Below are 54188 nucleotides of genomic sequence, written 5' to 3' on the forward strand. Positions count from 1 at the left end.
GCCGCTCGAGCTGGTCGACGTACTCCGAGTGGCCGCCGACGATCGACGCGCCGACCGCCCGTGCGGCGTCGTCGAGGTCGTGGGAGATTTCCTCGAGAGCGCTCTCATCGGCCCCGGTGGGAAGCAAGACGACGGCCGTCAGCCAGCGCGGGTCGGCTCCCGAGACCGCGACATCGTTGGTAGCGACGTAGATGCCGAGGGTGCCCACCTCGGCGGCGGCCAGAGAGATCGGATCGGAGCTGACGACGAGCGTCCCCTCGCCGTCGGGCCAGTCGATCGCGGCGGCGTCCTCGCCGTCCGCGGGGCCCTGTACTATCGTCTCATCCGTCTCGGCCGCCCCCGTCCGCTCGAAGACGTGCGCGAGCAGGTCGTCCGGGCTCACCTTGCCGGGCATACTTCCTACTGGGACAATGTGCCGTTTGTAGCTGTCGGAGAATTTGTTCGCGACGGTTGGGTATACGACTGACTCGCTTACCAGAACACCCCGAAAGCCCCGACACCCCTTTCATTCCCACCCGAACGTGGCTTGGTAGGGGTGCTATCGAATACCGCTCATATCCACGGAGACACTCGAGGCAATCAGGGGCCGCTTCAGGCGTCGGGCGCGACCGCTTCCATCGTCTGCCGAACCTGGTCCTCGCTCGCGCCGCGCGGGAAGCTGACCGCGACGGCGTCGAGGCCGTCGACCGCCTCGTAGGCCTCGAGTTGCTCGCGAGCGGTCTCGGGATCGCCGGCCGCACAGAGGTCGTCGAGGATGTTCTCCTCGACTAGCTCGAGGGCGCGGTCGCGGTCGCCGTCCTGCCAGGCGTCGTAGATGTCGGTGGCCTCGTCGTAGCCCTGTCGCTCGAGGGAGTCGCGGTAGAACGTGCCCATCCCGCCGACGTAGAAGCCGATGTGCTGGCGGGTGAGCGCGCGGGCCTCGTCGGGGTCGTCCAGCGCACAGCAGGTGACGCCGGCGGTGACCTGCACGTCGTCGGGATCGCGGTCGCCGAGTTCAGCACCGCGCTCGATGTCCTCGAGTCGGTCTTTCGTTCCCTCGGGGGTGAGCATGATGCCGTGCCAGCCGTCGGCGAAGCGACCCGCGAGTTCGACCGCCTTGGGCCCCATGCCGGTGACCTCGATCGGCGGCGGCGTCTCCGGCGGGTCACAGCGGAGCCGAAAGCCCGAGAGGTCGAAGTCGTCGCCGTCGTAATCGACGGTCTCCCCCGAGAGCACCTGACGGACGATCTCGACCGTCTCGCGGGTTCGCCTGAGGGGATTCCCGTACTCCACACCGTGCCAGTTCTCGATCACGACGGGGCCGCTCGGACCGAGTCCCAGCCGGAATCGGCCCTCGGAGACCTCCTGTAGCGTCGCCGCCGTCTGGCCCAGCATGGCCGGCGTCCGCGAGTAGGTGTTGAGGATGCTCGAGCCGACGTCGATCGAGTCGGTGCGCTCGGCCATCGCCGTCAGGACGGTGACGCCGTCGCGTCCCCACGTCTCTGGGAGCCAGGCGCAGTCGTACCCGCCGTTCTCGGCGGTCTGTGCGTAGTCGACGATCGAGTCGATCGTCGGCTGTGCGGCTACCGGCAGGTGGACATCTCTGTCTGTCATCATCAATCACAGACGCAACGGTGCCTTTTGGGTGTATGGGAACCGGGGGCCCGAAGACTATCGTTTACAACTCGGGATCGAACGCGGCCTGAACTCGAATGCGGCCTGATACTCGTGTTGCGCGCACGTCGGGCCGATCCGGAGCGACCGTCAAACCACCCCGGAATCGTCCGGTTTCGGAACGTTTGAGAGCCGTTGTCGGAACTAGTGACTGTGACCCGAACGCGACTCTTCGCCTCTCTCTGTGGCCTCGTCTTTTTGCTCAACCTCGCCAGAGTCATCTTCGCACCGCTGCTGGACGTGTTCATCACCGAATTCGCGATCGGCGAGGCGACCGCCGGACTCATCGTGACACTCGCGTGGGTCGGGAGCGCCTCCCTTCGCCTGCCGACCGGGTGGCTCCTCACGAAGGTCCCGAGACACCACATCGTGGTCGGGTCCGGGATGATTCTCGCCGCGTCCTCGGCGATCGCTGCGACCGCGATGACCGTCCCACAGCTCATGGGCGGGGCCTTCCTCATGGGCATCGCCTCCGGGGTCTACTTCGTCTCGGCGAACCCGTTGTTGAGCGAACTTTTCCCGTCGCGCGTCGGCCACGTCATGGGAATCCACGGGGCTGCCAGCCAGCTCGCCGCGGTGATCGCCGCCCCGTTCGTCGCGCTCACGCTCATCGTCGACTGGCGGCTCTCGCTGTGGGCGATCGCCGTCGGCGCAGCAGTAGTGACAGCCGCCACGTGGATCATTGCGAGGAACACCGAGATGCCGAGCGCGGGAGGGGCCGATCGCGACTTCGTCGCCGGTGCGCTCTCGGAGTGGCGGCTCATCGTCACGGCGCTGGCAATCGTCGGCGCGCCCGTCTTCGTCTGGCAGGGCCTGTTCAACTTCTACGAACTGTATATGCAGTCGAAGGGACTCTCCGATCGGATGGCGGGGATGATGCTCACGATCGTCTTCGCTGCCGGCGTTCCCGCGTTCTACTTCGGCGGCGATCTGGCCGACAGGTTCCCGAAGGTTCCCTACTTGCTCGGAATCGTCGGCGCGTTCGCCGCAAGCCTTCTCGTACTGACGGCAGTCGACGGCCTGTTCGCGCTGATCGCGGTCACCGCGGTCGTCGGCTTCGTCATTCACACGCTGTTCCCGGCGACGGACACGTACCTCCTCGATACGTTACCGGATTCGACGCGGGCGAGCGCCTACGCCGTGTTCAGTTCGGTCTGGATGCTAACGCAGGCGCTCGGTTCGTCCGCCGTGGGTCTCTTCCTCGAGCGCGGCTACACCTACGACGCGGTGTTCAGCGGTGCCGCCCTCCTCCTCGGCGGCTCGACCGTCGTCCTCGTCCTCCTCGAGCGACGAGGCAGACTTCCGAGTTGACCCGTCGACTGCTGCGCAGTAGCGAGCGTCGACGAAAGCTGAGATCGGGGTCCGCCGACGGATTCCCGCGATCGCTACCGGTCCAGTAGTTATTCAGACTGTCGATAAATATACGTGCCATGCTATCAAATGACTGTGTGATAGTTTCATCTCCCCTCGAGTGGAAAGAGAGCATGGGTTTCCGGTCGTCATCGGGGCAATCGGCACTGTTTCCGACGGCGAACGCGAAATCCGGAGGAGGGGATAATGGTATCAACCGAAACACAAGCGGAGATAACGGAGTATCTCGGACGGGTTCCGAGCTGGATCGAGGCGCTGCCGGAGCCGGCCGCGGACCACAGCTGGGGAATCATTCGAGATCTCGAGCTCGGAGAGACGAAGCTCGAGCAGCGGGAAAAGGCGCTTGTCGCCCTCGGCGCAGCGGCGGCGATTCAGTGTCCGTACTGCATCCGCTTCCACAGAGCGGAAGCGGAACTCGAGGGGGTGACGGACGCGGAGATGTCCGAAGCAATCGCCGTCACGAGCGGCGTGCGCTACTTCTCGACCGTGCTCCACGGGGCGGAGGTCGATCACGACGAGTTCGCGACCGAGACCGAAGCAATCACCGAGCACGTCGAAGAACAGCGATCCGCGGCACCGAGCGACGATTGAGACGGTCTGGTGTACCGATGTACCGGAGCAACCGCAGGTCGGTTCGCGGTTGCTCCGGAACTGACGTACAACAGTCCGTATGAGACGGACGACTGTCAGTCAGTTCCGGCGTACTCGCACGGCGGGTCGTGGCTGCGCCGAGACACAGTGACAGTAGACCGTCCGAACGGCCGGACACCCGGTCACGATATTTCAGTTACCGAACGACGATTTCGTTCACCGATCGACGATTTCTGTCACCGAGTGGCGGCCGGTGGATGCTCGAGGGCCGGTATGGCCGCGTCGTGAACCGGGTCGCTCGAGCGAACCGGGGAAGTTCAGACCTCGCGGTCTTCGCTGATCTGCGGGACGCCCTGGGCGGTGATCGTCTCGCCGACGATGTACGACGAGGCGGGGCTGGCGAGGAACTGGGTGAGGTCGGCGATCTCCTCCACGGTCCCGATCCGGCGTGCGACCTCCTCGCGGTCGATGTTATCCGCGGAGACGCCCATCTGGCTCTCGACGCCCGGCGTGGCGACGAAGCCCGGCGCGATGCAGTTGACGCGGACGTCGTCGTCGGCCCACTCGTAGGAGAGCGTCGTCGTCAGGTTGATCACGGCGGCCTTGGCCGCGCCGTAGGGGCTCATCAGCGGCGAGCCGCGCTGGCCGGCGACGCTCGCGAGATTGATCACCGAGCCGCCGCCGTCCTTGAGGTACTCCGCGGCGGCGTGCGTGCACTGATAGGTCCCGTTGATGTTGATGTCGACGATCGTCTTCCAGCCGTTCGGCGAAATCTCGTCGAACTGGGCCATGAAGGACGCGCCGGCGTTGTTGACCAGCACGTCCAGCCCGCCGAACTCCTCGACGGTGGCCTCGACGAGCGCATCGACGGCCTCGCGGTCGGTCACGTCGCACTCGACCGGCAACGCCCGGCCGGGACTGTCGCTTTCGTTGATACCCTCGGCAACCGGATCGACGTTCTCCTGCTCGCGTGAGCAGACGACGACGTCGACGCCGTCCGCGGCGAAGCGCTCCGCGATCGACTTCCCGATGCCGCTCGAGGAGCCCGTGATGATGGCAGTCTCGCCGTCGACGCTGAACTGGTCCGTATTCACACGCGGTCACCTGCGACTGCGACTCGAATTTGGTTCGTTACCATTGTTAGATCCACTCGCCCATTCGAAGCAACTGTTAATAAAGATGGGCATGGATACCGTACCGTTAAGTGAGTGGCAAGCACTGACATAGATATTCACGCGACGGCGGCAGGACGGTCGCCGTCACGGACACGACCATGACACCAGACACCCCCGATTATGGACCAGATCGCCAGGCCGAGGTCTATCTGAACGGAATGCTCGAGGACGAACGCCCCGAGTTCCCCGTCTCCTATGAGGACCTCGAGAAACGCGCCCGTGAGGAACTCAGCGAGGAGGCGTTCGCCTACGTCGCTGGCGGCGCGGGCTCGGAGTCGACGGTCGCCGCGAACGACCGCGCCTTCGACGCGTGGCAGATCGTCCCCCGAATCATGCGGGACATCTCCGAGCGCGACCTATCGGTCGACCTCTTCGGCCGCGAGTACCCCGCGCCCGTCATGCTCGCGCCCATCGGCGTCCAGTCGATCCTCCACGAGGAGGCCGAACTGGCCGTCGCCCGCGCGGCCAGCGAGTTCGGAGTGCCGATGGTCTGTAGCTCCGTTTCCTCGTACTCGATGGAGGCAGTCAGCGACGAACTCGGCGAGAGCCCCGGCTGGTTTCAGCTCTACTGGAGTTCTGACCGGGACGTGGCGGCCAGTTTCCTTGAGCGCGCCGAGGCCGCGGGCTACGAGGCCGTCGTCGTCACGCTCGACACACCCAAAATGGGGTGGCGAGAGCGTGATATCGAACTCGGCTACCTGCCCTTCCTCGAGGCACAGGGTCTGAAAAACTACTTCGAGGATCCGGCCTTCCGCGAGCGACTCGAGGTGGATCCGCGGGACGACGAGGAAGCCGCAATCGCGTCCTGGCAGGCCTGCTTCGGCGACGCCTCGCTGACGTGGGACGACCTCGAGTGGCTTCAGGCCCAGACTGATTTGCCGATCGTCGTCAAGGGTGTCCTGCATCCCGACGACGCTCGCGAGGCGGTCGAACGCGGCGTCGACGGGATGGTCGTCTCGAACCACGGCGGCCGGCAGGTCGACGGCGCGATCCCGGCGCTCGAGGCGCTACCGGACGTCGTCGACGCGGTCGCGGACGCGACCGCCGCCGACCGCGACGTTCCCGTCCTCTTCGACAGCGGCATCCGGCGCGGGAGCGACGTGATCCGGGCGATCGCGCTCGGTGCCGACGCGGTCTTGCTGGGTCGACCCTACGCGCTCGGACTCGGAATCGGCGGCGAAGACGGCGTCAGCGCCGTCCTCGAGAACCTGCTCGCCGATCTCGATCTGACGGTCGGGCTCTCGGGGTGTGCGAGCCTCGACGAAATCGACCGGTCGACGATCCGGAGGGCCGAGCGATGAGCGAGGACGCGACGGCGGACGGCGACGCGACTGCACCAGACGGCGAGTGGGAAGCCGTCTTCTGGGACATCGGCGGCGTCATCCTCGCGCTCGATTCCGTCCAGGCCGCCCACGCCGACTTCATCGCGGACGTGCTCGAGCGCTACGAGGTGGACGCGACGGTCGAGGAGGCCATCGACATCTGGCGGTCGACCGTCGGGGACTACTTCCGCGAGCGCGACGGCACCGAGTTCCGGTCCGCTCGCGACGGCTATCATCGCGGCGTGGAGGCCATCGTCGGCGAAGAGATCCCTCGAGCGGACTGGCAGCCCCGATTCGACGAGATCGTCCGCACGTCGATCGAGCCGATTCCGGGAGCCGTCGAGACGATCGAACGCCTCGCCGAGCGAGACCTCCACGTCGGCGTCATCAGCGACGTCGACGACGCGGAGGGTCGAGAAATGCTCGAGCGCTTCGGCGTCCGCGAACGGTTCGATTCGATCACCACCTCCGAAGAAGTGGGGCGCACAAAACCCGATCCGGCCATGTTCGAGACGGCACTCGAGACGGCCGGCGTCGACCCGGAACGATCGCTGATGATCGGCGACCGTTACGATCACGACGTAAAGGGGGCCGCCGACATGGGGATGCACGGCGTCGCGTTCGGGGCCGACGACGGCCCGGCCGTCTCCTACCGGATCGAGACGCCGACGGACGTGCTCGAGATCGTTGATGGAGATGAGTCACGCCCATCGAGAACTCGGGCGCAGTCCGGCGAGGACACGCGAGACGAGTGAACTCGGTCGGTGGCTCGAGCGAGAGCCGGGGATCGATTCCCCGGATCCGAGTCAGTCGCTGGATCCTGAACTCGCAGAGGTATCCGTTTAAGTCCGATCGCGATTTCGAACCGAGCGCGTAAATCCAACGAGACCGTCTCGAGGAGGGCTGAAAATGGATTCCCGCGATTATAGAATTCACGTCTATTTATATAACGTCTGTCGACATCTATAGACGTAGGTGAAGATCACATGTCCACAGAGAAGATGAGTGTCGGTGCGAACGTGTTCGAGAGCGAGATCGGTGGCGTCAGCGTCCGCGCGAAGGCCCACAGCCTGAGCGCGTGGTTCGTGCTCGCGCTGCGGCTCATGATGGGCTATGCGTTCCTGTACTCCGGGGCCACAAAGATCGCGGAGGGCGGCTTTAGCGCCGGTGGCTACCTGACCCACAGCGCCGCCACGAACGGCAACCCACTCGCCGAAGTGTTCGCCTGGATGGGCTCCACGCCGTGGTTCGTCGAATTCGCGAACGTCGCCGTCCCGTGGGGCGAGCTCCTCATCGGCCTCGGCCTGCTCGTCGGTGCGCTCGTCCGCCTCGCGGCGTTCTTCGGCGCGCTCATGATGCTCATGTTCTACTTCGGGAACTGGGACGTGGCTCACGGGTTCATCAACGGTGACTTCGCGTACATGCTCGTGTTCCTCGCCGTCGCCGCCTTCGGTGCCGGCCGGATCCTCGGACTGGACCGGCTCATCGAGGCGTACGAGATCGACGGGCAGCCGCTGCTCGAGAAGTACCCGAAACTCGACTACATCCTCGGGTAAGTCGCGGCCTCTCTCCTGATTGGGGCGGTCGAACGGAGCCGGCGAGGAACCTCGGGCTGATCGCGTTCCCGACGACCGTCCGCGGCGGTTCCGCTCGAGCGGCCGCTTCCCGTCAGATTCCCGGCCACTATCCGCGCCCATTGGTAACTTCCATCGCACAAACATTGTAAAAGATGGATTACGGCGTAACTATTTTCGTTAAGGGGGGACGTATTGGCATACGACAATGCCCACAGCGAATCACGAATCGCCGGATGACATCGTATCGGCCGCCCGCGCCGACAGCACCGCCGAGTCGCACCCATGAGCGAGAACTACTACGAGCGCCTCGTCGACGAGGACGCGCTGGTCGCGTATCTGGGAGAACACCTCGGCGAGGTCGACGACTACGACATTGCCCGCCATCAGGAAGGGCACTCGAACGAGACCCTGTTCGTCACCTGGGGCGACCGCGAGCTCGTTATCCGGCGGCCGCCGCCGGGCGAAACCGCCGATACGGCACACGACGTCCTCCGCGAGTACCGCGTGACGAACGCGGTCGCCGACACCGACGTCCCCGTGCCGACTCCAGTACTCGCCTGCGAAGACCACGACATCATCGGCAGCGACTTCTACGTGATGGAGCAACTCGAGGGGGATGTCCTCCGCGAGGACGAGCCCGAACGGTTCGCCGAGCCGGACCAGCGCGAGCGGATCGGCGAAGAGCTCGTCGACACGCTGGCGAAGATCCACGACCTGGACTACGAGGAGATCGGTCTCGGCGAGTTCGGCCGGCCCGCCGGCTACACCCAGCGACAGGTCGACCGCTGGGGCAAACAGCTCTCGTGGGCGTTCGAAGTCACCGAGGACGAGCGGGAAGTGCCCGACCTCCACGAGGTCGGCGACTGGCTCCGGGACAACGTTCCCGACGAACACCCCCATACCCTCGTCCACGGCGACTACAAGCTCGACAACGTCATGTTCGCCCCCGGAACGCCGCCGGAACTGATCGGCGTCTTCGACTGGGAGATGGCCACGCTCGGCGATCCGCGCGCCGATCTGGGCTGGATGCTTTCCTACTGGCGCGACGCGAAAGACCCCGAGCCGTCGATTCCCGAACTCTCGACCCGCTTCATGGAGCGGGAGGGCTACTCGAGCCGACCCGAACTGGTCGAGCGCTGGGAGGAGCTGACCGGGTACGAGTTCAAACACGAGCGGTTCTACCGGACGCTGGCCGTCTACAAGCTGGCCGGCCTCGGCGAGATGTTCTTCCGGCGCTACCTCGAGGGGAACAGCGACGACCCGATGTATCCGAAGATGGAAGAGCGCGTCCCGGCGCTGGCCGCGCGGGCCAAACGGATCATCGAGGGCGACGAACCGCTGTAGCGGGATCGATCCACGATTTCTCCGTCCGCCAGCGTCTGCCGCTCGAGTGGCGAGCGAAACAACTGATCCGAATTGGGTGGAAGACGTCGATGGACAGCATTCCGCTCTCCCCTGCGGGTCGGCTGTCGGCCCGCTCGCTCACTGCGTGCCCTGTACCGGGCGATAACTATAGTAGCCACTGCAAGTCACTGCGCACCTAATCGAACGACTGCGTTGCGATCAGTGTGTCAATCGTTTCAGTGGCTACTATACAGGTGCGTACGTATCGCGAGTTTCACGTCTGGCTCTGAATTGACGGAACTGGAGTATCAATTACCGCTGGCCGAACTCCGTTCGTCATTGAATGTCCTATCCGTCCCAAATGGGTACTTTTGCAGTTCGGTCTGTTGTGTCGTATTCCCCGTTATTCGGTAGGTGACTGAGTACGTGAACGCCTCCGACTCAGACAGCTGCGAGGAGTCAGCAACCCCGCCCCGACACGCTAACTGAACCTGAAACGCGCCACTATCGTTCGAGATCCCAAGAGGGGTACACGTGGTTATCACGGTTTCATCGCCGTAGAGCCTGTGGTTATGGCTCGCAACGAGGTCGTTATAGAACAGACGCTCTTCGTACGCAGTAGCGTACTCCTCGACAGTCGAAGCATTCAACGGAGTCGGTTTCTCGGGACCAACTGGAACACTCTCGACATCCGAAACACCCCCACCCGGCGTATCAGGCTGAATCTGGAACACGATGAACATCCCCACTCCAACAAGAAGTACGAGGGCAAGAAACCCGAGAGGGATAACCGCCCAGTCTGGATCCATTAACTTAAATTCCACTTCCAACATGATAAATGTTATGTGCCTTACGGATCGGTGTACCGAGTATCATGTCTACAGCCAGTACATGTCGTTCAGTGACCGGCGAGACACACTCACGGACCGAGACCTGAGTCGGTCTCGAAATCGAACTCGTCCCGTCCCGTCGACCGCTGATTGGCCGTCCGTCCGGAATAAACTCGAGTTTTGATTACCGACGTTTACTCCAAACTCGAGTCAGCGTATGCGCGGTACAACGGCAGACAACGGGCTTAACATTGCTAAGTCGGTTCGGTGGTATTAAGGCGATCCCGAGCAATCACACGACCATGTCACTGGACAGCATCGACCGCGTTGCAGTGCTGGGCGCGGGGAACATGGGGCACGGAATCACCGAAGTAACGGCCATGGCCGGCTACGATGTCACGATGCGGGACATCAAAGACGAGTTCGTCGAGGACGGCTACGAGTCGATCAAGTGGAGCGTCGAGAAACTCGAGGAGAAAGAACTCATCGACGAGTCGGCCGACGAGGTCCTCTCGCGGATCGACATCACGACGGATCTCGAGGAGGCCGTCGGCGACGCCGACCTCGTGATCGAGGCCGCACCCGAGGATCTCGACCTGAAACACGACATCTTCACCTCCCTCGAGGAACACACCAGCGAGGACACGCTGCTGGCGACGAACACCTCGAGTCTTCCGATCTCGGACATCGCGGAGGCTGTGGACACGCCCGAGCGCGTGCTCGGACTGCACTTTTTCAACCCGCCGGTCAAGATGGACCTCGTCGAGGTCATCTACGGCGAGGACACCAGCGACGAGGCCGCCAAAGCGGGCCACGAGTGGGTCGAGTCCATCGGCAAGACGCCGATCTACGTCCGCAAGGACGTCCGCGGCTTCGTCGTCAATACCATCGTCGGCCCCTTCGGCGGCGAGCCCGCCTGGATGGTCTCGAACGGCGAGGCCACCATCCGGCAGGCTGACGCCACCATGGTCCACGAACGGGGCTACCCGATGGGGCCGTTCGAACTCGGCGACCTCACCGGCATCGACGTGGGCTACCACGTCCGCAAGGAGGGCGGCAGCCCGATCCCACCGATCACGGAAGAAAAGGTCGAGGCCGACGAACTCGGCCAGAAGACCGGTAAAGGCTTTTACGACTACGAGGACGGCGACGGCGCCGACTACGAACCCGAGGACGCGGGCGGCTTCGACTGGCTCCGCGTCGAGGCCCGCATGATCAACCGCGCGGCGTTCCTCGTCGGCGAGGACGTCGCGACGCCCGAGGAAGTCGACACCGGCGTTCAGCTCGGACTCGGCTTCCCCGAGGGCATCTGCCGACGAGCCGACAAGATCGGCCTCGACGAGGTCCTCGAGAAGCTCGAGACCCTCCACGAGGAGACCGGCTCCGATCGCTTCGAGCCCCATCCCTACCTCGAGCAGCTCGTCGAGGAGGGCAAGACCGGCGAGGACGCCGGTGCCGGCTTTTACGACTACGGCGACGACGAACTCGGTCCCTTCCACGACCTGAACTACGAACTCGAGGACGGCGTTCTCTCCGTCGAACTCGACCGCCCATCGCGGATGAACGCGCTCTCGGAGGACCTGCTCACCGAGATCGACGAGCTGTTCTCCTCGGTCGACACCGACGAGGTCCGGTGTGCGACGATCGAAGGCGCGGGCGACCAGGCGTTCTGTGCCGGCGCGGACGTCTCCGGCTTCAGCGACGCGAACCCGACCGACCTGATGGACGTGACGCCCGCCTTCGAGACGGTCAACGACTTCGAACGCCCCGTCCTCGCGAAGATCGACGGCTTCTGTCTCGGCGGCGGCCTCGAGCTCGCGCTGGCCTGTGACCTGCGCGTCGCGACCGACCGCTCGTCCTTCGGCACGCCGGAGATCAGCCTCGGCCTGATCCCCGGCGGCGGCGGCACGCAGCGACTCACCCGCATCCTCGGCGAGACCCGCGCGAAAGAACTGGTCTTCCGAGGCAACCACATCGACGCCGACCGCGCCGAAGAGTGGGGACTCATCAACCGTTCAGTCGAGCGCGACGAGTTCGACGACACCGTCGAGGAGTTCGTCTCCGACCTCGCCGGCGGTCCGCCGATCGGCCTCAAGATCGCCAAGAAGGTCATGAACGAGGGCGAGGACGCGAGCATGGAAGCCGCACTCGCCATGGAGAGCCAGGGCTTCGGACTCCTGACGAGCACGGAGGACGTACTGGAAGGGACCGCGGCCTTCGCGGAGGATCGCGACCCCGAGTTCGAGGGCAAGTGAGATGACCGGCGGGCCGGACGAGCCATCCGGATGGCCGGAGTGGGCGTCGTTCGTCCAGCGTCACGGCTACCTCTCGTGGCTCGACATCGAGGTCGAACACCTCGCGGACGGACGGGCTGTCCTCGCCATCGAACGAAACGAGGACTTCGAGAACCCCATCGGCGCCGACGGTCACGATCCGGTCCACGGCGGTATCGTCGCGACGTTAGTCGACACTTCGAGCGCGTTCGCGCTCCGCACCACGTTCGAGAACCCGAGCGAGGCCTTTCTGACGACAACCGATCTCAACGTCTCCTATCTTCGGCCGGCGACCGGCGACCTGCGAGCCGAAGCCGAAGTGCTCCGGGCTGGCGGCTCGACCGGCGTTACCGACGTCACAGTCATAGGAGCAGACGGCGAGGCCGCTGTCGGTCGGACAACCTACCGGCTGTTTCGGGACTAGCGGTCCCGTCTCTCATCTAAACGACCCCGAACGGGACGGTCACCGCTCGTTGCGTTCTTTTCGGAGATCCTCGTAGATCCGCGGATCGGTCTGGAACTTGAGGACGTTGTGAACCGCCGAATTGCGGACGTTCGCGATGACGTCGCCGTATTCGGTATAGCACTTGTGGATCCACTGGGAGACCTCCTGTCGGTCGCGGAACATCATCACGGTCTTCCACTGGTACTCCCCGTCCGAGAGGAAGAAAAACAGGGTGTGTTTGTCCGCCTTGATGTACTCCATCGCGTCGCGCCAGCTATCGGCGAAGTTCTCCGGATTGAACTTGAACTCGAACAGCGCGAAGATGTAGTACTCCTCGTTGGGAATGATCGCCTCACGAAAGACCCCCTCGTCGCGCATCCGTCGGATCGACTCGCTGACGGTGACGTGGGAGACGTCGATATCGTACTCCTCCTCGAGCACCTGCGTGAGTTCCCGAGAGGACAACTGTGGATCGTCCGAGAGTTCACAGAGGATCGCGATGTCGCGATCTTTGAAATCCCAGGTTGGTTGGTCACCACTCATACGTGCGTGAGTGTCGTAGCTGACATACTGTTACACTTCCGTTCCCGACAGGAACTCGCGGAGGCGGTCGGCGTAGGCGTCGGATCGGTCCTCAGGCACCCAGTGGTAGGCATCAGACAGCGGTGTGAGTTCCGCGTCCGGGATATCCTCGGCCAATCGTTCGGCGTAGGCGTAGGGCTGCATCACGTCGTCTTCGCCCCACAGCAGTAGCGTCTCCGCGGTGATCGCCTCGTAGTCGATCTCGGTCGTATGGTTGGTGTTCGTCGCGACGGCATCGCGGACCAGCGAGACGTGGCCCTCGTCGGTCAGCCACGGCGCTTTCATCCCGTCGACGAACTCGGGATCGGCCTCGCCGTAGGCACCCTCGACGAACGCCGAATCGAGGCGCCCCTCGAGTTCCTCGCGCTCGAGATTGGCCGTCGACGGAAGGCCCAGATTCGAGACGAACTCGACCGGCCAGGAGTCATAACAGACCGCATTCGAGAGGACGAGTCGCTCAACCACATCGGGATTGTGCGCGGCAAAGCGCAGGGCGACGCCGCCGCCGATGTCGTGGGCAACGAGCGCGATTCGATCGATAGCGAGGTCCGCGAGCAGGGCCTCGAGCATCTCCTCCTGTGCGCGAATCGAGCGGTCGAAGTCGTCGCTCATCACGGAGTTGCCGTAGCCAACCATGTCGAGTGCGATCGTGCGTCGATCCTCGGCGACCGCCGGCACGATATCCCGCCAGAGGAACGACCAGGTCGGAATGCCGTGAACGAAGACGACCGGCGGGCCCTCGTTCTCGTCGGGACCGGTGTCATGGTAGGCCACCTCGAGATCCCGGCCATCGACCGAGACCGTCGTCGTCGACTGCTCGTCGCTCCAGGTCTCGTGATCGACCATCTATCGCACCCCGTTCTGACGGCTGTTCAGTGGACGGCGGATCACGCCGTTGGATTCACGATACCGATCGTCGGCACCTTCGCGTGGAATTGTCTGGCGCATCATCGGTGATACACCACCACTTCAGTTTCCAACACAAAGTCAGTTTGGGCGAGAGCTACCGTTGGTAACGCAGTCTCCGTTACTCTCCCTCCGGACCCGTCGACAGCCCCGCCAGCGACTCCTCGCCGATCTCCTCGAGAACGCGATCGTGAAACGACTGGAGCGCGGCGCTCTCGTCCTCGGCGAGGACCACGTCGCTGGCCGAGAGCGTCGCGAGACCGAACGCCCGTGGCGTCGGCGAATCGAGGAGGTGTCGCGAGACCGCGAGCTCGCCTGCGTCGATCGCATCGACGATGCCCTCGATTTCCGCGACGTTCAGCTTGTCCTCGAGGATCTCGCGGTAGGTCTCCTCGATCACGGCGAAGTTCTCGAGTTCCTCGGCGAACCCCAGCAGCATCTCGCTGGAGACCTGCTGTTCGCTCGCGGACTTCTCGTAGCCCTTGTAGCGCTTGAGGATCATCAGCGACCGAGTCGCGTTGATCCGGAAGTAGCGCTGGAGGAGGTCAGTTCCCGATAGCGACGCCCGGAGATCCGAACGCACGTCGTCGGGCTCGAGGTCGTCGATGACGCCCTCGATGTCGACTTTTCGGTTGAGCGGCATCGAGAGGACGAAGCCGTTGTCCGCGACCGCCACGCGGACGTTGGCCGTCGCCTCCTGCGCACAGCGGTACGCGAGCAGCCGGGAAAACCCGTCGTTGACCTTGCGCCCGTAATTCGAGTGGACGTAGTAGTGGCGTTCGTACTCCTCGCGGTCGCGGACGACCTCGATCGCGAGCCGGTCGGGCGTGCTCACGCTCGCCGTGCCGGCGTACCGACACTGGTACTCGAACAGGCGGGCGACCGCGCGGACGCTGTCGTCGTCCAGCGGGAATTCCCGGAGCCACGCGCGGACCCGCGGGGGACCGCCGTCCTCGTAGTGTGCGAGAAGTTCCCCCTGAAAATCGAGTATCTCACAGCCCAGGTCATAGGAGAGAGGGAGCCGCTCGGAGTACCACGAGGGGACGGTCGGTCGGGCGCTCGTGCGGTCGACGTAGACCTTCGACCCGCGGCGGTAGCTGTACTCGAAATGATCGCCGCCGAGGACGAAGACGTCGCCTTTCTCGAGGGTGTCGAGGTAGGACTCGTCCAGCTGGCCGACCCACTCGTCGCCCGCGCGCGTCTTGACATCGCAGGTAAAGGAGTCCGGAATCGTCCCGATGTTGGTCATGTAGATGACCCGCGCGAGCCGGCCACGCTTGCCGATCAGGCGCTCGCCGACCGGGTACTCCTCGTAGTGGTGTTCGCCGTCGGGCGGGTCGTTCTCGTCGCGCCAGACCTTCGCGTAGACGTTACGATCCTCGAGGCCGGCGTATTCGGCCGTCAGGTATCGCATGAGCGACTCGTACTCGGCTTCGGAGTAGTTGCGGTAGGGGTACGCCCGCCGGAGGATCGCTTTCAGTTCGGACTCAGGTCTGATCTCGGCGATCGCCATCCCGTAGACGTGCTGGGCGGCTACGTCCTGGGCGTTCTCGGGGATCGACACGGAGTCGACGAACCCCTCCGCGGCCGTCTTGAGCATGACCGCACACTCGATGAGTTCGTCCCGGTCGAGGGCAATCACCCGGCCGGTGACGGTCTGGCCGACGCGGTGGCCCGCCCGCCCGACCCGCTGGAGCAAGGCGGCGACGGACTTGGGCGAGCCGACCTGTACAACCAGATCGACGTGGGGCATGTCGATTCCCAGCTCGAGGCTCGTCGAGGAGGTGACCACGTCGAGGTCGCCGTCTTTCAGCCGCCCCTCGATGTCCTGTCGGACCTCCTTCGAGAGGCTCCCGTGGTGACAGCCCGAGTTCTCCTCGTCGTAGGCGTCGAATCGCTCCCGGAGGTTGTGGAGGACGCGTTCCGCGCCCGAGCGCGTGTTGGTGAAGACGAGTGTGTTCGTGTGTCCCTGGACGTGGTCGTGAAGCATCCGGTAGAATCGCTCCTGGACGACCTCGCGGGACGTGTTGATCAGGTCGTCCGTCGGGCACTCGAGTTGGAGATCGAACTCCCGGGCGAAGCGGGCGTCGACGATCTCGTAGTCGCGGGGCTCGCGGGTCACGTCGGTCTCCGTCTCCGTGCGATCCTCCCGCTCGCGTCCGGGGCGTTCACTCTCACTCTCGTTCGAATCGTCGGGGCGGTCACTTCGATCGGGGCCCTCACCGCTCGCGTGGTCCGCGGGCGGTGCGGTCGGGCTGCGAAAATCGCCGTCCGAATCCCGAACGCGTCCCGTCTCGTCCCCACCGGATTCCTCACAGCCGACCAGAAATTCCGCCACGCGATCCAGCGGCTCGATCGTCGCGGAACAACCGATCCTGGTGATGTCGCACGCGGCCATCGCCTCGAGTCGCTCGAGGCTCACCGAGAGGTGCGTCCCTCGCTTGCCCGCCGCCAGCGAGTGTATCTCGTCGACAATGACGTACTCGACGGTGCGGAGTTTCTCGCGGAACTTGGGCGAATTGAGGAGGATCGCGAGCGTCTCGGGAGTCGTGTTGAGGATGTGGGGCGTCTCCGTGAGCATCTTCTGTCGGTCGCTCGAGGAGGTGTCACCGTGGCGAATGGCGTGGCGGATCTCGCCCATCGACTCGTCGCCGTCGCGTTCGGCGACGATTTCCTCGATTCCCTCGAGTGGCACCTCGAGATTGCGGTGAATGTCGTTCGCGAGGGACTTGAGCGGGGAGACGTAGAGACAGTAGACCGAGTTTTCGAGCCCGCTCGCCTTCTCGCGTTTGAACAGTTCGTTGATGATCGCACAGAAACTGGCCTGGGTCTTGCCGCTGCCAGTCGGCGCACAGACCAAGGTGTTCGTTCCGTCGTGGATCTTCGGGATCGCGCCCCGCTGTGGCGGCGTGAAGAACCCGTCGTTCTCGGGAACGAACTCGCCGAACTCCGCGAGCCACCACTCCTGGACCGCCGGCTCGAGGAGGTCGAAGACGGCGACGTCTTCGATCGTCGCAGCGGCGGGATCGAAAGGGAGGGCGTCGTCGGCGACCGGCAACTCGAGGCGCTCGTTCCCGTCCATTACCGTCGTCTCCGGGACCGGCGTGTAAGAGGGTTTGGACAGCGGGGTGAAAGTGAAACGGCAGGTGGTTTGCGTCCCATCAGTCCTGGACCGCCGCAGGGGTAGATCGGTTCCGCTCGCGAATAGCCACAATATAGTTATTCTTCCGTTCGAGACGTTCAGGAAATGCGATCTTCGCGGCTACTCACTGTTCTCGTTCTTCTCGTCGGATTGCTGACGACCGGAGTCGTCGCCGGAGCGACGGTCGTCGATCCCGACGGCGACGGAGAGCCGATGCTGGTGGAACTCCGCGACGGAACCGCCCCGTTCGACGACGACACCGACGGTGACGGACTCGACGACGGCGCGGAAAAGCGACGCGGGACCGACCCGACCGTCGCGGATACGGACGGTGACGGGCTCGCGGACGGAACGGAGGTGCACGACTACGAGACGGATCCGCTTGAGGCGGACACCGACGGCGACGGACTCGACGACAGTGCGGAGATCAGCGACCACGAGACCGACCCCGCTGTGGCGGACACCGACGGAGATGGTCTCGACGACGGCCCGGAAGTTCGCGACTACGAGACGGACCCGCTCGCGGCGGACACTGACGGAGACGGCATCGACGACGGGACGGAGGTCCGCCAGCACGGGACGAATCCGTTGACGAGTGATTCCGACGACGACGGACTGTCCGATCCCGACGAACTCGAGACGTACGGGACGGATCCGCTCGCGGCGGATACGGACGGCGACGGGCTCGCGGACGGCCCCGAGATCGGCGAGTACGACACCGATCCGACCGCGGCCGATACGGACGGTGACGGACTCGACGACGGCGCGGAAGTCAACGAGCACGGGACGGATCCGCTCGAGTCGGACACGGACGGCGACGGGCTCGCGGACGGCGCGGAGGTCCACCGTCAGGACCTGTATCCCGACGCCGACCCGCTTCGCACCGACATTTACGTCGAACTCAACCGGATGGAAGGGGTCGACCTCGAGCGCGCCGAGATCGAACGGGTCGTCGACGAGTTCGACACCGCGCCGCTCGAGAACCCCGACGGATCGTCCGGCGCGGACCTGCACGTCGTCTATAGCAACACGATTCCCCGTGAATCGTCGACCGACGTCGGCCAACTGACCGAGTACCGATCGCGGTACTTCGACCGGGCGGGGGAGGGATATCACTATCTGGCCATCGTCGAGAACGTCGCCGGCGATACCGCGCGCGGGAACGTCATCGGCAAGGCCGGACTCGGAACGATGATGGTCGAAGACCAGTGGGGCGACGACCACACCGGGTCGACCGTGATGCACGAACTGGGCCACTCGCTCGGGCTGTCGAACACTGACTTCGACGGGATCGACAGCGCCAGGTACAGCTTCCGGAGTTACACGAGCGTCATGAACTACGACGCACCGCGAGCGTTCTACGGCTTCTCCTCGGAATCCGGGCCCCGAACCTTCGACGACTGGGGCTATCTCGACGAGCACATGTTCACGCCGTCGACATCCGCCGTCACCGTGGACGGCTGACTCGCGACGCGGCCGTCGACGGCATCCGATCGGACTCGTCGACTACCGTCCCGGACCGGTCCCGGTCGATTCGGTTCGGTCGGTGTCGTTCTCCGTCACATCGACACGACCCGCGCTATCGACGGACACGTGTTTTCCCCGGTACGTGAACTCGACCGATGACGCAACCGCGTTCGGGTCCTCTGCCGGACGAAACAGCGCGTCGAGTGCGTCCGTATCGATGACCGCGTGCAACGGCGGCTCGAGATCCATCGGATCGGTCCCCTCGTGTGCCGCCACCCCCTGTACCACCCTCATGCTGGTCGGAATCGTTGCTGACATATGACGGGCGGCAACGAGGATCGTAATAATTCGCTCGATACGGTACTGACGGCTGGCAGCCACGCGGCAGACGCGCATCAGACAGCCGAACTCGCCGACTGCTCGAGCGATCGTTCGACGGGCGGGAGTTCGAAGGCCGTGCCACCATCTGTTTCGATCAGGGCCGCTGTGGTGAGCCGTCTCGACGAACGGGACGCACTCGGCCGGGCTCCAGCGGATACACCGATCGCGACGTGTCGATTTGCCACCATAATCGAAGGAACCAAGCCGGTCGCGCGGAATCGGAGGGACAGATGGGGCTCACTCGAAGATCGATGCTCAGCGGCGTCGGCGTGGGGACGATGGCGGTACTGGCGGGCTGTTCCGGTAGCGACGGCGGCGGCGGGATCGGCGGTGGCTTGACCGTCGACGACACGTCCGCGGAGACGACAGCGTTCGGAAACGTTGTCCTGTCCGTCGCGGTCTCGAACACGAGCGGGTCGTCGAACTCCGACACGCTGATCGGTCAGGTCGATATGTCCGGCGGTGACACCTACACCGAACGGCGTGACATCACCGTCGACGGCGAGCAGTCGAACACGTACGAACTCGAGTTCGATATCGACTTCTCGGAATCTCTTAGCGCCAGCGAGTTCGAGTATAGCGCCCGAATCGAGAGTTAATCGCCCGTAGTCGGTCGCGGGTCGCGTTCAAATCGTCGCGTCCGAGATCACCATACATCACCGTGAGCGACGGGTGTGACTCGAGCCCGTCGCCTCGAGTCGGTGTTACTCCCCGAGACCCGGATTCGGGAGCAGTTCGGGCGGCATGTGACAGCCACAGGGACCGACGTAGCCGTCCTCCGGTCCGATGACCGTCAGCGTCGCGACCGGTTCGCCACAGCGCGGACAGTCCGGATGCGAGCGCGAACTTCCGCCTCTGCCGCTGCTCTCATCGGCCATCGGGATCACCGGATCGGGTCGTGAGGCTGGGTGTGGTGGGTGTCGTGGTTGCTCGAGTCGGTGCATGCGTCCGTCGGGCGGGACGTTTATATCCCGGTAGAATGTACGGAATCATGGCTTCGAAGCGTCCGCTTGGAAGCCACGTCTCGGGTGCTATGACACCCGGGGCATTTCGGCGCAGCCCCCTGCGGCGGATGGAGCGTCGCTTCCATTCTGATTGTTGACTTATAGTGCCTTAAAACTACTGCTGTTTCGTAGCGAAGGATAGTGTGGGATCCGTGGATTCGTTGTGGCTCGGTTGCGGCCCGTGTATTCTCGTCTCCGAAATCGTGGAGCGACCGTCTCCGTGATGAGTCTGACCCGCTCGAGGGAATGCTGTCGAGTGGGACAGTTCATATGGCTGTAACCAACAGCTATCGGTATGAGCTATACTGCCGACCGCCAGAACGACATCATGAACATGCTCATCATCCTCCAAATTTCCCTGATTGGCGTCGCTTTCAGGGATCTTCTTTTCCCTGGGCAGCCGGCGATGCACGTCGACGCGGTCACCGCATCGTTCGCACTCGTCGGATTCGACGGGCCGGCTCATCGCGAACCACCGTCCTCGCGATCAGTGTCCGGTTGTAGTGATCGAATTCCAATATTAATATAAAGGTGCTGTGTATACAGTAGCACTCCACAACCGGATCCAGCCCCTCTCATAGGGTGGCGGTCATCAACCGTTTCACCTTCCCAACCACGTGATGGTTCGATGACTGCCGTTCTTTCATCACTCACAGTGCGTTCAGTATCGCTCGAGGGCTCGCTTCGCGTTCAGATACTTCGCGATCGCTTGCGCGTTGTCCCGCAGGTTGTCCCACCGATCGCACGGAACCGCGAACTGCTGGCCTCTGCGTTCGAAATAGACGATAACACCGGGATCGTCTGGATCACGGTCAGCGTACGGTCGATGCGGCTGCGCTTGCGTATGTGGTGCAGTCGTCTCGACCTGCACGTTGCGGGCATCCATCTTCCGCAGCTCCTCGAGGACGTTGTCGAACGCTCGAGTACGAGAGACGCGGAACCCGTGCGGGTAGGAGTCACGTTCGCTGGCCGGCGTCCGCTCGAATCCGTCCGGCCACTCGAGGCGCTCAGACATCGGTCTCACCTCCGTGGCGGCCGGGCGATGTCTCCGGGTCCGGAATCGAAACGTCGACGCCAGCAGCAGAGCCGCGGCTCAGTCGAGCGTAGGTATCGCAGTCACCACAGCGGTGGGCTCGGTTGCGGTTGTCACCGAAAACCCGCGAGAAGTGGTCAGTGACGTGGGCTCCGCAGTGCTTGCACGTCGAGTTGTCGACCGACGGCCAGGGCGCGACCGTCACGCAGACCACCTCACGGTAGTCTGTCGACTAGGTGGTAATATACCGAAACCGAGAATTGGTTTTTCGGCCGTCTCGAGGGTGCGAGACGCTACAAGTTGAACACGTAGATAATTTCGAGTGGGACCACGGTCGCAGCGTAGCTGCTCCCTGGTCCCACATCTTCTCCTCGCATCATTCCAGTCGCTTCGCTCCCTCGTGTGCTGCGTCGAAGAAGTGGGACCGCCGAGAATTGAACTCGGGTCCTACGGACCCCATCCGCAGAGGATACCACTACCCCACGGTCCCGTACCTGAATCGATGCCCGTCTGCCGCTTAAGAGTGTCGTTTCGCGACCGCTCCAACACGGGTTTCCGCCACCCATCGATCGAGACCGCTCAGACCAATACGCGTTCGAGATCCACTACAACACCGCTCTCAGCGTCAACATCGCCGACCAGTTCGCCGAGACACACTGCCGCACCGTCGGGCGTGTAACAGGCCACCAGCGCTCCCCGATCGATCCCGTCGTCGGCCTCGAGCACACCCGGCGCGTAGACCGGCGCGCCCTCGGCTACCTCGCGGGCCGCGTTCCGGGCGATTACAACGCTCGGGATCCCCTCGAGCATGCGCTCTGCAGGCTCGACGACATCGTACAGCGGTTCGGGATCGTCGTCCTCGAGCCAGAAGCCCAGCGCGTCGAGGAAGTCGTGGGTAGTGTGGAGCGTCCGATCGTCGAACGGATCCGTCGCCGTCCGGCGCAGGTGCCCCATGTGCGCGCCCGTTCCCAGCGCCAGTCCGAGGTCGTGACACAGTTTGCGGACGTAGGTCCCGCTCTCGCAGCGCATCCGCACGAGGAGTTGACGGTCCTCGATCTCGAGCACCTCGAGATCATAGATCTCTCGCACGCGCAGGCGACGGGTCACCGCGCTCTTTCGCGGCGGCTTCTGATAGATCGGTCCCTCGAACTCGGCGATGACCGACTCGGCGTCGGCCGGAGCAGGCGCGTGACACTCGAGAACGGCGACGTACTCCTTTCCCCCCTCGAGAAAGACCTGTGCGAGCCGGGTCGCGTCGCCGAGCATCATCGGGAGACAGCCGGTCACCTTCGGATCGAGCGTCCCTGCGTGGGCAGCGCGACCGATCCGCGACTCGACGCCGCGCTCGGCCAGCGTCTCGTCGACGGCGTCGCGGAGCCAGCCGCTGACCTGATGCGAGGACGGACCGGGCGGCTTGTCGAGGTTGACGACGCCGAAGGTGAGCAACTCGGCGGGCGAGCGCTCACCCGGTGGGCCACGGAGCGTCATCAGAAGTCGGTCTCGAGGTCGACGAGCGCTTTCCCCTCGTCGCCGGCGGCGTCGTAGCGTTCGACGGCGGTCACGAGCATATCGAGGACGGCATCGGGCTCCCAGCGGGCCGTGTTCACCGAGAGGTCGTAGATCGTCAGATCCCGGATGTCGATCCCGTAGTACTCCTCGTAGCGTTGGGCCTCGCTGGCCTCGCGGGCCTTCGTCTCCTCGGTCGCGCGGACGGGGTCTTTCTCCTCGCGCTCGGCGATGCGTTCGCCCCGGACCCGCGCCGGTGCGTCGAGCCAGAATCGGAAGTCGGCTTGGTCGCCGGCCAGCCAGCCGGCGAGTCGCGACTCGAGCACCAGATCGTCCGCGTCGACGGCGATTTCTCGGAGCCGCCGGTCGAGATCGCGGTCGATCTCGTCGTTCTCCTCGGCGAGCTTGTTGAACTCGAGGGGGGTGTAGCCGCGTTCGTCGGCGAGGTCGCGGAAGATGTCACCGCCGCTGACGTGGTCGAGATCGAAGGCGTCGGCGAGCAACTCGGCGGTCGTGCTCTTCCCGCTTCCCGGCGGGCCTGAGACGGTGAGTAACATAGTCGATCTGCGAGGGGGCAGGTGAAATGGGTTTTGAATGCGCGAGGCGCGTCGGCCAGTACGAAACGAACGAAAAAAGACGAGAGTCGAGAGCTGACGGATCAGCTCAGGCGTTCGACGGCGACATATCGATGTTCAGCGACTTGCGAATCAGCTGGGAGAACCCCATCGAACACAGGAAGTACCAGACGATCCACGCCTGCATCGGTCCGAGCACACCTTCCTGCCACTCGATCTCGCCGACGAGGGGCATCACAACGGTCTCTTCGGCGGCCCCGATAGCGCCCGTCCGGATCGTCCAGTACATCCAGAGGAACAGCGGGATCGTCAACAGCATGATCCAAACCATCGGGCGGAACTGCTCTTTGAACATGCCCAGGTTGTCCGCCATGGCCTCCATCTGCTCTTCGCGGGCCTTCTCGATCTCGTTTTCGATGCGTTCGATTTCGGCCTCGCTCGCGCCGCGGTCCTCGGCGTCTTTTTTCTTCTGGCGGAGCTCCTTCTGTTCGTTCTGGACGGCCTTCATGCGCTCTTGATACTTGCCCATGACCTCCGTGTTCATCAGATTCGCCTGGAGCAGCGACGAGTAGAGGCCGGTGAGCAGCGCGACCGAGAGGATCACAGCGTAGAACGGTAACGCCGCATCGAGCGGTCCGAGAAAGACGTTGACGGCGTTCCCGACGACGTTCTGGATCGAGTCGAACCAGTACCCTGGCATCAACAGGAGCGCCCCCACGCCGGCCAGCTTGTCCCATTGCGACCAGCTCGATTCCTCCTCGTCGATGTCGACGTCGGCTGCGGCTGCGGCATTGCTACCGTCGCCATCGCCGTCGAGTGCCCGATCGTAGGCCTCGCGATCGGCGATCTCGAACCCTTGGTCGCCGTCGACTAACACACCTTTCTCGATCAATCGCCCCCATTGTCCGCTCGTCAGGTCGTCGCTGACGTCGGCCCACTGGACCTCGCCGCCGTTCCTGTCGGCTTCATCGCGGATCGCCTCGAGGGCGGCCGCCATCGAGGAATCCTCGCGGACGAGGGCGTCGATCTTCTCGGCTGTACGCGTCATCTGGTTTGTGCTAGGGTGGGTCCGATATACAAGTGTTTTTCTTCGATAGCGACGAGGCCGCGTCGGATCGAACGGTAGTCATCACCGGTCCGGATACGACGAAGCAAAAGATGGCAGGCGATGATCGTCGTCTGCCACCCGTATTCGCTCTCTAAGCGGTATCGAACGGAATTGAAGCGTTTGATCAGTCGAACGATTTATAAGTAATGTTGATAATCACCTTCTAATGAATTCTCGAGGCGAGGGACGCGTAACCGTCACTTCGAACAGCGGGCAGTCGGCGGTGCTCAGCCTCGTCATCCTGATCGGGATGGTCGCGACGGTCAGTGTTGGGATCCTGTTCGTTGCCGGCGACATGATGTCCAACGCAGAAGACCAATCGGAAACCGAGCGCGTCGAACAATCGTTCGCGGAGTTGAGTAAAGAGATAACGACAGCATCGTTGAATAGCGATGTTTCGCGAACGATGGATTTCGACATCGGTCAGGACGGAGCAATTGTGCGAAAAGAGACTGGTCATATCAATGTGACATCAGAGGCACTTGAGGAAGACATTGATCTCACGATCGGAACCATCGAATACAAGAGCAGGGATGGGACGACATTCGCTTATCAGGCTGGAACCGTATTTCGTGAAACCGGTAACGAAACGCGAATCGTCTCATCGCCGTCCATTCACTACGATACAACTACCAAAACGCTTAATCTCCCGGTTGTAACCGTCAGTGGTCAACAGGACCTCGGGTCTGGTGACGTGCAGCTCAGTCACAACGGGACGATGTCATTTCAGGAAGCGAACGTCGTCGAAAATGAGAGCATAACGATCACAATCGAGAGTGACTACTATCGCGGCTGGGAGTCGTATTTCCGAAATCAAGCGGGAGATACCTCAGTGCAAGACGTCGATCACGAGAACCGTACCGTCGAAGTCAAAGTCGGATATATTGACCTCGAGAGCGCATACGATTCCGGAGTTACGTATTCAGAAGAGATCGATGACTTCAAAGACGAGTTTGGGGACCAAGGCCGGGTCGGTAATATGCCCGAGATGGATCCCGTTATAGAGGATATGATTGAAGACGTACAGGAGGATATAGAGGATGATCCGAATAAGGATCTCGGTGTGATTGATAGCGATGAACATTTGGAAAATGGAACGTACTACGCTGACGAAATAGATCTTCAAGGCGATCATACGATATCCGCAGATGCCTCTGATGGGAACGTGACCCTCATCGTTGATGGGAATATTACGATGTCCGACAATGATGCTAGGTTAACTGTTGATACGGGCGGCGAAGACAACTCGTTGCGCGTATATACAACGGGAAATTTCGAGATGGATAAGGGAGAAGTAGCCCCGGATCCGTCAACTGGCACGCCGAGTGCAAAACAATTGCAAGTGTACGGAACGTCCGAACTGGACGGAAAATTTTGGAAAGGATATTTCCACGGAACGTTCTATGCGGCAAGTAACGATTGGGAAGGTCCAAATGAGTTAACTGGTGACGACTATCAAGTTGTTTTTCATTCTAATCCTGAATTCAACGGATCACTGGTAGTACATTCAGCAAATCTCCATTCGAGCGCGGCAAAATTCGACTATGATGATAGTCTAGAAGGCAACAAGTTCAATGCGTATCCCGAGGGATACGATCTTCCACCGCAACTCACCTACCTTAACGTCGTGAGACACGAAGTCAAGGTCGAACAGAACTGACTACGCGGCGTCTTCGATCGTCGCCTTCACGTCCGCCCAGACCGCATCGGGAGCCTGCTCGCCGTCGACTCGCTCGAGCACGCCCTCCGCCTCGTAATACTCGATAACGGGTTCGGTGTTCTCGTGGAAGACCGACAGTCGCTCCCGCACGGTCTCCTCGGTGTCGTCGTCTCGCTGCTCGAGGCGCGCCTCGACGTCGGGATCCTCCGGCGGGTTGTACTCGACGTGGTAGATGTCGCCCGTTTCGGGATCCATGCGGCGGCCGGTCAGCCGGTGGACGAGTTCCTCCTCGCCGACCTCGAGGGAGAGGACGACGTCGAGGTCGGTCATGCCCTCGAGTTCCTCGGCCTGTTCGACGTTCCGCGGATAGCCGTCGAGAACGAAGCCGTCGGCCTGCGAGAGGGCCTCGTCGACGATGGCGTTGACGACCTCGTCGGGGACGAGTTCGCCCCGGTCCATGTACTCGCCCGGCGTGTCGTACTCGGTGTCCAACTCGGAGATATCCATCTCCTTGTTGTTTCGGAGCGCGTCGCCGGTCGTGATGTGATCAACGTCGAACTCGTCGGTGATCTTTGCACTCTGGGTCCCTTTCCCCGCACCGGGCGCGCCCAGGATCAGGATTCGTGGCTGAGCCATACGTCTCCGTTCAGGGGCACCGCATAAAGGCTTAAAGAATCGAGGACGTCCGTTCGCCTATGACTCGCTTCGATGCGACTGAACCCGCTGAGCGACGGAAACTGTACGTCGACGCCATCGCCGCACATCGCGAGCGCGAAAGCACTTTTCTGACGTTCGAGGCCGACGACGCCGTCCTCGAGGCGGACGCAGACGGGACTGACGAGACGGAGACGACGCCCGGTTCCGAGGACGGTTTGGACGGTGCGCCGCCCGCGGAATTGGGCGTTCCGTGGATCCAGTTCGGTGACGGAACGGTCAACCTCGACTGTACCGACGCGGAACTGGAGACGCTAAAGACCGTCATCGGGGAGTTTTCGGCGTTCAAGATCGACGAACTGATTCGACCTGAGGAGGCAGAGGGGGTCAACGCCCGGATCAGCGCGAAGGCGGACCCGAATCGGATCGCCCAGTTTGTCGACGAGGTCTTCCTCGAGGTGTATGATCTACCGGCAGGGTTTCGCGTCTGGGTCGCCGAGGTGTGAACGGCCCTCTAGTAGCCACTGAAACGATTCACACACTGATCGGACAGCTGTCGTTCGATCAGGCGTGCAATGACTTGCAGTGGCTACTATAGACGACCAAGCGGGGCCATCGTCCACAGTCACCGCTGACACGAACTTGTTCGCCTGACTACGCCATGATTCCCATCCTAGCGGGCGTCATCCGGCCGAAAGAACGATAAAGAAAAGGTCGTCGACGCCAACGACATCGTGATGAGGGGAACTGACGGCGGCGGACGGTCCGCCGATCGAACCACGAACCGCAGCCTGACTCGAGAAACGGGCGCGTCCGGGCGGTTTCCAAATAGATAAGTGCCCCCAGCAACCATCGTCCGACATATAACTGGCCGACAAAAGAGATGAATACAATCTACAGCGCACTCATTGCCCCGATGCAGCGGACCCGCGTCGACGTGTTCGAGAATATCTTCGTGGTATTCCTCGGACTCGGGACGCTCGTCGGTATCGTCGTTGTCGCGTACACATTGTACAACGCGTACAAGTACCGTGATACCGGCGAGGCCGCCGAGAAAGACGAGGATCTGCCATCCGTGGGGGAGTTACCGACAGGCGGAAAGGGCGGCAAAAAACTGTTCCTCTCATTTGGCATCAGTGCCATCATCGTCATTTCACTGGTGATCTGGACGTACACGATGCTCCTGTACGTCGAAGATCCCGGAGACGCCAACCAAGAAGAGGCACTCAACGTCGAGGTGACCGGCGACAGCTTTGCGTGGTACTTCGAGTACGACAACGGGATCGAATCGACGTCGAGGCTCCGAGTCCCCGCAGACGAGCGAGTCTGGCTCCAGGTGACATCGGGCGACGTCTGGCACGCGTTCGGTATCCCCGATCAAAAGGTGAAAGCCGACGCGATCCCGGGCGAGTACGACGAAACCTGGTTCGAAGCCGAGGAGCCCGGAACGTACGAGATCAAGTGCTTTGAGCTCTGTGGCGAGTTCCACACCTCCATGACCGGAGAGGTACAGGTCATGGAACCCGACGCGTACGACGAGTGGATGAACGAGCAGCTGACGATGTCGATTACGGTTCAAGACGGAAACGAGACTCCCGTCTCCGAAGAAACCGGATACGGGGATGTCGGATACGAGATGAGCCTCGAGAGTCAGGAGTGGGACTTCGAAGAGACCTACACGGACGACCAGTTCGATAACGGGACGATCACGGTTAGCAACGTCAGCGACATCGAACAGGGCGGCGTCTACAACATAACGATCTCACCGACCGAGGGCGGCCAGCAGTTCGAACCGGTCGAAGAGCAGTTCGACATGACCGGTCCGGTCGACGAGTCCTACACGCTCGATCTCAATGCGACGGAAAGTGAAACCAATGAAAGCGACACGAACGACGGAGGTGAGGCCTGATGAGTGATCTCCCGCCGATGAAATCGGTCAAGCGGTGGTTAGTAACGACCAACCACAAGGACGTCGGGATCCTGTACATCACGACATCGCTGTTCTTCCTCATCTTCGGTGGTGTCCTCGCTTTGCTGTTCCGCGCCCATCTCTGGGAGTCGGGCGGCATGCAATTTGGCGGCAGCGCGCTGCTATCGAACGACCAGTACTATCAGTCGGTTTCCGCACACGGACTGATAATGGTCTTCTGGTTCCTCTCTCCGATCGCGAGCGGGTTTGCGAACTACTTCGTGCCACTGCAGATCGGGGCGAAAGACCTCGCGTTCCCACGACTGAACGCCCTGAGTTACTGGTTTTACCTGTTCTCGGGCATTCTCATGGGGATCTCGTTCTTCCAGGGAGGCACGTTCTCCGGCGGCTGGACGATGTACGCCCCGCTGAACGTTCCAACCTATACACCGGCGATCGGGGCGACTGCCGGCAGTAACGCGACGATCCTCGCGCTGACCTTATTCGTCGTGTCGATCACGATTGGGTCGGTAAACTTCCTCGTGACGATGCATCGGTCTCGAGCCGAAGGGCTCGGTCTCTGGAACATCCCGATGTTCTCGTGGTCGTGGCTGCTGACCATCTGGATGATGCTGTTCGCGTTCGCGGCACTGCTGGCAGCGCTCCTGTTGCTGTCGGTCGACCGCCTATTCCTCACACAGTACTTCGCCACTGACCAGGGCTCGAGCTTGCTGTGGGCCCACCTGTTCTGGTTCTTCGGCCATCCGGAGGTGTACATCGTCTTCTTCCCGGCGCTGGGAATCATGTTCGAGACGTTCCAGACCTTCTGTGGTCGACGACTCGTCGGCCGGAAGTGGGTCATCATCGCGATGGTCCTGGTGGCCGTCCAGTCCTTCCTGGTCTGGATGCACCACATGTTCCTGTCGACGATCAACCTCCCGATCAAGACGCTCTTTATGGCGACAACGATCGGTATCTCGCTGCCCTTCGACCTGATGGTCTTCGCGCTGATCTACACGATGGTCAAGGGTCGCGTGCGCTTTACGACGCCGTTCTTGTTCTCGCTGGGGGCGCTCGTGTTGTTCATCCTCGGCGGGATCACCGGCGTCTTCCTCGGTGCCGTCGTCCTCGACTACGAGTTCCGCGGGACCTACTGGGTCGTCGCTCACTTCCACTACGTGATGGTCTCCGGTGTCACCGCGCTGTTCGGTGGCCTCTACTACTGGTGGCCAAAGATCACCGGGAAGATGTACTCCGAACGGCTCGGAAAGCTCAGCTTCGCAGTCTACTTCCTCGGCTTCAACCTGCTGTACTTCCCGATGTTCCTCGCATGGGAGACACCCCGTCGCGTCTTCCACTACGCTGAGAGCGCACAGATCTACCACCAGCTGGCAACCGTCGGGGCGTTCGTCCTCGGTGCGGGAGTGTTGCTCGTGTTCATCACGCTCGGGAAGAGTCTGCTGACCGGCCCCGACGCGCCGGACAACCCGTGGACGTTCTCGAGAACTGCCGAGTGGGCAATCCCCTCGCCGCCGCCCCTCGAGAACTGGCCGAACCGCCCCAGCTACGCGAGCGGCCGACTCGAGTTCGTCGATGACGCCCCCGCAGCGACCGACGGCGGCGTCGCCCACGGAGCGACCGCGACCGCCGAGAGCCACGAAGAAGAACACGCCGACCACGCCAGCATCTGGCCGGCCGGCATCGGTGCCGGGACCTTCGTCTTTTTCCTCGGGCTCAGCGGCATCACACCGTACGTCTACTCGTTCGTCGAGTCCAACATCCACAGCGATGTCGGCGACTTCGTGAGTCTGGCCTCTGCGCCCAACCAGAGCATCGTCTATCCGATTCTGACGGCGCTCGGGCTCGGCCTGATGGGGATCACGCTGTTCCAGTTCGGCCGCGAGCAGTTCGACGCTCCCGAGATGGCGATCGCCGAACGCTGGCCGTTCGAGGGCATCAGCAACGAAAAGATGGGCGTCTGGGTCTTCCTGGCCTCTGACGTCGTCGTCTTCGGAGCCGCGATCGGTGCGTACATCTTCATGCGCATTCACAGCGGCTGGGGTAACTGGCACCTCGATTCGATCACTATGGCAGGGCTGTTCAACACGTACGTCCTGCTCACCTCGAGTTTCACGGTCATCCTCGCACACGTGATGGCAGAACGCGGAAACAAGAAGGGACTGCTCGGCGCGCTCAGCGCGACGATCCTGCTTGGATTCGTGTTCATGGGCGTCAAGGCCTTCGAGTACAGCAGCAAGTTCGACGCCGGTCACTACTGGTTCAGCGGGATCGAGTACTCGTTGTACTTCGTGACGACCGGCCTGCACGCGCTGCACGTCATCCTCGGCCTGCTGATCGCCGGGTTCATGATCTACCGCGTCGTCTCGATCGACGCCTACCTCGAGGATCACATGCCGGTGGAGTACTTCGGTCTCTACTGGCACTTCGTCGACATCGTGTGGGTCTTCCTGTTCCCACTGTTCTACCTGATGTAGCGGCCCGCCGCTACACGGGTTGTTTCGCATTCGGTTGCCGTTCCATTCTTCCTGACGACTACTGAGACGAAATTGCGGCTCTCGGCGTCGCGTTCGCTGACGATACCCGTCGGTATCCGATCTGGTGTATCGATCCAGGCAGTCGATTGTCCGCCCGACAGTTCTCCCGGCCGTACGATTGAGCCATGACTCGAGAGCGCGACGAGACGGCACAAATTCGCCCACCGGCTCAAGCGATGATGTGCGAGACGGAGCGACGGCAACAAAGAGAGCACAGCAATGGCGGCCGGCGCCACGGTATGAGAGCAACTCGAGTCAGAGCGTTAGCCGGCCCAGACGAGCGCGTAGACGAACGTAAACAGGAAGTAGACCAGAAACACGGAGATAGCCGCCTTGAAGTGGAACGTAAAGAGGTCATACTCCTCGTCGTCGCGTTCGGCTTCGAACGCCTCGTATTCGTCCTCGGAACACTCCTCGGCGTGGTCGACACCGATATGGAACGTGGCGTATCGCTCGGATCGGAACGGCCGTCCGCAGTACGGACAGGTCTTGCCGGGTGATTCCTCCGGTGGCACCTCGTACTCCCGCTCGAGTGGCCGATTGGTCGCCATTCGATCGACAATTGCGAGAGCGAGAGGAAGTGTTTGCCGGTTCAGTAGTCCGAACGGTCAGTGGGAGAGAAACCAGTGAGCCGGACGAGTAGTGGGTCGAAAAGGAAAGATGTCGAAGAGAGATGGCGGGCGATTAGCCCGGAACGTATGGCGGGCTCATCGACCCCTTGGAGACGAGGTAGAGGCTTACCATCGTGAAAAACACCATCACGACGATGAGCGGATACTGGCTCCTGATCGACTGCAGCTTGCCGGGAAAGAGATCGAAGGAGACGGTGTGGGCGATCCACACCGCGAGAACGTGGCCGAGCAGGATGCCGGCGATTTCGACGTACCCGAACCAGCCCGGGAGCGCGTACCGGGTCGGGTTCGGCGGCGGGTCGAGCGGCATTGCCAGCGCGTCGAACAACGAGGGCCACAGCGAGATCGCGAAGCCGATGTAGTGTGCGAAGTGATAGCCGGCCGCGATGGCGAGCAGCGGCGCGGCGAAGCGGAGCCCGAGATACTGACGGGAGAGATACGTCTCGGCCCGATCACGGGTCCGATCGATCGCGATCCAGTACACCTTCCAGAACAGGGCGAAGCCGCCCACGAGCAAGAGCAGGTAGACAATCACCGGCGGGATGCCGAGCCCGACGAGCGCTTCGACGGTCCCGACGCCGACGGGGGTGACGATAAACCCGCTGTAGGTGAGTTCCCAGACGAGTGCGAGCACGAACGCCACGACGGAGGTGTCAGTTACCAGATCGTCGTCGCTCAGCCGAGAACCGGGAAATCGCAGTTCGAGCCCGTCGTCCGTGCGCTGAATCGGCGCGACGGCCCCGTAGAGTCGAAACCACAGCGAGAGCGGATCGCCGCGACGGAACCACGTCTCGGGGGAGAAGACGACCGCACTCGAGATCGTAAACAGCGAGTACATGACGAGCACGAACACCAGCGCACGCGCCGACGAGGTCAGCGGGGCGACAACCTCGAGCCAGACGAACGTCAACAGCGCCACGACGGCGGGCCAGGAACCGAAGGCCGACGGGTACGACTCGTAGCCGTTGGGCAGCGCCGCGGCGATCCGCCGCCAGGGGTTGAGCGCCGGCCACGGGTTGCCGACGGTGTACGCGACGATCGTCAGCAGCGCCCGCCCGCCGACGAACGTCACTAGGACGGTCGCACTGACCAACCCGATTGCGGGACCCCGGATTCCGGCGAGCAGGATCAGCGCGAGCCCGAGGAGACCGAGCACGCCGAGCAGGAGCGAGCCCGCAGTCAGGAGTCGATCCATCGTGGTCTCGAGCGTGCGGTCGTGGTAGGTCCCGATCACGTCGCGATCGGTGACGAGCATGGTCAGCAGCGCCGAGGCACCGATGACACCGCCGCCAGTCGCGAGGTAGAGCCACGTCGGAACCGACACGTCGCTGCCCCCCGAAAGGCCGGCTGCCACGTTGCTCGCGGCGACGACGCCGGTGCTCGCGGCGAGGACCGCGAGGGCGAACACGAACCCGATACCGGTCCGGCGACGGAGAGCCGAACGTCCACTCATTGCCGGCGATTCGCACCCGTGATCCATCTACGTGTCGCTTCCGTGCGGTCACGGTCGGTGCCGCGCGAACGTCGATCGAACACTTCCGTCCGACGGGCGCGCAGACGGCGGCCAGCCCGGCGAGCGATCGTATGAGGAAGGTATAAGTATCCGTCAGTCTCATTCCTCACCAATGGCGAGTATTCGGAACTACGCATTGATTTACGTGGCGCTGATACTGCTGGCGACGGGGAAGTTCGTCTTCTTCCACTTCCCGGAAATATTCACCTACGAACTTGCAGTAGGCGGAACGATGATTCTGGCAGTCATCAAGGTATCCCTGATCGCCGGCTACTTCCAGCACCTGAAAGACGAGCCGCGGTCGATCACCTACCTGATGCTCACCGCGTTATTCATGGTGCTCCTGCTCACCCTCGCAGCAGGGTACTCGATCCAGTAACGCCACCACGCACGGACGGCGCCTGAAACCGAATCACGCCTTCTCTCTCCGTTGCAGTCGATAGCAGTGCCATCAGATCCGATCCGCCGGTCGAACGGTCCCGTCGCTCGAGGCTCACCGGTGACGTGACTGCTCGGGGGAGGCGTCCGCAGCACGAACGGACTCGTGGCGACCTGACTCGGCTGTGTCGGCGTCGGAACTGGAGTCGCCCAGTGGCTGCGAATCGACGGAATACTCCATTTGCTGGCGATCGAGTCGGCATCGAATTTCCTCGAGGTTCTTGTAGAGGAACGTCAATCGATCGCACTTCTCCCGCGGATTCGCGTGGAAGCGCCACGGACTGTCAGACTGGAAGTGAACGTCGGTCTGGGTCACGAGCGCGTGTCCGAGATAGGCACCGAACGTCCGCGGGCGAACGCCGATGGCGTCGCAGTACGCGAGCAACTGCTCGTACACGCAGTCAGCGTGGGGCGTGTCCTCGAGCAGCGTGGCCCGGACGCCCGCCTCGAAGCCGCCGAACGCGAACTCAGCGAGCTTCAGGGTGAAGAACCCGGGATCGGCAACGGGGTTGCGATCGATCGCGCTGTACTCCCAGTCGATGACGCGCTCGATCGTGCCGTCGTCGGCGACGAGGACGTTCCCCGGGTGATAGTCCCCGTGCGCGGGGACCCTCGGATACTCGACCGGCTCGGACACCGCCGGCGGTGTCACGTCGAGTTCGTCCGGGGTCAGCTCGCGATGGACCGTCCCCGGTGACACCGTTACTCGAGGCCCCGTGTGCGTTCGCTGTAGCCTCCCGATCCAGTCGAGTCCCGTCTTCGAGGACTCGAGCGAAGGCGTCCGGATCGGGCGGCGTCTCCAGTCGGGCGACAACGTCCATGAGCGGCGTGCCCGCGGCCGGCGATTCCGACAGCACTGGACCGAGCGGGGACTCCTCGAGCGCCACGTCGGGGAGCGTCCCCGTCAGCGGGCTGTCCGCAGCCGCGAGCGCAGAGAGGGTCGACGCCGCGCGTTCGTTGTAGCGGCCGTGGGAGGGAGCGTTCGGTACTTTCCGGACGGACTCGAGGTCGCCGTCGACGAGTTCGAAGACGATCGACCGGTTCGCGCCGCGTCGGAGCACTCGCGTCCGCTCGGTCCCCGTCCCCGATTCGGCGTCCGTTTCCGACGCCGACGGCCGCGTTCGACAGACGGCGACGTAACTGGGATACGATTGTTTGACGACCCCCATCCTGTTGGCGAGGGTCGCACCGCCTCGGAGCAGCCGAGCGGCCGTCGTGTCTGCCTCGATCGTGTCCAACACCCACTCGAGGGCGTCGGGGTCGGCGACCGGCACCGCCCACCGGTATCGCCTCCCACCGGGGAGCAGCCCGAACAGTTCGACCTCGTCGAACCCCCTGTCTTCGAGGGCGGCGACGAGCCGCGAAGGGATCGATCGCCAGACGGTCGCCGGGGATCGATCGCCGGCCATCGCCGACCCGCGCTCGAGGCCGACCAGATCCGTCATTCCGGTCGTTCTGGGCCAGCCGTTTATCTCGGTGATAAGTGTGCCACCGTCCTCGATCGACGGGGCGAGCCCGCCGACGTGATCGAAGAAGTCGCCGTCCGGTGCCCGCGGTCCCGTCGTGACGATCGTCTCGAACGAACGACCGCGGACCGCCGAGGCGAGGTCGTCGCTCGCGATCGACACCACGTCGACCCCCTCCAGCGCCGGTCGAGCCTCGAGGAGCCGATTGCCAGTGTCGGTCGGCTGGTACGTGTAGACCGTGTCCACGAGTCGACTCAAAAGCGGCGTCGTTCGTCCCCAGCCGGGGGTGAGATCGAGGCAGGAGCCGGAGATGTCGTCGGCGACGAGGGCGTACCAGCCGTCGTATCCGACGCCGAAGAGCGACGTGAGTATCGAACGCGGCTCGTCGGCGGTCTCGAGCAGGGTCTGGACCGCCGCGTGTCGCTCACCCCGCTCGAACTGATCGACGAACGACCGGAGGGCTGCCCCGTCGGTATCGGAATCGAGGGGTCGTGTGTTCACATTCCCGATGCCGACTATATCCTATTTTGATATGAGCGTATTACCGGTATATAGCGCTCCGGAAGGGTATTGTTACCACTGGAGACGAGCGAGTCGATGAGGGAGCGGTCGTTCTCGTGAGCGCACGAACGGGACGGAATGCCGCGATTCGAACCGGAATGCCGCAAGTCGAGCGTGAGCGGAACGGAGACAGCACGGGCAGGCGGTCACCCGAACGCAGTCGGTCGCCACTCGCGGGAACGCGACGACCGAAACGGAGTCCCGAGCAAAAATCGTGCGTAGAGAATCGGGAGCAGGGGAGCGAAATAGAGGAGGGATCGAGAACGGGGTACGGAAAGCGCCGAGACCAGCGACCGCCGGCGAGACTAGGTCAATAGGGCGAGCGTCTCTCGCGGATCGACGAGCCCGCTGAACGTGATCAAGCAGCCCCAGATGCCGACGCCGAGTGCGATCACGCCGGCGAGGGCGATCAGGTTCGACACGTAGGGGACGAAAACGAGGACGGCGACGCCCATCCCCGCGGAGATGAGGGAGATGAGCGCGACCGATCGGCCAACGCCGCCATAATTGAACGCGATCTCGCGGTACATCACGAAGACGTTGACCGCCGTGTAGATGCCGTAGGTGATGACGGTGGCGAACGCCGCCCCGGCGACGCCGAATCGCGGGATCAAGAGCACGTTGAGGACGGCGTTGGCGGCGGAGGTAACTCCCTTCGCGATCGCGCGGTCGGACGCCCGGCCGAGGTAATCCAGCCCGTTGGTCGTCACGTTGGTGATCGCCTGGAAGATGACGTAGATCGCCATCAGCTGAAGGACGGGGACGGCGCCGGCGTAGTCCGCGCCGAACACGAGCCGAATGGCCGGATCGGCGACGAGGATCAGCCCGACGGCCGCCGGGATGTAGAGGAGGAGGACGTACTGCAGCGTCGACTCGTAGATCCGCGCCGCCTCCTCGAGAGCGTCGTTGGCCTTCTGTTCGCCGTATGTCGGCGAGACGGAGAAGCCCAGCGAGCCGGCGGGAACGAGCACGAACTCCGAGATTTGCTTGCTGAGCACGTAGTAGCTCACGGCCACCGGATTGAGGAAGAATCCGACGAGAACCGTATCGATCCGATTGTCGAGAATGCTCGCGCTGGTCGAGGCGGTCAACGGAATGCTGTATCGCAGCATTCGATTGCGCAGCGTCTTCTCACCGCCGTCGTCGTCGTAGGTCACGTAGAACCGTCGGTAGAGAAGGCCGATCCCGACGCCTGCCGCGAGCATCGCGCCGACCAGATACCCCATCATCGCGCCGACGACGCCGAGTCCGAGGACGGTAAAGGCGACGACGAAGCCGACCCGCGTGACGTTGTTGACGACGTTGACGACGGCGCTGAGTTCGACCTGATTGAAGCCCTGAAAGACCGTCTGGGTGTAGGAGTTCAGCGACTGAAAGACGAGATAGACGCCGCCGACCAGCAATAGCGTCGCCGCCTCCGGCGTCTCGAGCAGGGCGGCAAGCTGCTCGTGACCGACGACCAGCGTGGTCGAAACGATGCCGATCAACACCAGTCGAAATCCGAGCGACGTCCGGAGGAGGTACGGGATCTTGCCGGAATCGGTCTCCTTGGACTCGGAGATGTATCGGGCGGCCGAGCGAGCGATTCCGAGGTCGGTAAACATCCCCGCGACGCCGATGACCGCGATCACGAAGAACAGCAACCCGTACTCGTCGGGTGTGAGTAGTTCTCGCGCGAGCAGTAGCATCAACACCCCGTTCGCGAGGTTGGTGACGAGACGAGCCCCCAGCGTCGCCTTGAAGCCGTCGACGATCCGCTCAGTAACAGACATTAGTCAACGCGAACATCAGGTCAGTCGGAAGGCGACGACAGCGCGACGTCGTCGACTCCACGAGCGCGAACCGGGGATCTGCCGTCGCACGATCCGACCGGTGACGAACGGCGAGCACGTTCCTGATCACTGCGTTGACCGTCGCCGACGGACTGCATTGTTATCAACCTCCTACCCTCAGTCGAGACGGACTCCCCTCCGGAAGGGATAAAATAACCCGCGCGATGCCGCCCGAGAATCCCGTTCGGTGATCGGACGGCTGTTTCCCGGGCGACGGTGAGGAGTCACCCGTCGGTGTCTCCGTCCCGATCCGTCGTCGCCCCTCGAGTTCAGGTTCGGATTCGTCGTCCGGTGCGACGCTTGCCGCCGAAAACGCGGCCCTGAGCCGGACCGTATCGTCGGTTACCTCGTTGATCGCGTCGTCCTCGAGCGAGACATGTCACCGGACGCGGGTTCCCACTCGAGCACGGCCGTGATCGAGTCGGTCATGTCCGGTTCCGGATCGAGGGGTGCACGCTCCGCGTCGGCGGCGACGGAACCGAGCGTCTCGCCATCTGCACTCTCGACGGGCTTGCCGACATCGTCGGTAACAGTAAGACTCATTCCGCCGGCAGTAACGCCCCGCTCCGGAAGCCGTCTCTGCCTGCACGAATCGGGGGATCCCGGTTCCGTCACGCCAACTCGAGGGCCGTCCGCAAGTTCGTCGGGAGGAGGACGCGCCGTGACTCATCGGGACGACGCGAGACCGCCAGTCGATGGCACGCTCGAGACGGATCGTGCGGGCAGACGGATCGCGGGCGGGCATATGCATGCTGTAGCGCTTTGCCTCGAACGGACGGATGGTGAAGAACAGATGGCATTCAACCCGCCGATCGAGTGTCCGATCTGCCGTGACGTACTGGAGCTCGATCGGACGCTCGAGGATCACCTCGTCGGGGCACACACCCACGACGAAGTTGCCCGCTATCTCGCCTCTCTCCGCAACCGAGCCAAAATGGAGCCGGTCTCGGACTGAAGCGCTGGCAGTCGAACGCGGACCGATCGCTCGCGTCGACAGCGGTCGGTCTCTCGGCCCTCGTGTCTCACGAGGCGTTCACAGACTGTCCAACCGGCGTGATGTGATCGCGGGGCGGGCGTTACCCCGTCCCGTCGACCGTGTACTCCGGGATCCAGTCCGGCATCGACCGCTCTTTCGACCACTCGAACAGCTGGCGCTTCTCGTTCGCATAGTAGTACCGATACCTCGACGTAGTCGTCGGCCATCCACTGGCCCGTCACCTGCGGCAGATCCTCGCGGCCCTCGAGGCCGTGAACCCCGTCGTCGTCGAGTGATCGAACGATCGCCCAGCAGCCGTGGCGGTCCGTCGAGTCGTGACCCCAGCGATAGCGCCACTCCTCGTAAGCCGCGTCGGTGTACGACCGGAGGGTGCCAGTTGGTGAGAGACCGCGCCGCCCGGCGAGTTAGCGGGTGGTCGGGATGCGTGACGTACAGCGCGTCGGATTCGGGGTAGCCGTTTCGCTGGACCGCCGTCGTCAGCACCATCGAACACTCGAAGACGCTGCTCGTGACGTGGCGATCGACGAGCCACGTCGCGGCTCGCTCGAGGTCGCGATCGAGCCAGAAGGCGTTGACCATTGTCGAGGTACGTCGTGCAGCAGGTTATAGTAGCCACTGAAACGATTCACACACTGATCGCATCGTGCGATTAGGTGTGCAGTGACTTTCAGTGGCTACTATCGGTCTCTCACCGGCCGGCGGGACCCACAGTTCGGTACCGACTGGTGCAGTTGCGCAACCGTTCACGGTCTGGAGAACTGAAGAGAAAGGAGTCGGCGTTAGTCGCCGCCGCCGAACATGTCGCGCATCATCGGATGCATCTCCATCATCTGCTCCTCGGCGATCTCCTCGTACAGCTTGTACGTGATAGAGACGGCCAGCAGCAGTCCGGTTCCGCTCACACCGCCGATGGTGCCGAGCATGTTGGCCCAGACGGCCAGCAGGCCGACCAGCGCACCGCCAATGACAGTCACCTGCGGAATGTACCGCTCCATGACCTTCTCGATGACACCGACGTTCTGTCGGAAGCCGGGGATCTGCATCCCGGAGTTCTGGATCTGCTTCGCCGTCGATTCGGGACCCATGTCCGTCGTCTCAACCCAGAAGATGGCGAAGATCGCCCCACCGACGACCATGAAGGTGACGTCGATACCGATTCGGATCATTACCTGCCACCACTCCTGGCCGACGTTCGCCGTGAACCACATCCAATCCTGCGGCGAGTAGATCGGGGACACATAGTAGAAGAACCCGCCGTCGGGTTGGCCCTGCGAGTAACTCCCGAGCCACGCGGGCATCCCCGCCCACTGCTGATTGAGGATCTGGCCCATGAACTGGATGTTCGCCTGCACTGCGCGAACGAGGATCATCGGCAGGACGCTCGCGTAGATGAGCTTCACGGGGAAGCGACCGCGAGCGCCCTTGACCCGAGCGTGGCTCAGCGGGATCTCGACGCGGACCGACTCCGCGTAGACGACGATCCCGAAGATGAGCACCGTCGTGAACAGGGCGATAATATGCCCGTCACCGAGCAGCAGCGTCTGCAGACCGCTTCCCGAGACGAGCGACCCCATCTCGACCTGTCCGGTCAAGATGCGGTACCAGTCGAAGAAGAACCCGCCCTGCACCGGGTTGATGAGCCCGGTGACCAGTCGCTGGCTCACGCCAGCGATGATGAACAGGCCGATCCCGCTGCCGACGCCCCACTTGCTGACGACCTCGTCCATGTAGAGGATGAGGATACCGCCAACGACGATCTGGGCGAACATCAGCATCTGTACCTGCGTCTGATCGAGGGTGAGCCCGCCAAGCTGGAGCTGTGGCACTGCTGGCAGGAAGCCGCCGGCGAACACCATCGGGAGCCCGGTCAGGATGACCATCAGGACGACCAGTACCTTCTGGAGGCCCTGATAGAGAACCTGATCCCGGGGATCGTCCGTATCGAGCCCGAGCAGGTTCGCACCGCCGAGCAACTGCAGGACGATGCTCGCGGTGACGATCGGTCCGATACCGACCTGGAGCACCGATCCGTGCGCTCCCGCGAGGATCGCACGGAACTGTCCGAAGAGGTCGCCCGCCCCGCCGGACTGGTACCCGAGCAGCGAGATGTTCGTCAGGAAGAAGTACAACATGAGGATGCCGACCGTCCACATCAGCTTCCGCTTGAAGGGGACGTGCCCCTCCGGACGGCGGACTGCTGGCATCCTCGTCAGAACCGGTTCAGCGGCTTCCTTCCATCCCATAGTTATTCCTCGTCCTGTTCAGCGTCGGCTTCCTCGTCCTCGGCCTCGGCCGCTCGCTCCTCGCCACGCTCGGAGAGAACAGCCTCACCGCCGCCGGCCTCGAGCTTCTCCTCGGCCGTCTCGGAGAACGCGTCCGCAGTGACCGTCAGCTGGTTGCGGACCTGCCCCGATCCGAGGACCTTGACGACGTCGACCTCGTGGCCGTCCTCGACGATATCGCGTGCGTCGAGTTCGTAGCCGTCGTCGGTCTCCTCGGCGAGGTCCTCCGCGACGTAGAGGATCGCGTCCTCGTCTAACTTCTGGACGTCGATCTCCGCGACCGTCTCGCGGATGTCGTGGGGTCGCTTGAAGCCGTGTTTCCCCTTCGGTTCGTAGTTGTGGAACTCGTGTTTGCTGCGCCCGGCACGGCCGCGGCCACCGCGATGGCCCGCACCGCGTCGATTCTTGTGGGAACCGCCGCTGTGGGTCCGCGATCCGCGCTGGCGTCGTTTTTTGCTCGTCATGGTTATCGCATCGATTCTAGGAGGTCGTTAATCTCCCCTGTTGTATGCTTTCCGAGTTGGCCGCCCTCGACGGTCGGCTTTTTGATACCATCGTGACCCCCCCGCGGCGGGTGGAGTCGAAGCGTCGGTGACAGTCCCTCGTCACGAAGTGTCGTCTCCTCGTCGAGCAGCGCGTCGGCCAGTTCACCGAAGGTATCGTACTCGGTGTTGTCGGCCAGCCACTCCTCGTCGACGTCTGCCTGCTTGCCCTCGAGGGGCTCCGCTCGCTTCGCGAGCAGGGTCTCGATCACGTCCGCGTCGGGCTCGCCGACGGCGACGTAGTCGTTGACCTTGGCAATCATCCCCTCGTACGGGTCGGTTTCGGGGACGAGCGTGCAGTGGTTGACGTTGTGGATGTTGAGCATCGACAGGGTGTCCTGAACGTCTTCCTGTCGATTCACTTCGCCACGGATCTGGACGATCGCTTTCATTGGTCAGCCACCTCAGCTTCGTCCCGGCCGCCTCGCTGTCGCGGCTGTCGCGACTGGGAGGCGTTCTCGAGCGCGTTGTACGTCGCTTTCGCGAGGTTGACCGTCGTTCGAGTGTTGCCGTGGCTCTTGGTCCAGGCGTTCTCGATGCCGGCCAGTTCGAGGACGTGACGGACGGTGTCGCTGGCGGCCAGTCCGAGCCCTTCGGGGGCCGGAATGACCTCGACTTCGACGGAGCCGGCCTTGCCGGTCGTCTTCCGCGTCAGCGAGTGGGGCCGATCCGAGCGGTCCTCCCAGGAACCCGAACCGCGGGGCACCTGGATCATGTTCAGCTTCGCGATACCGATCGCCTTCTGGATGGCAGAGCCGACCTGGTCGTCTCGACCCTCGGCGTAGCCGACGAACCCGTTGCGGTCGCCGACCGCGACGACGCAGCGGAACTTCACGCGTCGTCCGGAGTCGGTCATCCGCTGGACCATGTTGATGTCCAGTACTTCGTCTTCCAGTCCGGGGAGGAGCTGGTCGATAATTTCGGGTTCCTTTAGCGGGAGGCCCGAGTTGAGGGCGGTCTCCATGTCCTCGATTTCGCCCTCCTGGACCTTCCGGCCGAGACGGGTGACGGGTTCCCATCCGCTATCGTTGTAGTTACTCATTCGAGAATCGCCTCTCGTACCTCGTCGAAGTGTTCGGGGAGATCCGTTGCGTCGAACTCGCCGCTGTACAGCGGCTCGTCGAGCTGTTCGGCGTAGTCGGCGATATGCTCGCCGCGCGTACGCGACCAGTCAGCGAGTACGCTATCGTTGTGCGGGATCTCGAGGCCGGCGTCGATCGCGCCCTCCTGTACCGCGAACACCTTGTTGCCGGGCGTGGCCGTGTTGAGGCCGATGTCGAGGACTGCCTCCTCGAGACCGGCGTCGACGGCTCGTTTACCGGCCAGGAGGCCGGTCAGATACGCCGCGGAAATGTTACTCGTGGGGGCGTCCCAGCCGTACTCCGCCAGATCGCTCGAGTGCGCGCTTGCAAGCGTCTCGTCTCCCTGAGGTCCGGGAGTGATCAGCTGCGCCGTAGTATGCTTGTTACTCTTGCGAGCAACGAGGCGGGGCTTTCCCGATTTCAGCAGGCGCAACCTCTGGTGGTAGTCCGTCCGGACCTCACGGCGACGCCGCATCGGCACTTTGTATCGTGGTCCTGTCGCCATTATTGGTTACCGTAGTTTTCGTCGATGTAGTTCAACAGGTACTGGACGCTACGGAACTCCCCGCCGCCCGCTTTCTTGTAGAGCGTGCGGTACTGCGTGGGCGTCAGTTCGCCCTTGTCGCGGAGGTCGCGTAGCTTCCGGCGCTGTGCACGGATCTTCTTCTGCCATTCTTCTTTCTCGTTCTGGCGTGCGCCCTTCTTGCCGCGACGCTTGCCCTGGCCGTTCTGGTGGCCGTAGGCGCGTTTCGCGTTGCGCTCTCGGGCGCGGCCGCGTGAGTTGCCGGAGGGTTCGTCGGCCTGAATGCGACCCTCGTCAACGAGTTCGCGGATCTCGTCACGAGTGATCGCTTCGGCGATGTCTCCCTGTGCGTCCGGGTCGAACCAGACGCGGTTCTTGCCGACGTCCATGACGTCGGCCGCCAGTCGCTTCTGTGCGCTCAGATCAGTCATCTGATTCCACCTCGACTTCCTCGTAGGTCGGGTTCAGGACGCGAACGCCCTGGTCTTCGGCTTCCTCTTCGATCCGCTCGCGCTTGCGCGCGCCAACCGCGGAGGCGATCCGGACCGCCTCGCTGTCGCCGTCGACGCCCTCGAGGTCGCCGAGATTCTCGACGTAGACTTCCTCGAAGCCGCTGGGGTGTTTCCCCCGGACGGCTTTCGGCGTGCGGAAACCGGCCTCGACTTTCGGGCCCTTGCCCTTGACGCCGCGGCGCTGCTTGGACAGCTGGCCGCGGGGTCGTCGCCAGGATTCCGGCGTCCGCTTTTTCTTGTGGTAGTCCTGCCGTTTGAACTGCGGTTTCCCCTCGCTCCGTCGGCGGTTGAGGAGCCGCTCCTCGTTCTCGGAGAGCTCGGGCGTCTTCTCGGTCAGCCCGCGGGGCTGCAGTTCCGTCTCGACGTCTTCGTCGAGCGCTTCTTCCTCTGCACTCTCGTCCTCGATCTCGGCTTCGGTCTCGTCGGTGACCTCGAGGTCGCCGACGTCGGCCTTGATACGGGCCGCGAGCGCGTTCCCGACGCCGTCGGCATCGGCCAGGTCGTCCTGGTCGGCTTCCTTGATGTCCTCGATGGACTCGAAACCGGCATCGCGCAGCGCGTCCGCTTTGCTCGTGCCGACGCCGCTGATGTCCTCGAGGGTTCGGGCGTCGTCCGAGGCTTGCTCGTCGTTCGATTGATCGTCTGCCATCTTTTAGACGCCTCCTTTGGCGGGTTTGGTGGTGATGTAGACCCCGTCCTGGAAGACGCGGGTGTCCTTGCCGCTGACCTTCGTCAGCTGCTCGATGTCGGCCGCCGTCTGTCCGACATCCTCCTTGTCGGGGCCGGACAGGACGAGTTGTTCCTCGTCGACGGCGACGTCGGTCTCACCGTGGATAGTCGTTCGTCGCGGTGCCTTTTCGCCGAGGAAGTTCTCGATGACGACCTCCTCGCCTTCCACGCGGACCTGCATTGGGAAGTGAGAGTAGAAGACTTCCATCTCGTACTCCCAGCCCTCGGTCACGCCGTGGAATGCGTTTCGGATGTGGCTCTCGAAGGTGCCGACGGTCGAATTCGTCTTCGCGTCCTCGGCACCGCTTTCGATGACCACCTGATCGTCGTCGGTTTCGACGGTCACGTCGGGGTACCAGAGGCGGCGCGTCACGCTGCCTTCCGGCCCTTCGACGGTCACGTCGAACCGATCGACCTCGACGGTTACGTTCTCGGGGGTTTCCAGTTCTACTCGCATGGTCAGTAGACGTATGCGATAACCTGGCCCCCAATACCCTGCTCACGAGCCTCGTAGTGGCTCATGATGCCGCTGCTCGTCGTGACGACGAGCGCACCGAAGTCTCGAGCGGGGAGATAGCGCTTCTCCCACTTCTCGAAGTCCTCGGAGCCGACGGCGTAGCGGGGCTTGATGGGGCCGCACTGGTTGATCGCTCCTTTCAATTCGACCTCGAACTGACCGGCTTTACCGTCGTCGACGTACTCGAAGCCGTCGATGTACCCGCGGTCATAGAAGACCTCGAGCACGCTGCCGATTTCGTTCGAGGCGGGCGTTACCTCGTGGGTGAGATGGCCCACACTCTCGGCGTTATCGAGTCCCGAGAGCGCGTTGCTGAGTGGATCGTTTCCGGTCATGTTATCGATACTTCCTGAATCCCATGTCGCGGGCGATCTCGCGGAAGCACTGCCGGCAGAGGTTGATGTCGTACTTCCCGACAAGTCCCTGCTCGCGGCCACAGCGCTGACAGGACTCGATCTGTCCCGTCCGCTTTGCTGCGTGCTCGCCCGTGCGGTCGTTTTCTGTTTCGCTTTCACTCATCGTCTGTGCCCTCTACGGTCACGTCGAAGTTCGCCTCGAGGAAGCGAATCGCGTCCTCGGGGGTCAGTCGGTGGCTCGAGGGGATCGATCGGGTGGCCTTATCGCGCTTGGCGATGCGGTAGCCCGGACGCACCAGGTTGACGGTGACGTCCAGCCCGTAGATCCCGACGTTCGGGTCGTACTCCTGGCTGGGGAAGTCGGTGTGTTCTGCGACACCGAAGCTGAAGTTCCCCGTATCGTCGAACTGCGACGACGAGATGTTCGCCAGGGGAAGCGCCGTCTCGAGGAAATCGCGTGCGTCCTGATCGCGAAGGGTGACCTTCGTGCCGATCGGATCGCCCTGACGGATGCCGAAGTCGGGTTCGGTCCGTTTTGCCTGCGTACGGACGCTCTCCTGACTCGTGACCTCCTCGATAATGTCCTCGGCCTTGCCGAGTTCGCGACCGCCCTGGCCGACGCCCATGTGGACGACGACTTTCTCGACGCGGGGCTCGCGCATTTCGTGGAAGTCAGCGTTGTCGGCTTCGCTCATTCGTCATCACCTGTAAAGTTCTCGTCGATGACGACGACGTACTCTTCGACGGTTTCGAAGCCGCCGTCGTCCATCGAGACGCCGACGTTGTTCGATCCGCTGCCCGGCGTGATGTCGATCGCGTCGATCTCGCCGACCTTGCCACCGTGGTTGCCACGGACGGCCGTCACGAGCGCACCCTCCTCGTACGGGAAGTGCGCGACGACGGATTTGTCGTCGTTGTCGATGACGATCGAGTCCTTCGGCCGGTACTCGTCGGAATCGGTGAGGACGTTCGTTCCGTCGTGGAGCGTCAACTGCGTGTCGCCGCCGGGAACCTGCTGTTTGCCCTCGATCTTGCCGAGGCGGCTCCCCGCTGCGTCCTCGTCGATTGCGGTCAGCGCGAGCCGACCACCCTCGTCGGGGAAGACGCGGTAGTACTCCTCGAGAGCGGGGAACGCGACGATGTCGAACATGCCGATCGGGCGCTGTTCGTCGTTGATCGCGACCCCGTTAATGAGGATCGAATCCTCCGAGAGTGCGTAGCGCGCTTCCTTGCGCGAGTCCACGTAGCCGAGCACGTCCCGCAGGAGGACGACGAGCGGCACGCCGTCCTCGCCGTGCGGGCCGGCACCGGCCTTTACCGTGAAGGTCTCGGTCTTTCGCTCGACCGGCCAGGACTTCGGAACCGACAGTCGCTTCTGGTGTTTCGTCATTCGGTATCACCTTCGAGACGCGCCTCGCGACGCTCGTCCTCGAGGTCGAGCTCCGTGATGCGGACGTTCGACGGGTCCAGCGGCCGCGGCACTTCTTCGCCGTCGGCCGTCTCGACCGTCACGTCCTCGACGTGGATGGTCCCATCCTCGAGGATCGCGCGCATGACCTCGCCTTCCTCGCCGGCGTGGTCGCCGCGCATGACCTCGACCGTGTCGCCCGCGTTGACGCGGGTTCGACGGGTGTCGTACTCCTCGCGGAGGTCGTCGGACAGCGTCGCGTGCAGCTGCTTTCCTCGCTCGTGCAGCGGCGCGTTTCTCGTCTGCGTTCGCTGTTTGTGTGGTTGCGTGGTCATATCTATACGATCATCGTCGCCGTGCTGGCGATTGCTCCGAAGCGTTCCGCGACTTCGCGGGCGATGGGCCCCTTAATCTCCGTGCCGCGGGGCTCCTCGTTCTCGTCGATGATGACCGCCGCGTTGTCCTCGAACTTGAGCCGCGTGCCGTCCGGCCGGCGGATCGACTTCCGCTGGCGAACGACGACGGCCTCGAGGACCTGTCGGCGCATCTCCGGGGTACCCTTGGTGACCGAGACGGTCACCTTGTCACCGATCCCCGCCTTCGGCTGGCGGTTCTTGGTGCCGTGGTAGCCCGCGACGCTGATGACCTTCAGCTCACGTGCGCCGGTGTTGTCGGCACACGTGATCAGGGATCCCTTCTTGAGGCCCTGCGTGACGTCGGCTTTCATCGCCTCCATCACTCGTCACCCTCGTCTTCGTCCGTCGCGAAGTCCTCGTCCGACAGCTCCGGCTCAGGCTCGGCCTGGCTCGTGAGTTCGGCGAGGTCCTCCGCGGTCGCTTCGGCGGTTACTTCGACGACCACGTGCGATTTCGTCTTCGACAGTGGTCGGGTCTCTGCGATCTTGACCGTGTCACCGACCGAGAGCGGCTCGAGCACGCCCGGTACGTGTGCCGGGATGCGCGAGCGTCGTTTCATGTGCCGGTCGTACTTCGGGACCGCCACATCGTACTCTCGCTCGACGACTACGGTCTTGTCCATGTCCGTCGAGACGACTGTCCCCTCGAGGATCTGTCCTCGAACGGAGAGGTCGCCGTAGAACGGACACTTCTCGTAGTCGTATTCCTCCGGATTGTTCGGTTCCGGAGGGGTTTCAACGTCTAGTCCTATTGCCATGGTGAGTCACCATTCGTTTCCGTGCGTCGGGCGGGCCGTGAGAGCAACCGCGATCCATCGACCGTAACGTAGGCTACATCCTCGCCAGCGCAGTCCGCAGCGGGTGAGGATCGTTCCTCGGATCCCGCGGCGGGTTCAGTGTCGGCCAGTTTGGACGCAGTCCCCGATCCCTTCGCGAGATCGGCGGCGTCATCTGTGATCGCGAACTCGAACGTCGAGCCCGACTTCGGCACCATAACGACCCGGGACTCGCCGTCGGCGCGAACTTCTATCGAGAGGGTCTTGGTCGTCTCGATGACGACCCGTCCCTCGAGGCCGACCCGCGAGGAGTCGTCGCTCTCGACGACTCGCACGGGGAGCCCGTTGAGTTCGTGTCGCGGCAGGGTCTCGGGTGTCAGTGCCATTGTGTTGTTTCTTATTCTTCGTCTGCGAGGTCGCCTTCCTCACGCTGGATCGTCTTGATCCGCGCGACGGTGCGACCGAGTTCGCCGATGCGACCCGGATTCTCCGGGGCACCACCGGCGGCGAGAACGGACTTCTGGTTCAGCAGTTCCGTCTCGAGTTCCTCGAGTTCTTCCTCTCGCTCGGCGGGAGTCATGTCGCGGATCTCTTCGACGCGGAGGATCGCCATCAGGCGTCACCTCCCCCGTCTGGGTCCGCTTCGTCGGTGTCTGCCTCGTCCGCATCGTCCGAGGGGCTTTCCGACTCCTCGTCCATCTCTTCGACGAGCTCTTCGGCTTCCGCTTCGACGTCTTCCTCGAGCTCCTCGAGCTCTTCGTCGACGTCTTCATCGCCGGGGACTTCGACTTCGTCGAACTCCTCGTCGGCGTCAGCCTCGACCTCTTCTTCGATGACTTCCTCGACGACGTCTTCGTCGAGGTCAGCTTCGTCGGTTTCGACGGCTTCGTCAGCAGCAGCTTCGGCATCGCCTTCGGCGGCCTCGGCCGCCTCGGGTTCGCCCTCGAGGAGTTCCTCGACGCCGCCTTCCGCGTTGACTTCGACGGCGTCCGGAACGACCTCTTCCGGATCCATGTCCTCGCTGACCTGGAAGTCGTCGGGGAGTTCGGCTCCCGGCGGAATGATCTTGACATCAACGCCGATAGTGCCGAGTTTCATGACCGCGACGCCCTGGCCGTGGTCGACGACCGTCTCGGCGGGCTCGCCGTTGTGCTTGATGTAACCGCGGTTGAACTTCTCGACGCGCGATCGTGCGCCGGTGACCTTCCCCGACAGGACGATCTCCGCGCCGAGCGCGCCGGCGTCCATGATCCGGTCGATCGTCGTGTGACCGGCCTTCCGGAAGTACCAGCCACGCTCGAGCGCGTTGGCCAGTCGGTCCGCGACGATCCGTGCGTTGAGGTCGGGTTCGTCGACCTCCTGCACGTCGATCTGGGGGTCCTCGAGGTTGAACTTCTCCTCGAGAGCCGTCGTGACCTTCCGGATGTTCTCGCCGCCTTTGCCGATGACCATCCCGGGCTTCTCGGCCTTGAGGACGATCTGGGTTCCCATCGGCGTCTTGGCGACGTCCATACCACCGTAGCCCGCGCGGCCGAGCTCTTCTTGGAAGAACTCGTCTATCTGGGACCGCTGCAGGCCGTTTTCGATGAATTGGTGTTCGTCAGCCATTAGCTATCGTCCTCCTCGTCTTCGACTTCTTCGACGACGATCTCCACGTCGACCTGTGGCGTATTCCAGGCCGAGGCACGCCCCATCGCGCGGGGCTTGCGGCCCACGGACTCGCCGACCTTGTGGGCGGCGACGTGGACGATCTCCATCGACTCGCCGTCGAAGCCCTGATGATCCGCATTTGCTTCGACGTTCTCGAGCAGATCGATGAACTCCTTGGAGACCTTCTCGGGGTACTTGCCGGCGTCCCAGCCGTCGATATCGGAGCGGTGACCCGCGCCGGTATTGTGGGACTTGAACGGCACCGACTGCTTCTTGTCGATTACGTCCTGAAGGTACGCCCGAGCCTCGCCGACGGTCTGGCCCTTGAGTTGGCGTGCGACCTCCTTGCTGTGCTTGTTGCTCATATGACGCTCCCGAAGCATGGCTTTCGCCGTGGCGTCGGGATCCGCGTCGACTGAGTAATTGATTCCCATGCGTGGATCACTTCAGTGGGACGAACTTGGACGATCGAGTCGCGCCGATACCGGCCTGACCGTGCTCGACGGAGGTTCGCGTTAGCTGGAACTCGCCGAGGTAGTGGCCGATCATTTCGGGTTCGACGCGAACGCGCTCGAACGACTGTCCGGTGTAGACCTCGAAGGTCAGTCCGACGAACTCCGGCAGGATCGGCATATCCCGCAGGTGCGTTCGGATCGGGTCGTTCGCCGTCTCTTCTTCGCCCTTCTCGCTGGCCTCCTCTCGGAGCTTCTCCTTCTCGACGGAGAGGCCGCGTTCGATACTTCGCCGCTGTCGTGCGGGTAACAGTTCCACAACCTCGTCGAGCTCCATCGACTGCAGCTCCTCGAGCGTGTGACCGCGGTAGGTAAACTCACCTTCGCGGCCGGTTCGGTACTCCTGACTCATTTCTTGCCACCTCGACCGGTGCTTCGGGACGCGATGTCACCGACCTTCCGTCCCGGCGGGGCGTCCCGCGAGACGGACTTGGGTTTGCCGGGGTGCTGTCGGCCGCCGCCACCGAAGGGGTGGTCGACGGCGTTCATCGCGACACCGCGGACGCGGGGCCACTTGGTGCCCCGGGACTTCATCTTGTGATACTTGTTGCCGGCCTTGACGAACGGCTTCTCCGTGCGGCCACCGCCGGCGACGACGCCGATAGTGGCGCGACACTGCGGATCGAGGCGCTTGACCTCACCGCTGGGAAGCTGGACGACCGCCGCGTTGCGGTCGTGGGTGATCAGGTCGGCATTGGTCCCCGAGGCTCGGGCGAATCGACCGCCGTCGCCCGGGTTCGATTCGACGTTACAGACCGGCACTCCTTCGGGAACCTCCGCGAGCGGGAGCGTGTTGCCGGGCTTGATCTCTGCCGTGACACCGACTGCGAGCTCCTCGCCAACAGTGATGCCTTCAGGTGCGAGGATGAGGCGCTGATCGCCATCGTCGAACTCGACGGCCGCGATCGGTGCGGAGCGGGCCGGGTCGTGTTCGATGTCGACGACCGTCCCGCGGACGATATCGTCGTCTTCCTCTTTCTTGTGCTCGAGGTCCGCCTTGTATCGGTGCGACGGGGCACGGAACGTGGAGGTCCCGCGGCCGCGTCGTTGTCCTTGAATGCGTCGTCCCATTCTCAGAACACCCCGATTCGCGAAGCGACTTCCTGTGCGTCGTCCTCCTCGGAGAGGCGGACGATCGCTTTCTTTTTACCCTTCATCGTTACCTGCGTGTTGACGTTCTCGACCGAGATCTCGAAGCGCTCTTCGACCTCGTCCCGAATCTCGGGCTTGGTCGCGTCCGGGTTGACGACAAACTGGAGCTTGTTCTCGAAGTCCATGTCGTTCATCGCCTTCTCCGTGACCAGCGGGTGTTCGATGGCCGAGCTCATCGGTCGGCCACCTCCTCGAGTGCGCTCTCGGTCCAGACGGTGAGTCGTCCCGGCTGTGCGCCGGGGGCGAGATCCTCCGCGTTGACCTCGGCGGCCGTCGTCACGTCTGCACCGGCGAGGTTCCGGGCCGCTCGCGACGGGCCGGTCTCGCTGGATGTGACGAAGAGGATCGATGTCGGCGTCTTGTACTTGCGGCCACGGGCTTTCCCCTGACCGGAGCGGACGCTGCGACCCTCGTCGGCGCGTTCGATGTCGTCCGCGAGGCCCGCTGCCTCGAGGAAGTCGACGACTTCCTGCGTCTTGTGGAGGTCCTCGAACTCGTCGTCGACGACGACGGGAGTCTCGACATCCTCGTCGAACTCGTGACCGCGCTCGGCGACGAGTTCGGCGTCGGTCGTCGCAGCGATCGCGCTGCGGACGGCCAGTTTCTTTGCTTTCGTGTTGATCGATTCGGACTGGTCCTTCTCGGCTTTCGGCGGGTGCGCCTTGCGTCCCTTGACGGCCTGGGGAACGCGGCGTGCGCGCCCCTCCTGTCGTGGAACGTGGGCCATCCCGCGGCCGCTACCGAACGATTCGGCCGGCGTTCGAAGGCCGGCGAACTCGTCGGCACCGTAGTCCTGTTTTCGGTTTGCCTGCGCGGCGCGCACGGCTCGGCCGATCAAGTCCGGGCGGTACGTGGTCTCGAAGACCGCCGGGAGCTCGACCGTGTCCGCGTCGTCGCCGTCCAGGTTTCGTACTGTTGCGTCCATGTGTTATCCCTGGTTGGATGCGGTGGAGACGTAGCGTACCTCGGGATCGAGGCGCGGCTGGTCTCCGGGTCGGATCGCCGGGCGGAAGCGTACGAGACGCTGTTGCGGCCCGGGGAGCGAGCCCTTGATCAGCGCGTGCGGTCCATCGACTTCGCCGTAGTTGACGAAGCCGCCGTCGACCGTCGCGTCTGCGCCGTCGCCGATGTCGACGAGGCGCTTGTTCAGTTCCGTCCGCTGGTGGTAGCCGGTCTGGCCCTGCTGGGGAACCGTCGACCGAACGCGGGACGGGTTCCAGGGGCCGAGGTTACCGATGCGGCGGCGCCATCCCTGCCGGGCGTGCTTGCCCTTTCGTTTCTGGACGCCCCATCGCTTGACGGGACCCTGGGTCCCTTTCCCTTTCGTGACGCCGCTCGCGTCGACGTACTCGCCGGCGCGGAACACGTCGTTCATGACGTGTTCGCCGCCGTTCTCGATCGTCTCGAGGGCGAAATCGACGCGATCGTCGACGGAGCCGCCGCCGACGCGCGTTTCCATCACGTCCGGTTTCTTCTTCGGCATCGAGGGCAGCTCCCCCGGTACCGTGTGGGTGATGACGCGAACGTCATCGACGCGACCCTCCTCGTGGAGGGAACGGAGTTCGTCCGTGGTCGCGCCGGTGTCGGTCTCGTCACCGGGAAGGTCGAGAACGCGATCGAGTTCGGGAACGAACTCGTCGGTCCAGACCTCGGTTATCGGCTTCATACCGTACGGCGTGTCTTCGTATGCTCGCAGAGCGACGGCGCGCATCGGCGGCGTCTCCACGATCGTCACGGGGACGGTCTCTTCCATCCCTTCGGTCGGCGAGTTCGCTGTATCGTCGACCATGACGACGTGGGTCATGCCGGCCTTGTAGCCCGCGAAACCCTGGAGCGTCGGCTGTCCGTCAGTGTCCGGCCACGAGTTAAAGCGTGGGACCTCGCTGGTCGCACGCTGTCGTGGGCCGAACCCGAGTGAGCCTTTGCGTGGTGTATTTGCTTGTGGCATTCTATCACTCTCTCAGTGAGAGGGGCGCGAGGGTGGCGAACAGAGCTTCTTCCGTTCGCACGACCTCGCTTCCCTGATCCGGAACCGTATTTAGCCAGAGGTCGAACCCCGGATCGGCAGTGGGTTCGACTCCGTTATCCCCGTCGACGGCTGCGTCCTGTGCAGCACCGACGGCGGATTCCTCGATTTCGAGGATAGCCGGCAGCCCTCTCTCGGGCGCGCCGAAGGCGACGGTCATCCCGTCGCGCTGAACGCGTCCGGCCAGCGTCTCGAGCCGCCCGACGGTGAGTTCTTCACCGAATCGGGAGGCCGCGATACGAACGCCGGCGTCCTCACGGCCGAGTGCTGCCCGCAGGTCCGTCTGCTCGATCGAAAGCCCCGGAAGGGGTTCATCGACGAGCTTCGCCCGGACCGGTCGTCGCGAAGAGATCCTGACGGTCACGCGCTCCCCCTCCTCGACCGCCATGTTCGGCGGTATGTTGAGGGAGATCGGGTGTTGCAGTCCGCAATTGACCCGGACGCGCCCTTCAGGTCCGACCTCGGTCACGATTCCTTGTCTTGACGACCCCGAACCGGTAGATTCGGAGCCGGTCTGTGACATGGCGCGGAGCGGCGGTAAGATGCCCGCGTACTCCAGTTCGTCCCGCATCCCCCACGCCTCGTTGCGGAGGTATGGGGGCGTTGCGGCGTACCGCAACACGATGCTGACGAACCCGCCGTCAAATCGCCCGGTTTCCCCATCCCGATCGGGATAGACGACCAGGCGATCGGCCCGGAAGATCGTCGCCGCGCGGGCGACGTATCCAAGTTTGCGAGTTGCCTCGCGTTTGTCCTCGGCTTCCCGGCAGGTTGACGACGGCACGAGTACGCTGACAGTCATACCGAAACGCTTCGACGCCGCGTCACTAGACTGTAGCGATGTATTGCGGAGAGGGTCTTAAAAGAATAGCGGATTCGATCCCGGCTGTGAACGCCTCACACCCCCGAATTCGTGCTGAACGGACACACATTCGCCCTTGATAACTTGTTGCATTCGATATGCGCGCTATCCGGAGAAAATTGCCGGATATGCGCTAGATTTATCAGTGCAATTACTCGAGAATCGGCATGCTGCGGCATGCCGAAGGCGGGTCGATTCGCAACCCTTATACATCCGTCCGGCAGTAGATATGAGTGCAGCAGGGCGCTGGTAGTGTAGTGGTATCACGTGACCTTGCCATGGTCACAACCTGGGTTCAAATCCCAGCCAGCGCATTTTTCGATGAACAACAACGACGAGCGT

At 63.2% G+C, this 54188-nt stretch carries 61 protein-coding genes and 2 tRNA genes (1 of these 63 running past the window's edge); 17 read left to right on the forward strand and 46 right to left on the reverse strand.

Annotated features, from left to right (window positions below; genetic code table 11):
- Both ACEWFR_RS15955 and ACEWFR_RS15960 read right to left on the reverse strand, forming a co-directional pair.
- On the reverse strand, positions 1–394 hold the 5' portion of the coding sequence (locus ACEWFR_RS15955) for an AIR synthase family protein (RefSeq protein ID WP_374061994.1). Its footprint begins 608 nt before the window's first position; 394 of the gene's 1002 nt are visible here — the first part of the coding sequence; it begins with the start codon at positions 392–394; its stop codon lies beyond the left edge, outside the window.
- Between the two features lie 197 nt (positions 395–591).
- Positions 592–1593, reverse strand: a complete 1002-nt coding sequence (locus ACEWFR_RS15960; RefSeq protein WP_374061995.1) for a TIGR04024 family LLM class F420-dependent oxidoreductase — start codon at positions 1591–1593, stop codon at positions 592–594.
- 213 nt (positions 1594–1806) lie between these two features.
- Between ACEWFR_RS15960 and ACEWFR_RS15965 the strand changes: the two genes are divergently transcribed.
- Both ACEWFR_RS15965 and ACEWFR_RS15970 read left to right on the forward strand, forming a co-directional pair.
- The gene (locus tag ACEWFR_RS15965) at positions 1807–2964 is read left to right on the forward strand and encodes an MFS transporter (protein ID WP_374061996.1); all 1158 of its coding nucleotides are present in this window, start codon (positions 1807–1809) and stop codon (positions 2962–2964) included.
- Between the two features lie 246 nt (positions 2965–3210).
- A complete protein-coding gene (locus ACEWFR_RS15970; RefSeq protein WP_374061997.1) occupies positions 3211–3615 on the forward strand; it encodes a carboxymuconolactone decarboxylase family protein in 405 nt (134 codons plus the stop codon).
- A gap of 317 nt (positions 3616–3932) precedes the next feature.
- Here ACEWFR_RS15970 and ACEWFR_RS15975 read toward each other — a convergent pair whose 3' ends face one another.
- A complete protein-coding gene (locus ACEWFR_RS15975; RefSeq protein WP_374061998.1) occupies positions 3933–4709 on the reverse strand; it encodes an SDR family NAD(P)-dependent oxidoreductase in 777 nt (258 codons plus the stop codon).
- Positions 4710–4888: 179 nt separating this feature from the next.
- Between ACEWFR_RS15975 and ACEWFR_RS15980 the strand changes: the two genes are divergently transcribed.
- The 4 genes from ACEWFR_RS15980 (at position 4889) to ACEWFR_RS15995 (ending at position 9033) form a co-directional block, all read left to right on the forward strand.
- Positions 4889–6091, forward strand: coding sequence for an alpha-hydroxy-acid oxidizing protein (locus tag ACEWFR_RS15980; protein ID WP_374061999.1), 1203 nt, complete (start codon positions 4889–4891; stop codon positions 6089–6091).
- Entirely contained in the window at positions 6088–6867 is a 780-nt protein-coding gene (locus tag ACEWFR_RS15985; protein WP_374062000.1) for an HAD family hydrolase, read from the forward strand. Before ACEWFR_RS15980 ends, ACEWFR_RS15985 begins: the two co-directional genes overlap by 4 nt.
- A gap of 231 nt (positions 6868–7098) precedes the next feature.
- Positions 7099–7668 carry a DoxX family membrane protein gene (locus ACEWFR_RS15990; RefSeq protein ID WP_374062001.1) on the forward strand — a complete coding sequence of 190 codons (570 nt, stop codon included), beginning with the start codon at positions 7099–7101 and terminating at the stop codon, positions 7666–7668.
- Between the two features lie 303 nt (positions 7669–7971).
- Positions 7972–9033: a phosphotransferase family protein gene (locus ACEWFR_RS15995; protein WP_374062002.1), complete on the forward strand. Its 1062-nt coding sequence runs from the start codon at positions 7972–7974 to the stop codon at positions 9031–9033.
- Between the two features lie 308 nt (positions 9034–9341).
- Here the strand turns inward: ACEWFR_RS15995 and ACEWFR_RS16000 are convergent, their stop codons facing one another.
- On the reverse strand, positions 9342–9842 hold the full coding sequence (locus tag ACEWFR_RS16000) for a hypothetical protein (RefSeq protein WP_374062003.1): 501 nt from the start codon (positions 9840–9842) through the stop codon (positions 9342–9344).
- A 323-nt stretch (positions 9843–10165) separates the two neighbouring features.
- Here ACEWFR_RS16000 and ACEWFR_RS16005 point away from each other — a divergent pair, with 323 nt between their 5' ends.
- Together ACEWFR_RS16005 and ACEWFR_RS16010 are read left to right on the forward strand one after the other, a co-directional pair.
- Positions 10166–12118: a 3-hydroxyacyl-CoA dehydrogenase/enoyl-CoA hydratase family protein gene (locus ACEWFR_RS16005; RefSeq protein ID WP_374062004.1), complete on the forward strand. Its 1953-nt coding sequence runs from the start codon at positions 10166–10168 to the stop codon at positions 12116–12118.
- A gap of 1 nt (position 12119) precedes the next feature.
- Positions 12120–12560 (forward strand): PaaI family thioesterase, encoded by a 441-nt coding sequence (locus tag ACEWFR_RS16010; RefSeq protein WP_374062005.1) that lies wholly within the window; start codon positions 12120–12122, stop codon positions 12558–12560.
- 39 nt (positions 12561–12599) lie between these two features.
- On the opposite strand, the gene ACEWFR_RS16015 is transcribed toward ACEWFR_RS16010, so the two are convergent.
- From ACEWFR_RS16015 to ACEWFR_RS16025, 3 genes are all read right to left on the reverse strand, one after another.
- Positions 12600–13124: an Lrp/AsnC family transcriptional regulator gene (locus ACEWFR_RS16015; protein WP_374062006.1), complete on the reverse strand. Its 525-nt coding sequence runs from the start codon at positions 13122–13124 to the stop codon at positions 12600–12602.
- Positions 13125–13154: 30 nt separating this feature from the next.
- Positions 13155–14009, reverse strand: a complete 855-nt coding sequence (locus ACEWFR_RS16020) for an alpha/beta fold hydrolase (RefSeq protein WP_374062007.1) — start codon at positions 14007–14009, stop codon at positions 13155–13157.
- A 181-nt stretch (positions 14010–14190) separates the two neighbouring features.
- Positions 14191–17151, reverse strand: a complete 2961-nt coding sequence (locus ACEWFR_RS16025) for an ATP-dependent helicase (RefSeq protein WP_374062008.1) — start codon at positions 17149–17151, stop codon at positions 14191–14193.
- 165 nt (positions 17152–17316) lie between these two features.
- On the opposite strand from ACEWFR_RS16025, the gene ACEWFR_RS16030 reads away from it, so the two are divergent.
- Positions 17317–18675: a hypothetical protein gene (locus tag ACEWFR_RS16030; protein WP_374062009.1), complete on the forward strand. Its 1359-nt coding sequence runs from the start codon at positions 17317–17319 to the stop codon at positions 18673–18675.
- Positions 18676–18717: 42 nt separating this feature from the next.
- On the opposite strand, the gene ACEWFR_RS16035 is transcribed toward ACEWFR_RS16030, so the two are convergent.
- Positions 18718–18996, reverse strand: coding sequence for a HalOD1 output domain-containing protein (locus ACEWFR_RS16035; RefSeq protein ID WP_374062010.1), 279 nt, complete (start codon positions 18994–18996; stop codon positions 18718–18720).
- 293 nt (positions 18997–19289) lie between these two features.
- Here ACEWFR_RS16035 and ACEWFR_RS16040 point away from each other — a divergent pair, with 293 nt between their 5' ends.
- Positions 19290–19658: a hypothetical protein gene (locus ACEWFR_RS16040; protein ID WP_374062011.1), complete on the forward strand. Its 369-nt coding sequence runs from the start codon at positions 19290–19292 to the stop codon at positions 19656–19658.
- Positions 19659–19763: 105 nt separating this feature from the next.
- Here ACEWFR_RS16040 and ACEWFR_RS16045 read toward each other — a convergent pair whose 3' ends face one another.
- From ACEWFR_RS16045 to ACEWFR_RS16075, 7 genes are all read right to left on the reverse strand, one after another.
- Positions 19764–19937, reverse strand: coding sequence for a hypothetical protein (locus tag ACEWFR_RS16045; RefSeq protein WP_176548177.1), 174 nt, complete (start codon positions 19935–19937; stop codon positions 19764–19766).
- 787 nt (positions 19938–20724) lie between these two features.
- Complete coding sequence (locus ACEWFR_RS16050) at positions 20725–21078, reverse strand: hypothetical protein (RefSeq protein WP_374062012.1); 354 nt, start codon at positions 21076–21078, stop codon at positions 20725–20727.
- Positions 21071–21310 carry a hypothetical protein gene (locus tag ACEWFR_RS16055; RefSeq protein ID WP_374062013.1) on the reverse strand — a complete coding sequence of 80 codons (240 nt, stop codon included), beginning with the start codon at positions 21308–21310 and terminating at the stop codon, positions 21071–21073. Before ACEWFR_RS16055 ends, ACEWFR_RS16050 begins: the two co-directional genes overlap by 8 nt.
- A gap of 205 nt (positions 21311–21515) precedes the next feature.
- Positions 21516–21586 (reverse strand) — tRNA-Pro (locus ACEWFR_RS16060).
- An 89-nt stretch (positions 21587–21675) separates the two neighbouring features.
- The gene (locus tag ACEWFR_RS16065; RefSeq protein WP_374062014.1) at positions 21676–22584 is read right to left on the reverse strand and encodes an RNA-guided pseudouridylation complex pseudouridine synthase subunit Cbf5; all 909 of its coding nucleotides are present in this window, start codon (positions 22582–22584) and stop codon (positions 21676–21678) included.
- On the reverse strand, positions 22584–23159 hold the full coding sequence (gene cmk / locus ACEWFR_RS16070; RefSeq protein ID WP_374062015.1) for a (d)CMP kinase: 576 nt from the start codon (positions 23157–23159) through the stop codon (positions 22584–22586). Before cmk ends, ACEWFR_RS16065 begins: the two co-directional genes overlap by 1 nt.
- 106 nt (positions 23160–23265) lie before the next feature.
- A complete protein-coding gene (locus tag ACEWFR_RS16075; RefSeq protein ID WP_374062016.1) occupies positions 23266–24225 on the reverse strand; it encodes a DUF106 domain-containing protein in 960 nt (319 codons plus the stop codon).
- Between the two features lie 226 nt (positions 24226–24451).
- Between ACEWFR_RS16075 and ACEWFR_RS16080 the strand changes: the two genes are divergently transcribed.
- The gene (locus tag ACEWFR_RS16080; RefSeq protein ID WP_374062017.1) at positions 24452–25945 is read left to right on the forward strand and encodes a hypothetical protein; all 1494 of its coding nucleotides are present in this window, start codon (positions 24452–24454) and stop codon (positions 25943–25945) included.
- Here ACEWFR_RS16080 and ACEWFR_RS16085 read toward each other — a convergent pair whose 3' ends face one another.
- The gene (locus ACEWFR_RS16085) at positions 25946–26581 is read right to left on the reverse strand and encodes an adenylate kinase (RefSeq protein ID WP_374062018.1); all 636 of its coding nucleotides are present in this window, start codon (positions 26579–26581) and stop codon (positions 25946–25948) included.
- A 59-nt stretch (positions 26582–26640) separates the two neighbouring features.
- Between ACEWFR_RS16085 and ACEWFR_RS16090 the strand changes: the two genes are divergently transcribed.
- The 3 genes from ACEWFR_RS16090 (at position 26641) to ACEWFR_RS16100 (ending at position 31003) form a co-directional block, all read left to right on the forward strand.
- Positions 26641–27105: a hypothetical protein gene (locus ACEWFR_RS16090; protein ID WP_374062019.1), complete on the forward strand. Its 465-nt coding sequence runs from the start codon at positions 26641–26643 to the stop codon at positions 27103–27105.
- A 377-nt stretch (positions 27106–27482) separates the two neighbouring features.
- Positions 27483–28508: a cytochrome c oxidase subunit II gene (gene coxB, locus ACEWFR_RS16095; protein ID WP_374062020.1), complete on the forward strand. Its 1026-nt coding sequence runs from the start codon at positions 27483–27485 to the stop codon at positions 28506–28508.
- Positions 28508–31003 carry a cbb3-type cytochrome c oxidase subunit I gene (locus ACEWFR_RS16100; protein WP_374062021.1) on the forward strand — a complete coding sequence of 832 codons (2496 nt, stop codon included), beginning with the start codon at positions 28508–28510 and terminating at the stop codon, positions 31001–31003. The genes coxB and ACEWFR_RS16100 overlap by 1 nt, the downstream gene beginning before the upstream one ends.
- Before the next feature lie 323 nt (positions 31004–31326).
- Here the strand turns inward: ACEWFR_RS16100 and ACEWFR_RS16105 are convergent, their stop codons facing one another.
- Together ACEWFR_RS16105 and ACEWFR_RS16110 are read right to left on the reverse strand one after the other, a co-directional pair.
- The gene (locus ACEWFR_RS16105) at positions 31327–31614 is read right to left on the reverse strand and encodes a hypothetical protein (RefSeq protein ID WP_374062022.1); all 288 of its coding nucleotides are present in this window, start codon (positions 31612–31614) and stop codon (positions 31327–31329) included.
- A 133-nt stretch (positions 31615–31747) separates the two neighbouring features.
- Complete coding sequence (locus tag ACEWFR_RS16110) at positions 31748–33148, reverse strand: hypothetical protein (protein ID WP_374062023.1); 1401 nt, start codon at positions 33146–33148, stop codon at positions 31748–31750.
- A gap of 172 nt (positions 33149–33320) precedes the next feature.
- Here ACEWFR_RS16110 and ACEWFR_RS16115 point away from each other — a divergent pair, with 172 nt between their 5' ends.
- Positions 33321–33587 (forward strand): cytochrome C oxidase subunit IV family protein, encoded by a 267-nt coding sequence (locus ACEWFR_RS16115; RefSeq protein ID WP_374062024.1) that lies wholly within the window; start codon positions 33321–33323, stop codon positions 33585–33587.
- A 114-nt stretch (positions 33588–33701) separates the two neighbouring features.
- Here ACEWFR_RS16115 and ACEWFR_RS16120 read toward each other — a convergent pair whose 3' ends face one another.
- The 3 genes from ACEWFR_RS16120 to ACEWFR_RS16130 form a co-directional block, all read right to left on the reverse strand.
- Entirely contained in the window at positions 33702–34283 is a 582-nt protein-coding gene (locus tag ACEWFR_RS16120; RefSeq protein WP_374062025.1) for a phosphotransferase, read from the reverse strand.
- 1695 nt (positions 34284–35978) lie between these two features.
- Positions 35979–37445 carry a flippase gene (locus ACEWFR_RS16125; RefSeq protein WP_374062026.1) on the reverse strand — a complete coding sequence of 489 codons (1467 nt, stop codon included), beginning with the start codon at positions 37443–37445 and terminating at the stop codon, positions 35979–35981.
- A 402-nt stretch (positions 37446–37847) separates the two neighbouring features.
- Complete coding sequence (locus tag ACEWFR_RS16130; RefSeq protein ID WP_374062027.1) at positions 37848–38048, reverse strand: hypothetical protein; 201 nt, start codon at positions 38046–38048, stop codon at positions 37848–37850.
- A gap of 118 nt (positions 38049–38166) precedes the next feature.
- On the opposite strand from ACEWFR_RS16130, the gene ACEWFR_RS16135 reads away from it, so the two are divergent.
- Entirely contained in the window at positions 38167–38460 is a 294-nt protein-coding gene (locus ACEWFR_RS16135) for a hypothetical protein (RefSeq protein WP_374062028.1), read from the forward strand.
- An 821-nt stretch (positions 38461–39281) separates the two neighbouring features.
- On the opposite strand, the gene secY is transcribed toward ACEWFR_RS16135, so the two are convergent.
- Genes secY through ACEWFR_RS16260 form a run of 25 tightly spaced genes read right to left on the reverse strand, consistent with a single transcriptional unit; the run spans position 39282 to position 53786 of the window.
- Positions 39282–40745, reverse strand: coding sequence for a preprotein translocase subunit SecY (gene secY / locus ACEWFR_RS16140; RefSeq protein WP_098725845.1), 1464 nt, complete (start codon positions 40743–40745; stop codon positions 39282–39284).
- 2 nt (positions 40746–40747) lie between these two features.
- Positions 40748–41248, reverse strand: a complete 501-nt coding sequence (locus tag ACEWFR_RS16145) for an uL15m family ribosomal protein (RefSeq protein WP_098725844.1) — start codon at positions 41246–41248, stop codon at positions 40748–40750.
- A 2-nt stretch (positions 41249–41250) separates the two neighbouring features.
- Positions 41251–41718: a 50S ribosomal protein L30 gene (locus tag ACEWFR_RS16150; protein WP_226039037.1), complete on the reverse strand. Its 468-nt coding sequence runs from the start codon at positions 41716–41718 to the stop codon at positions 41251–41253.
- Positions 41715–42368: a 30S ribosomal protein S5 gene (locus ACEWFR_RS16155; RefSeq protein WP_098725843.1), complete on the reverse strand. Its 654-nt coding sequence runs from the start codon at positions 42366–42368 to the stop codon at positions 41715–41717. Before ACEWFR_RS16155 ends, ACEWFR_RS16150 begins: the two co-directional genes overlap by 4 nt.
- A complete protein-coding gene (locus tag ACEWFR_RS16160; protein ID WP_098725842.1) occupies positions 42365–42913 on the reverse strand; it encodes a 50S ribosomal protein L18 in 549 nt (182 codons plus the stop codon). Before ACEWFR_RS16160 ends, ACEWFR_RS16155 begins: the two co-directional genes overlap by 4 nt.
- Positions 42913–43362 carry a 50S ribosomal protein L19e gene (locus tag ACEWFR_RS16165; protein ID WP_226039040.1) on the reverse strand — a complete coding sequence of 150 codons (450 nt, stop codon included), beginning with the start codon at positions 43360–43362 and terminating at the stop codon, positions 42913–42915. Before ACEWFR_RS16165 ends, ACEWFR_RS16160 begins: the two co-directional genes overlap by 1 nt.
- Entirely contained in the window at positions 43355–44092 is a 738-nt protein-coding gene (locus ACEWFR_RS16170; RefSeq protein WP_374062029.1) for a 50S ribosomal protein L32e, read from the reverse strand. Before ACEWFR_RS16170 ends, ACEWFR_RS16165 begins: the two co-directional genes overlap by 8 nt.
- A 3-nt stretch (positions 44093–44095) precedes the next feature.
- Positions 44096–44629 carry a 50S ribosomal protein L6 gene (locus ACEWFR_RS16175; RefSeq protein WP_374062030.1) on the reverse strand — a complete coding sequence of 178 codons (534 nt, stop codon included), beginning with the start codon at positions 44627–44629 and terminating at the stop codon, positions 44096–44098.
- Between the two features lie 2 nt (positions 44630–44631).
- On the reverse strand, positions 44632–45024 hold the full coding sequence (locus ACEWFR_RS16180) for a 30S ribosomal protein S8 (RefSeq protein ID WP_098725838.1): 393 nt from the start codon (positions 45022–45024) through the stop codon (positions 44632–44634).
- A gap of 1 nt (position 45025) precedes the next feature.
- A complete protein-coding gene (locus tag ACEWFR_RS16185) occupies positions 45026–45208 on the reverse strand; it encodes a 30S ribosomal protein S14 (RefSeq protein ID WP_098725837.1) in 183 nt (60 codons plus the stop codon).
- Positions 45201–45740, reverse strand: a complete 540-nt coding sequence (locus ACEWFR_RS16190) for a 50S ribosomal protein L5 (RefSeq protein WP_374062031.1) — start codon at positions 45738–45740, stop codon at positions 45201–45203. Before ACEWFR_RS16190 ends, ACEWFR_RS16185 begins: the two co-directional genes overlap by 8 nt.
- A complete protein-coding gene (locus ACEWFR_RS16195) occupies positions 45737–46435 on the reverse strand; it encodes a 30S ribosomal protein S4e (protein ID WP_374062032.1) in 699 nt (232 codons plus the stop codon). The genes ACEWFR_RS16190 and ACEWFR_RS16195 overlap by 4 nt, the downstream gene beginning before the upstream one ends.
- Positions 46432–46788: a 50S ribosomal protein L24 gene (rplX, locus tag ACEWFR_RS16200; protein WP_098725834.1), complete on the reverse strand. Its 357-nt coding sequence runs from the start codon at positions 46786–46788 to the stop codon at positions 46432–46434. Before rplX ends, ACEWFR_RS16195 begins: the two co-directional genes overlap by 4 nt.
- 2 nt (positions 46789–46790) lie before the next feature.
- Entirely contained in the window at positions 46791–47189 is a 399-nt protein-coding gene (locus ACEWFR_RS16205) for a 50S ribosomal protein L14 (RefSeq protein WP_006430978.1), read from the reverse strand.
- Positions 47189–47626 carry a 30S ribosomal protein S17 gene (locus ACEWFR_RS16210; protein WP_098725833.1) on the reverse strand — a complete coding sequence of 146 codons (438 nt, stop codon included), beginning with the start codon at positions 47624–47626 and terminating at the stop codon, positions 47189–47191. The genes ACEWFR_RS16205 and ACEWFR_RS16210 overlap by 1 nt, the downstream gene beginning before the upstream one ends.
- Positions 47617–48030 (reverse strand): ribonuclease P protein component 1, encoded by a 414-nt coding sequence (locus ACEWFR_RS16215; RefSeq protein ID WP_374062033.1) that lies wholly within the window; start codon positions 48028–48030, stop codon positions 47617–47619. The genes ACEWFR_RS16210 and ACEWFR_RS16215 overlap by 10 nt, the downstream gene beginning before the upstream one ends.
- Before the next feature lie 11 nt (positions 48031–48041).
- The gene (gene rpmC / locus ACEWFR_RS16220) at positions 48042–48257 is read right to left on the reverse strand and encodes a 50S ribosomal protein L29 (protein ID WP_098725831.1); all 216 of its coding nucleotides are present in this window, start codon (positions 48255–48257) and stop codon (positions 48042–48044) included.
- Positions 48257–49252, reverse strand: coding sequence for a 30S ribosomal protein S3 (locus tag ACEWFR_RS16225; protein WP_374062034.1), 996 nt, complete (start codon positions 49250–49252; stop codon positions 48257–48259). Before ACEWFR_RS16225 ends, rpmC begins: the two co-directional genes overlap by 1 nt.
- Positions 49252–49728, reverse strand: coding sequence for a 50S ribosomal protein L22 (locus tag ACEWFR_RS16230; RefSeq protein ID WP_098725829.1), 477 nt, complete (start codon positions 49726–49728; stop codon positions 49252–49254). Before ACEWFR_RS16230 ends, ACEWFR_RS16225 begins: the two co-directional genes overlap by 1 nt.
- 7 nt (positions 49729–49735) lie before the next feature.
- Complete coding sequence (locus ACEWFR_RS16235; protein WP_098725828.1) at positions 49736–50158, reverse strand: 30S ribosomal protein S19; 423 nt, start codon at positions 50156–50158, stop codon at positions 49736–49738.
- Positions 50155–50877 carry a 50S ribosomal protein L2 gene (locus ACEWFR_RS16240; protein ID WP_098725827.1) on the reverse strand — a complete coding sequence of 241 codons (723 nt, stop codon included), beginning with the start codon at positions 50875–50877 and terminating at the stop codon, positions 50155–50157. The genes ACEWFR_RS16235 and ACEWFR_RS16240 overlap by 4 nt, the downstream gene beginning before the upstream one ends.
- A 2-nt stretch (positions 50878–50879) precedes the next feature.
- Entirely contained in the window at positions 50880–51134 is a 255-nt protein-coding gene (locus ACEWFR_RS16245) for a 50S ribosomal protein L23 (protein WP_180842253.1), read from the reverse strand.
- Complete coding sequence (rpl4p, locus tag ACEWFR_RS16250; protein WP_098725825.1) at positions 51131–51883, reverse strand: 50S ribosomal protein L4; 753 nt, start codon at positions 51881–51883, stop codon at positions 51131–51133. The genes ACEWFR_RS16245 and rpl4p overlap by 4 nt, the downstream gene beginning before the upstream one ends.
- A gap of 3 nt (positions 51884–51886) precedes the next feature.
- On the reverse strand, positions 51887–52906 hold the full coding sequence (locus ACEWFR_RS16255) for a 50S ribosomal protein L3 (RefSeq protein ID WP_374062035.1): 1020 nt from the start codon (positions 52904–52906) through the stop codon (positions 51887–51889).
- A gap of 4 nt (positions 52907–52910) precedes the next feature.
- The gene (locus ACEWFR_RS16260) at positions 52911–53786 is read right to left on the reverse strand and encodes a putative RNA uridine N3 methyltransferase (protein WP_374062036.1); all 876 of its coding nucleotides are present in this window, start codon (positions 53784–53786) and stop codon (positions 52911–52913) included.
- Between the two features lie 303 nt (positions 53787–54089).
- Between ACEWFR_RS16260 and ACEWFR_RS16265 the strand changes: the two genes are divergently transcribed.
- Positions 54090–54160, forward strand: a tRNA-Gly gene (locus ACEWFR_RS16265).
- Positions 54161–54188: the final 28 nt, after the last annotated feature.

The organism is Natrinema sp. H-ect4, assembly GCF_041894845.1.
Taxonomy (GTDB): domain Archaea; phylum Halobacteriota; class Halobacteria; order Halobacteriales; family Natrialbaceae; genus Natrinema.

Bases quoted from the DNA above. Each gene is read 5' to 3' on its own strand.
- ACEWFR_RS15980 (WP_374061999.1), top strand. From the start codon at position 4,889: ATGACACCAGACACCCCCGATTATGGACCAGATCGCCAGGCCGAGGTC.
- ACEWFR_RS15960 (WP_374061995.1), bottom strand. From the start codon at position 1,593: ATGACAGACAGAGATGTCCACCTGCCGGTAGCCGCACAGCCGACGATC.
- ACEWFR_RS16240 (WP_098725827.1), bottom strand. From the start codon at position 50,877: ATGGGACGACGCATTCAAGGACAACGACGCGGCCGCGGGACCTCCACG.
- ACEWFR_RS16100 (WP_374062021.1), top strand. From the start codon at position 28,508: ATGAGTGATCTCCCGCCGATGAAATCGGTCAAGCGGTGGTTAGTAACG.
- ACEWFR_RS16105 (WP_374062022.1), bottom strand. From the start codon at position 31,614: ATGGCGACCAATCGGCCACTCGAGCGGGAGTACGAGGTGCCACCGGAG.
- ACEWFR_RS15990 (WP_374062001.1), top strand. From the start codon at position 7,099: ATGTCCACAGAGAAGATGAGTGTCGGTGCGAACGTGTTCGAGAGCGAG.
- ACEWFR_RS16110 (WP_374062023.1), bottom strand. From the start codon at position 33,148: ATGAGTGGACGTTCGGCTCTCCGTCGCCGGACCGGTATCGGGTTCGTG.
- ACEWFR_RS16185 (WP_098725837.1), bottom strand. From the start codon at position 45,208: ATGAGTGAAAGCGAAACAGAAAACGACCGCACGGGCGAGCACGCAGCA.
- ACEWFR_RS16075 (WP_374062016.1), bottom strand. From the start codon at position 24,225: ATGACGCGTACAGCCGAGAAGATCGACGCCCTCGTCCGCGAGGATTCC.
- ACEWFR_RS16205 (WP_006430978.1), bottom strand. From the start codon at position 47,189: ATGGAGGCGATGAAAGCCGACGTCACGCAGGGCCTCAAGAAGGGATCC.
- rpmC (WP_098725831.1), bottom strand. From the start codon at position 48,257: ATGGCGATCCTCCGCGTCGAAGAGATCCGCGACATGACTCCCGCCGAG.
- ACEWFR_RS16045 (WP_176548177.1), bottom strand. From the start codon at position 19,937: ATGGCCGATGAGAGCAGCGGCAGAGGCGGAAGTTCGCGCTCGCATCCG.
- ACEWFR_RS16230 (WP_098725829.1), bottom strand. From the start codon at position 49,728: ATGGGAATCAATTACTCAGTCGACGCGGATCCCGACGCCACGGCGAAA.
- ACEWFR_RS16190 (WP_374062031.1), bottom strand. From the start codon at position 45,740: ATGAGCGAAGCCGACAACGCTGACTTCCACGAAATGCGCGAGCCCCGC.
- ACEWFR_RS16195 (WP_374062032.1), bottom strand. From the start codon at position 46,435: ATGACGAAACACCAGAAGCGACTGTCGGTTCCGAAGTCCTGGCCGGTC.
- ACEWFR_RS16020 (WP_374062007.1), bottom strand. From the start codon at position 14,009: ATGGTCGATCACGAGACCTGGAGCGACGAGCAGTCGACGACGACGGTC.
- ACEWFR_RS16015 (WP_374062006.1), bottom strand. From the start codon at position 13,124: ATGAGTGGTGACCAACCAACCTGGGATTTCAAAGATCGCGACATCGCG.
- ACEWFR_RS16125 (WP_374062026.1), bottom strand. From the start codon at position 37,445: ATGTCTGTTACTGAGCGGATCGTCGACGGCTTCAAGGCGACGCTGGGG.
- ACEWFR_RS16170 (WP_374062029.1), bottom strand. From the start codon at position 44,092: ATGGCAGACGATCAATCGAACGACGAGCAAGCCTCGGACGACGCCCGA.
- ACEWFR_RS16215 (WP_374062033.1), bottom strand. From the start codon at position 48,030: ATGGCACTGACACCCGAGACCCTGCCGCGACACGAACTCAACGGGCTC.
- ACEWFR_RS16030 (WP_374062009.1), top strand. From the start codon at position 17,317: ATGCGATCTTCGCGGCTACTCACTGTTCTCGTTCTTCTCGTCGGATTG.
- ACEWFR_RS16115 (WP_374062024.1), top strand. From the start codon at position 33,321: ATGGCGAGTATTCGGAACTACGCATTGATTTACGTGGCGCTGATACTG.
- ACEWFR_RS16010 (WP_374062005.1), top strand. From the start codon at position 12,120: ATGACCGGCGGGCCGGACGAGCCATCCGGATGGCCGGAGTGGGCGTCG.
- rplX (WP_098725834.1), bottom strand. From the start codon at position 46,788: ATGACCACGCAACCACACAAACAGCGAACGCAGACGAGAAACGCGCCG.
- ACEWFR_RS16000 (WP_374062003.1), bottom strand. From the start codon at position 9,842: ATGGATCCAGACTGGGCGGTTATCCCTCTCGGGTTTCTTGCCCTCGTA.
- ACEWFR_RS16035 (WP_374062010.1), bottom strand. From the start codon at position 18,996: ATGTCAGCAACGATTCCGACCAGCATGAGGGTGGTACAGGGGGTGGCG.
- ACEWFR_RS16050 (WP_374062012.1), bottom strand. From the start codon at position 21,078: ATGTCTGAGCGCCTCGAGTGGCCGGACGGATTCGAGCGGACGCCGGCC.
- ACEWFR_RS16210 (WP_098725833.1), bottom strand. From the start codon at position 47,626: ATGGCAATAGGACTAGACGTTGAAACCCCTCCGGAACCGAACAATCCG.
- ACEWFR_RS16255 (WP_374062035.1), bottom strand. From the start codon at position 52,906: ATGCCACAAGCAAATACACCACGCAAAGGCTCACTCGGGTTCGGCCCA.
- coxB (WP_374062020.1), top strand. From the start codon at position 27,483: ATGAATACAATCTACAGCGCACTCATTGCCCCGATGCAGCGGACCCGC.
- ACEWFR_RS16005 (WP_374062004.1), top strand. From the start codon at position 10,166: ATGTCACTGGACAGCATCGACCGCGTTGCAGTGCTGGGCGCGGGGAAC.
- secY (WP_098725845.1), bottom strand. From the start codon at position 40,745: ATGGGATGGAAGGAAGCCGCTGAACCGGTTCTGACGAGGATGCCAGCA.
- ACEWFR_RS16145 (WP_098725844.1), bottom strand. From the start codon at position 41,248: ATGACGAGCAAAAAACGACGCCAGCGCGGATCGCGGACCCACAGCGGC.
- ACEWFR_RS16260 (WP_374062036.1), bottom strand. From the start codon at position 53,786: ATGACTGTCAGCGTACTCGTGCCGTCGTCAACCTGCCGGGAAGCCGAG.
- ACEWFR_RS16175 (WP_374062030.1), bottom strand. From the start codon at position 44,629: ATGCGAGTAGAACTGGAAACCCCCGAGAACGTAACCGTCGAGGTCGAT.
- ACEWFR_RS16150 (WP_226039037.1), bottom strand. From the start codon at position 41,718: ATGAAAGCGATCGTCCAGATCCGTGGCGAAGTGAATCGACAGGAAGAC.
- ACEWFR_RS15995 (WP_374062002.1), top strand. From the start codon at position 7,972: ATGAGCGAGAACTACTACGAGCGCCTCGTCGACGAGGACGCGCTGGTC.
- ACEWFR_RS16225 (WP_374062034.1), bottom strand. From the start codon at position 49,252: ATGGCTGACGAACACCAATTCATCGAAAACGGCCTGCAGCGGTCCCAG.
- ACEWFR_RS15970 (WP_374061997.1), top strand. From the start codon at position 3,211: ATGGTATCAACCGAAACACAAGCGGAGATAACGGAGTATCTCGGACGG.
- ACEWFR_RS16245 (WP_180842253.1), bottom strand. From the start codon at position 51,134: ATGAGCTCGGCCATCGAACACCCGCTGGTCACGGAGAAGGCGATGAAC.
- ACEWFR_RS16025 (WP_374062008.1), bottom strand. From the start codon at position 17,151: ATGGACGGGAACGAGCGCCTCGAGTTGCCGGTCGCCGACGACGCCCTC.
- ACEWFR_RS16180 (WP_098725838.1), bottom strand. From the start codon at position 45,024: ATGACCGGAAACGATCCACTCAGCAACGCGCTCTCGGGACTCGATAAC.
- ACEWFR_RS16130 (WP_374062027.1), bottom strand. From the start codon at position 38,048: ATGAGTCTTACTGTTACCGACGATGTCGGCAAGCCCGTCGAGAGTGCA.
- ACEWFR_RS16085 (WP_374062018.1), bottom strand. From the start codon at position 26,581: ATGGCTCAGCCACGAATCCTGATCCTGGGCGCGCCCGGTGCGGGGAAA.
- ACEWFR_RS16155 (WP_098725843.1), bottom strand. From the start codon at position 42,368: ATGAGTAACTACAACGATAGCGGATGGGAACCCGTCACCCGTCTCGGC.
- cmk (WP_374062015.1), bottom strand. From the start codon at position 23,159: ATGTTACTCACCGTCTCAGGCCCGCCGGGAAGCGGGAAGAGCACGACC.
- ACEWFR_RS16040 (WP_374062011.1), top strand. From the start codon at position 19,290: ATGGGGCTCACTCGAAGATCGATGCTCAGCGGCGTCGGCGTGGGGACG.
- ACEWFR_RS16090 (WP_374062019.1), top strand. From the start codon at position 26,641: ATGACTCGCTTCGATGCGACTGAACCCGCTGAGCGACGGAAACTGTAC.
- ACEWFR_RS16165 (WP_226039040.1), bottom strand. From the start codon at position 43,362: ATGACTGATCTGAGCGCACAGAAGCGACTGGCGGCCGACGTCATGGAC.
- rpl4p (WP_098725825.1), bottom strand. From the start codon at position 51,883: ATGGACGCAACAGTACGAAACCTGGACGGCGACGACGCGGACACGGTC.
- ACEWFR_RS16080 (WP_374062017.1), top strand. From the start codon at position 24,452: ATGAATTCTCGAGGCGAGGGACGCGTAACCGTCACTTCGAACAGCGGG.
- ACEWFR_RS16065 (WP_374062014.1), bottom strand. From the start codon at position 22,584: ATGACGCTCCGTGGCCCACCGGGTGAGCGCTCGCCCGCCGAGTTGCTC.
- ACEWFR_RS15985 (WP_374062000.1), top strand. From the start codon at position 6,088: ATGAGCGAGGACGCGACGGCGGACGGCGACGCGACTGCACCAGACGGC.
- ACEWFR_RS16235 (WP_098725828.1), bottom strand. From the start codon at position 50,158: ATGAGTCAGGAGTACCGAACCGGCCGCGAAGGTGAGTTTACCTACCGC.
- ACEWFR_RS16160 (WP_098725842.1), bottom strand. From the start codon at position 42,913: ATGGCGACAGGACCACGATACAAAGTGCCGATGCGGCGTCGCCGTGAG.